General features: G+C 67.2%; 46 protein-coding genes and 4 pseudogenes (1 of these 50 running past the window's edge). 23 read left to right on the top strand and 27 right to left on the bottom strand.

Translation table 11 applies throughout. The features are described 5' to 3' along the window. Positions 1 to 1,538 carry the 5' portion of an acyl-CoA synthetase gene (locus RMCN_RS30160; protein ID WP_234787844.1) on the bottom strand. It extends 1,453 nt beyond the left edge of the window, so 1,538 of the gene's 2,991 nt are visible here — the first part of the coding sequence; it begins with the start codon at positions 1,536 to 1,538; its stop codon lies beyond the left edge, outside the window. Positions 1,539 to 1,613: 75 nt separating this feature from the next. On the opposite strand from RMCN_RS30160, the gene RMCN_RS30155 reads away from it, so the two are divergent. Together RMCN_RS30155 and RMCN_RS30150 are read left to right on the top strand one after the other, a co-directional pair. Next, on the top strand, positions 1,614 to 3,374 hold the full coding sequence (locus tag RMCN_RS30155) for an ABC-F family ATP-binding cassette domain-containing protein (RefSeq protein WP_067396881.1): 1,761 nt from the start codon (positions 1,614 to 1,616) through the stop codon (positions 3,372 to 3,374). Positions 3,375 to 3,383: 9 nt separating this feature from the next. Then, positions 3,384 to 3,830: a hypothetical protein gene (locus tag RMCN_RS30150; protein WP_131808628.1), complete on the top strand. Its 447-nt coding sequence runs from the start codon at positions 3,384 to 3,386 to the stop codon at positions 3,828 to 3,830. Positions 3,831 to 3,837: 7 nt separating this feature from the next. Here the strand turns inward: RMCN_RS30150 and RMCN_RS30145 are convergent, their stop codons facing one another. From RMCN_RS30145 to RMCN_RS30090, 12 genes are all read right to left on the bottom strand, one after another. Next, positions 3,838 to 4,713 carry an alpha/beta hydrolase gene (locus RMCN_RS30145; protein WP_067396878.1) on the bottom strand — a complete coding sequence of 292 codons (876 nt, stop codon included), beginning with the start codon at positions 4,711 to 4,713 and terminating at the stop codon, positions 3,838 to 3,840. After that, positions 4,710 to 6,122, bottom strand: a complete 1,413-nt coding sequence (gene argH, locus RMCN_RS30140) for an argininosuccinate lyase (RefSeq protein ID WP_067396876.1) — start codon at positions 6,120 to 6,122, stop codon at positions 4,710 to 4,712. The genes RMCN_RS30145 and argH overlap by 4 nt, the downstream gene beginning before the upstream one ends. A 109-nt stretch (positions 6,123 to 6,231) precedes the next feature. Next, the gene (locus tag RMCN_RS30135) at positions 6,232 to 7,434 is read right to left on the bottom strand and encodes an argininosuccinate synthase (RefSeq protein ID WP_064346272.1); all 1,203 of its coding nucleotides are present in this window, start codon (positions 7,432 to 7,434) and stop codon (positions 6,232 to 6,234) included. Continuing rightward, positions 7,434 to 7,928, bottom strand: a complete 495-nt coding sequence (locus tag RMCN_RS30130) for an arginine repressor (RefSeq protein ID WP_067396874.1) — start codon at positions 7,926 to 7,928, stop codon at positions 7,434 to 7,436. The genes RMCN_RS30135 and RMCN_RS30130 overlap by 1 nt, the downstream gene beginning before the upstream one ends. Then, positions 7,925 to 8,860 (bottom strand): ornithine carbamoyltransferase, encoded by a 936-nt coding sequence (gene argF / locus RMCN_RS30125; RefSeq protein ID WP_067396871.1) that lies wholly within the window; start codon positions 8,858 to 8,860, stop codon positions 7,925 to 7,927. The genes RMCN_RS30130 and argF overlap by 4 nt, the downstream gene beginning before the upstream one ends. Beyond that, positions 8,857 to 10,038, bottom strand: coding sequence for an acetylornithine transaminase (locus tag RMCN_RS30120; RefSeq protein ID WP_067396868.1), 1,182 nt, complete (start codon positions 10,036 to 10,038; stop codon positions 8,857 to 8,859). The genes argF and RMCN_RS30120 overlap by 4 nt, the downstream gene beginning before the upstream one ends. Continuing rightward, complete coding sequence (gene argB / locus RMCN_RS30115) at positions 10,035 to 10,907, bottom strand: acetylglutamate kinase (RefSeq protein WP_064346268.1); 873 nt, start codon at positions 10,905 to 10,907, stop codon at positions 10,035 to 10,037. Before argB ends, RMCN_RS30120 begins: the two co-directional genes overlap by 4 nt. Then, complete coding sequence (gene argJ, locus RMCN_RS30110; RefSeq protein ID WP_067396866.1) at positions 10,904 to 12,109, bottom strand: bifunctional glutamate N-acetyltransferase/amino-acid acetyltransferase ArgJ; 1,206 nt, start codon at positions 12,107 to 12,109, stop codon at positions 10,904 to 10,906. Before argJ ends, argB begins: the two co-directional genes overlap by 4 nt. Further along, positions 12,106 to 13,140: an N-acetyl-gamma-glutamyl-phosphate reductase gene (gene argC / locus RMCN_RS30105; protein ID WP_067396864.1), complete on the bottom strand. Its 1,035-nt coding sequence runs from the start codon at positions 13,138 to 13,140 to the stop codon at positions 12,106 to 12,108. The genes argJ and argC overlap by 4 nt, the downstream gene beginning before the upstream one ends. 47 nt (positions 13,141 to 13,187) lie before the next feature. Then, on the bottom strand, positions 13,188 to 15,686 hold the full coding sequence (gene pheT / locus RMCN_RS30100) for a phenylalanine--tRNA ligase subunit beta (protein ID WP_067396862.1): 2,499 nt from the start codon (positions 15,684 to 15,686) through the stop codon (positions 13,188 to 13,190). Then, positions 15,686 to 16,729, bottom strand: a complete 1,044-nt coding sequence (gene pheS / locus RMCN_RS30095; protein WP_064415263.1) for a phenylalanine--tRNA ligase subunit alpha — start codon at positions 16,727 to 16,729, stop codon at positions 15,686 to 15,688. Before pheS ends, pheT begins: the two co-directional genes overlap by 1 nt. 75 nt (positions 16,730 to 16,804) lie before the next feature. Further along, a complete protein-coding gene (locus RMCN_RS30090) occupies positions 16,805 to 17,659 on the bottom strand; it encodes an adenylate/guanylate cyclase domain-containing protein (RefSeq protein WP_067396860.1) in 855 nt (284 codons plus the stop codon). A gap of 219 nt (positions 17,660 to 17,878) precedes the next feature. Between RMCN_RS30090 and RMCN_RS30085 the strand changes: the two genes are divergently transcribed. Both RMCN_RS30085 and RMCN_RS30080 read left to right on the top strand, forming a co-directional pair. Then, positions 17,879 to 18,892: an oxygenase MpaB family protein gene (locus RMCN_RS30085; protein WP_064415261.1), complete on the top strand. Its 1,014-nt coding sequence runs from the start codon at positions 17,879 to 17,881 to the stop codon at positions 18,890 to 18,892. A gap of 5 nt (positions 18,893 to 18,897) precedes the next feature. After that, positions 18,898 to 20,133, top strand: coding sequence for an acyl-CoA dehydrogenase family protein (locus RMCN_RS30080; RefSeq protein WP_067396857.1), 1,236 nt, complete (start codon positions 18,898 to 18,900; stop codon positions 20,131 to 20,133). Here the strand turns inward: RMCN_RS30080 and RMCN_RS30075 are convergent. From RMCN_RS30075 to infC, 4 genes are read right to left on the bottom strand one after another with little or no spacing between them, the layout of a single operon-like run. Continuing rightward, positions 20,130 to 20,888, bottom strand: coding sequence for a TrmH family RNA methyltransferase (locus RMCN_RS30075; protein WP_067396853.1), 759 nt, complete (start codon positions 20,886 to 20,888; stop codon positions 20,130 to 20,132). The two genes, RMCN_RS30080 and RMCN_RS30075, sit on opposite strands and share 4 nt — an antisense overlap. A gap of 23 nt (positions 20,889 to 20,911) precedes the next feature. Next, entirely contained in the window at positions 20,912 to 21,301 is a 390-nt protein-coding gene (gene rplT, locus RMCN_RS30070; RefSeq protein ID WP_064346258.1) for a 50S ribosomal protein L20, read from the bottom strand. Between the two features lie 37 nt (positions 21,302 to 21,338). Beyond that, positions 21,339 to 21,533: a 50S ribosomal protein L35 gene (rpmI, locus tag RMCN_RS30065; RefSeq protein WP_064346257.1), complete on the bottom strand. Its 195-nt coding sequence runs from the start codon at positions 21,531 to 21,533 to the stop codon at positions 21,339 to 21,341. A 20-nt stretch (positions 21,534 to 21,553) separates the two neighbouring features. After that, positions 21,554 to 22,141, bottom strand: coding sequence for a translation initiation factor IF-3 (gene infC / locus RMCN_RS30060; RefSeq protein WP_082680943.1), 588 nt, complete (start codon positions 22,139 to 22,141; stop codon positions 21,554 to 21,556). Between the two features lie 212 nt (positions 22,142 to 22,353). Here infC and RMCN_RS30055 point away from each other — a divergent pair, with 212 nt between their 5' ends. Next, positions 22,354 to 22,770, top strand: a complete 417-nt coding sequence (locus RMCN_RS30055) for a DUF1844 domain-containing protein (protein ID WP_234787843.1) — start codon at positions 22,354 to 22,356, stop codon at positions 22,768 to 22,770. A 43-nt stretch (positions 22,771 to 22,813) separates the two neighbouring features. Next, complete coding sequence (gene lysX, locus RMCN_RS30050) at positions 22,814 to 26,119, top strand: bifunctional lysylphosphatidylglycerol synthetase/lysine--tRNA ligase LysX (protein ID WP_067396850.1); 3,306 nt, start codon at positions 22,814 to 22,816, stop codon at positions 26,117 to 26,119. Between the two features lie 10 nt (positions 26,120 to 26,129). Here lysX and RMCN_RS30045 read toward each other — a convergent pair whose 3' ends face one another. Together RMCN_RS30045 and RMCN_RS30040 are read right to left on the bottom strand one after the other, a co-directional pair. After that, positions 26,130 to 26,918 carry a M15 family metallopeptidase gene (locus RMCN_RS30045; protein ID WP_084377894.1) on the bottom strand — a complete coding sequence of 263 codons (789 nt, stop codon included), beginning with the start codon at positions 26,916 to 26,918 and terminating at the stop codon, positions 26,130 to 26,132. Positions 26,919 to 26,976: 58 nt separating this feature from the next. Then, a complete protein-coding gene (locus tag RMCN_RS30040; RefSeq protein WP_064415255.1) occupies positions 26,977 to 27,273 on the bottom strand; it encodes a DUF732 domain-containing protein in 297 nt (98 codons plus the stop codon). 116 nt (positions 27,274 to 27,389) lie between these two features. Here RMCN_RS30040 and RMCN_RS30035 point away from each other — a divergent pair, with 116 nt between their 5' ends. Further along, positions 27,390 to 27,707, top strand: a complete 318-nt coding sequence (locus RMCN_RS30035) for a hypothetical protein (RefSeq protein ID WP_234787842.1) — start codon at positions 27,390 to 27,392, stop codon at positions 27,705 to 27,707. On the opposite strand, the gene RMCN_RS30030 is transcribed toward RMCN_RS30035, so the two are convergent. Next, positions 27,701 to 28,780, bottom strand: coding sequence for a hypothetical protein (locus RMCN_RS30030; protein WP_067396849.1), 1,080 nt, complete (start codon positions 28,778 to 28,780; stop codon positions 27,701 to 27,703). The genes RMCN_RS30035 and RMCN_RS30030 overlap by 7 nt on opposite strands. Then, the gene (locus RMCN_RS30025; protein WP_067396847.1) at positions 28,777 to 30,081 is read right to left on the bottom strand and encodes a hypothetical protein; all 1,305 of its coding nucleotides are present in this window, start codon (positions 30,079 to 30,081) and stop codon (positions 28,777 to 28,779) included. The genes RMCN_RS30030 and RMCN_RS30025 overlap by 4 nt, the downstream gene beginning before the upstream one ends. An 85-nt stretch (positions 30,082 to 30,166) precedes the next feature. Here RMCN_RS30025 and RMCN_RS30020 point away from each other — a divergent pair, with 85 nt between their 5' ends. Then, positions 30,167 to 30,622, top strand: a complete 456-nt coding sequence (locus RMCN_RS30020; RefSeq protein WP_067396846.1) for a hypothetical protein — start codon at positions 30,167 to 30,169, stop codon at positions 30,620 to 30,622. Here RMCN_RS30020 and RMCN_RS30015 read toward each other — a convergent pair whose 3' ends face one another. The 3 genes from RMCN_RS30015 to RMCN_RS30010 form a co-directional block, all read right to left on the bottom strand. Next, complete coding sequence (locus RMCN_RS30015) at positions 30,623 to 31,831, bottom strand: CHAT domain-containing protein (protein WP_165604501.1); 1,209 nt, start codon at positions 31,829 to 31,831, stop codon at positions 30,623 to 30,625. Next, the gene (locus tag RMCN_RS31200; RefSeq protein WP_067396896.1) at positions 31,813 to 33,432 is read right to left on the bottom strand and encodes a hypothetical protein; all 1,620 of its coding nucleotides are present in this window, start codon (positions 33,430 to 33,432) and stop codon (positions 31,813 to 31,815) included. The genes RMCN_RS30015 and RMCN_RS31200 overlap by 19 nt, the downstream gene beginning before the upstream one ends. 62 nt (positions 33,433 to 33,494) lie before the next feature. Further along, complete coding sequence (locus RMCN_RS30010; RefSeq protein WP_064416161.1) at positions 33,495 to 33,968, bottom strand: lipoprotein LpqH; 474 nt, start codon at positions 33,966 to 33,968, stop codon at positions 33,495 to 33,497. Positions 33,969 to 34,087: 119 nt separating this feature from the next. On the opposite strand from RMCN_RS30010, the gene RMCN_RS30005 reads away from it, so the two are divergent. Continuing rightward, positions 34,088 to 35,245: a winged helix DNA-binding domain-containing protein gene (locus RMCN_RS30005; RefSeq protein ID WP_067396845.1), complete on the top strand. Its 1,158-nt coding sequence runs from the start codon at positions 34,088 to 34,090 to the stop codon at positions 35,243 to 35,245. A 68-nt stretch (positions 35,246 to 35,313) separates the two neighbouring features. On the opposite strand, the gene uvrA is transcribed toward RMCN_RS30005, so the two are convergent. Then, the gene (gene uvrA / locus RMCN_RS30000) at positions 35,314 to 38,223 is read right to left on the bottom strand and encodes an excinuclease ABC subunit UvrA (RefSeq protein ID WP_064416163.1); all 2,910 of its coding nucleotides are present in this window, start codon (positions 38,221 to 38,223) and stop codon (positions 35,314 to 35,316) included. Between the two features lie 85 nt (positions 38,224 to 38,308). On the opposite strand from uvrA, the gene RMCN_RS29995 reads away from it, so the two are divergent. The 5 genes and pseudogenes from RMCN_RS29995 to lnt form a co-directional block, all read left to right on the top strand. Further along, positions 38,309 to 38,980 (top strand): MBL fold metallo-hydrolase, encoded by a 672-nt coding sequence (locus RMCN_RS29995; RefSeq protein ID WP_067396843.1) that lies wholly within the window; start codon positions 38,309 to 38,311, stop codon positions 38,978 to 38,980. Further along, complete coding sequence (locus RMCN_RS29990) at positions 38,974 to 39,834, top strand: SDR family NAD(P)-dependent oxidoreductase (RefSeq protein ID WP_067396895.1); 861 nt, start codon at positions 38,974 to 38,976, stop codon at positions 39,832 to 39,834. The genes RMCN_RS29995 and RMCN_RS29990 overlap by 7 nt, the downstream gene beginning before the upstream one ends. A gap of 10 nt (positions 39,835 to 39,844) precedes the next feature. Next, positions 39,845 to 43,009, top strand: coding sequence for an AAA family ATPase (locus tag RMCN_RS29985; protein WP_067396842.1), 3,165 nt, complete (start codon positions 39,845 to 39,847; stop codon positions 43,007 to 43,009). A 49-nt stretch (positions 43,010 to 43,058) separates the two neighbouring features. Continuing rightward, entirely contained in the window at positions 43,059 to 43,940 is an 882-nt protein-coding gene (locus RMCN_RS29980; RefSeq protein ID WP_067396840.1) for a fructose bisphosphate aldolase, read from the top strand. Positions 43,941 to 43,966: 26 nt separating this feature from the next. Next, positions 43,967 to 45,388, top strand: a pseudogene (gene lnt, locus RMCN_RS29975) (apolipoprotein N-acyltransferase); the annotation flags it as partial. Here lnt and RMCN_RS31770 read toward each other — a convergent pair. Then, positions 45,342 to 45,782: a universal stress protein gene (locus RMCN_RS31770; RefSeq protein WP_064416167.1), complete on the bottom strand. Its 441-nt coding sequence runs from the start codon at positions 45,780 to 45,782 to the stop codon at positions 45,342 to 45,344. The pseudogene lnt and the gene RMCN_RS31770 sit on opposite strands and share 47 nt — an antisense overlap. 224 nt (positions 45,783 to 46,006) lie before the next feature. Between RMCN_RS31770 and RMCN_RS29965 the strand changes: the two genes are divergently transcribed. The 8 genes and pseudogenes from RMCN_RS29965 to RMCN_RS29930 all read left to right on the top strand — a co-directional run. After that, positions 46,007 to 47,548: a glycosyltransferase family 39 protein gene (locus RMCN_RS29965; RefSeq protein ID WP_067396834.1), complete on the top strand. Its 1,542-nt coding sequence runs from the start codon at positions 46,007 to 46,009 to the stop codon at positions 47,546 to 47,548. Positions 47,549 to 47,583: 35 nt separating this feature from the next. Further along, positions 47,584 to 48,228 (top strand): UdgX family uracil-DNA binding protein, encoded by a 645-nt coding sequence (locus RMCN_RS31765; protein WP_084377880.1) that lies wholly within the window; start codon positions 47,584 to 47,586, stop codon positions 48,226 to 48,228. Further along, positions 48,183 to 50,099: a beta-ketoacyl reductase gene (locus RMCN_RS29955; RefSeq protein ID WP_234787841.1), complete on the top strand. Its 1,917-nt coding sequence runs from the start codon at positions 48,183 to 48,185 to the stop codon at positions 50,097 to 50,099. Before RMCN_RS31765 ends, RMCN_RS29955 begins: the two co-directional genes overlap by 46 nt. Positions 50,100 to 50,131: 32 nt before the next feature. Next, positions 50,132 to 50,441: pseudogene (locus tag RMCN_RS29950) on the top strand (IS3-like element ISMysp3 family transposase); the annotation flags it as partial. A gap of 386 nt (positions 50,442 to 50,827) precedes the next feature. Then, positions 50,828 to 51,520: pseudogene (locus tag RMCN_RS29945) on the top strand (MspA family porin). 96 nt (positions 51,521 to 51,616) lie between these two features. Next, on the top strand, positions 51,617 to 52,174 hold the full coding sequence (locus tag RMCN_RS29940; protein ID WP_084377888.1) for an Rv2240c family protein: 558 nt from the start codon (positions 51,617 to 51,619) through the stop codon (positions 52,172 to 52,174). A gap of 463 nt (positions 52,175 to 52,637) precedes the next feature. Beyond that, positions 52,638 to 54,893: a SulP family inorganic anion transporter gene (locus RMCN_RS29935; protein WP_067396830.1), complete on the top strand. Its 2,256-nt coding sequence runs from the start codon at positions 52,638 to 52,640 to the stop codon at positions 54,891 to 54,893. Positions 54,894 to 55,103: 210 nt separating this feature from the next. Next, positions 55,104 to 55,236: pseudogene (locus RMCN_RS29930) on the top strand (IS256 family transposase); the annotation flags it as partial. Between the two features lie 98 nt (positions 55,237 to 55,334). Here RMCN_RS29930 and RMCN_RS29925 read toward each other — a convergent pair. After that, on the bottom strand, positions 55,335 to 55,880 hold the full coding sequence (locus tag RMCN_RS29925) for an Rv2240c family protein (protein WP_067396893.1): 546 nt from the start codon (positions 55,878 to 55,880) through the stop codon (positions 55,335 to 55,337). A gap of 531 nt (positions 55,881 to 56,411) precedes the next feature. Between RMCN_RS29925 and RMCN_RS29920 the strand changes: the two genes are divergently transcribed. Then, the coding region (locus RMCN_RS29920; protein WP_067396829.1) for an IS256 family transposase at positions 56,412 to 57,671 on the top strand (1,260 nt) is incomplete at its 3' end.

The following is a 57,671-nucleotide window of genomic DNA, read 5'->3' as shown; positions in this document are numbered from 1 at the left end:
GTTTCCATCAGGACGCCGACACGTGCGCCTTGGCGCACCCCGACCTCGATGAGGCCGCGGACGACGTTGTTGATGCGCCGGTCCACGGCTTCGTAGGTGTGGACTCGACCGTCGAACAGCAGGCAGTCACCGCGCGGGAAGTCGCGTGCCTGTTCGGACATGATGCGGCCGAACGAGATTCGGGTGTGCTCGTTAATCTGGCCGAGCCGGGCCAGGCGCGGCAGCGTGCGCGCCGTTTCGACGGCCAGGGCCCTGGCCGACTTGTTGGCGCTCACCACGGCATCGGCCGCCGAGCGGGCCAGGGTCCATGCCATCTCCGTGGCGGCGGCGGTGCCGTGCGCAAGGCGCGAGCTCAGCGAAACACCGGTCTCGTTGGGTTCGGCTGGCTGCAGCGCCATCGGGTTGACGCCCTCGGGCCGCTCACCGGAGCCGTCGAGCCACTTGACCCACTGCGCCACGGCCGGCCACGTCTGGGTGGACGCCTTCGATCCGACAACAAGCCCGAAATGGCCTGCGCGGATGAGGAATTCGTAGACATCAGCCTTCGGGGCGGCGCGCTTGATGCCGCGCACGGAGGCCGGCTGGCCGATGTCGTCGACCTCGCCGACCACGGCCAACACCGGGCATTCGATATCGGACAGCGTGACCAGGTCACCGTGAATCGAGAAGCCGCCGCTCATCATCCGGTTGTGCGCGATGAACTGTTTCAGCAACTCGGCGATCGCGGGCCCCGACCACGCGATCCAGCCATCGGAGGCCAGGAACCGGCGTTGCTGCTCGCGGGGCAGCAGGGCTTCGCGATCGTGCAGCTGACGCAGGAAGTCGATGCGCGACTGGGCGGTCTTGATCGGGTCGAGCATCTGGAAGCCGGTTCGCGCCAGCCAGCCCGGGATGTCGATCCGGCTGAACACATGGTCGGCCATGAAATCCGCGGCCGCGGGCGCGACGCTGGCCGGCAGATTCATCGGCAGCGCGGCCAGGGTGTCGACCGGCGAACCGAACGCGATGATGCTCGCCAGATCCTTCGACCGGCGGTAGGCGGCGACCTGATAGGCGAACATCCCGCCCTGCGAGTAGCCGGCGAGGTGCACGTCGCGCCCAGTGACCTCTTTGACGGTGTCGATGGCCTCGCTCAACGCGACGACGTGGTCGGCCAGCGTGCGTTCCATACCGCCTTCGACCTTGTCGGGTGAGCCGAAGTCGATGACCCACGGGTCGATGCCCGCGGTGTGCAAGATGCCCACGGCGCCGTCGTCGCGGGTGACGTCCCACATGTCGGCCGACATCATCATCGGATGCACCATCAGCACTGGCGGGCCGGGCTGCTTGGTTCCCGGCCTCGTATCGGGCGGGAAATAGCGTCGCAGCCGGTACATCGGGACGCTCTGGATGATCTGGAACGGCGAGGGTACGGCGCCCGTCTCCAGGCCGCCGTAGCGCAGCACCTCCAGCCCGTTCTGGGCGGTCGCCACCAGTCGTCCGACCGGCTTGGTTATCGCCGACAGGTCCACACCGCACGCTCCCCTTCTGGCCGACATGAAAACCCCCGAAATGGCCGACGTCATCATGGCACAGGGGCCCGGCCGGCAGGGCCGACCTATCATCGGCGGCTGATGGCGAACCTGATCAATGTCGAGCGCGCAACCGTCGGCTACGGCACCCGCACATTGCTCGATGCGATCAGCCTGGGGATCGATGAAGGCGACGCGGTCGGTGTCGTCGGGCGCAACGGTGACGGTAAGACGACGCTGCTGCAGATCTTGACGCTCACCCGCGAGCCGGATTCGGGCCGGGTGACCCACACCTCGGGGTTGTCGGTGGGCTACCTGCGCCAGAGTGACGACTTCGCCGCCGACGCCACCGTGCGCGACGTGATCGTGGGTGGCCGTCCCGATCACGTCTGGGCTGCCGAAGCCGAGACCCGTGACGTCGTCTCGCACTTGTTGGCTGACGTCTCCCTCGACAGTGCGGTCGGTCGGCTCTCCGGCGGGGAGCGACGCCGGGTGGCGCTGGCCGCGGTGTTGATCGCCGGTCATGACGTCCTCGTGCTCGACGAGCCGACCAACCACCTCGACGTCGAGGTGATCGGATGGCTGGCCGCCCAGCTCAATCGGCGACGGGCCAAGGCGCTGGTGGTGGTGAGCCACGACCGCTGGTTCCTCGACGCGGTGTGCACCAGAACGTGGGAGGTCCACGACGGTGCCGTTGATGGATACGAAGGCGGTTATGCGGCCTACGTGCTCGCGCGGGCCGAGCGGATGCGCCTGGCGGCCGGCGCCGAGGCGCGCAGGCAGAACCTCATGCGCAAGGAACTGGCGTGGCTGCGGCGCGGACCACCGGCGCGAACGTCGAAGCCGAAGTTCCGCATCCAGGCCGCCAACGAGTTGATCGCGAACGAACCACCGCCGCGCGACTCCCTGGTTCTGCAGCGGTTCGCCACGACCCGGCTGGGAAAAGACGTGTTCGACCTGCACCGGGTGCGGCTGGAGGTCGGCGAAACCGTGGTGTTGGACCAGGTGGACTGGTCGATCGGACCCGGTGCGCGGATCGGGCTGGTCGGAGTCAACGGCACCGGCAAGACGTCGGTGCTGCGACTGCTGGCAGGTGAGCTCGCTCCGACGGCGGGCACGATCAAGCGGGGCGCAACGCTCAAGATCGGCTACCTCAGCCAGGCGCTGGCCGAACTCGACGGCGACGACCGGGTGCTCGACGCGGTCGAGGACAGGCGAAGGATCACCCAACTGGCCGGCGGCGGCGAGATCAGCGCCGACACCTTGCTGCGGGACTTCGGGTTCACCGGCGACAAGCTGACCACGCGGATCTCCGAGCTTTCCGGTGGTGAACGACGCAGGCTGCAGTTTCTGCGGTTGCTGCTCGAGGAACCCAACGTGCTGCTGCTCGACGAACCCACCAACGACCTCGACATCGACACGTTGACCGTCATCGAGGACTACCTCGACGGCTGGCCGGGCACGCTGATCGCCGTCACCCACGATCGCTACTTCCTCGAACGGGTCTCCGACGTCACCTACGCCCTGACCGGGGGCGGCCGTTGCGATCTGTTGCCGGGCGGGATCGAGCAGTATCTGGCCGACCGCGCGGCGGCGGCGTCACCACCGCCTGCACCGACGGCGGGTGCGCAAGGTGAAACGGCGTCGGCGCGGGAGCGGCGCACCGGTAAGGAGATGGCGCGCATCGAGGGGCAGCTCGAGAAGCTCGAGTCGCGCATCGCCGAGTTGCACGAGTCGATGGCCGAGGCGGCGGCGGACCACGTCCGGTTGGGTGAGCTCAACGCCGAGCTTCAAGAGCTGTTGAATCGCAAGGAATCTCTCGAGGAAGCATGGCTGGCCGCCGCGGAAGGCTCGACGTCGTAGCGTAGGTCTATGGCAACCAGAACGAGTGCTGTCACCGCGCTCGCAGGGGCCGCCCTGCTCCTGCCGGGGTGTGGCTCGACCAGCGAACCCCAGTCGACGGTGACCATCACGGAATCCACCCCGCTTTCGAGCAGGCCCGCGGGCGACCAGACTTTGCCGCCGCAGACGGGAGGCGCCGCCCCCGCCCGGCCGGCCCGCGACCAGTGCGTCCGCCTCGACCCCGCGCCTGACGGCCGGTACCAGGTGTTCGACGCGGGGACGGCGGTGGTCCCCTTCGCGGACGGTCGCCTCACCCTCGAATCGGTGACCCCGGCGGAGGGTTGGACGCATCGCGTCGACGATCAGCACCCCGAGGAGGTCGAGATCTCGTTCCGCAGAGGAACCGAGGACCTCGACCTGGAGATCGAGGTCGATGACGGCCGTGTCGAGGTCAGTATCTGCAACGACGACGATTGACGCGCGGCTAGCCGAGGGCCCGGTCCAAGAACGCGATCTGGTCGGTGATCACTTGCCGCCGGACGTCGTCGCGGTAGAAGTCGAAATGGGCGACGTCGTAGGCCTGCAACTCGCCTCGGGGTGCGAGTTCGGCAAGCCGGCCCGCGTCAGCCTCCTGAGTTTCCTTGTCCCGCTTGCCGATACACACCAACACAGGCGCGCGCACGCGTGGTGCGTGGTCGCCGGGTTTGTAGCGCATCATCGCGAACAGCGCCCGCGGTGCGACCTCGTTGCGCCAGGTCGGGCTCTGCATTCCGTCGATGGTCTGCTGCGCCTCGGAACTGGCCATGACCGCGAGCTCACCCGGGTTTCCCACCGCTTTGATGTACGCGGGTGATGCGCCCAGAGCACCGCGGACGGTGTCGGCGGTCATCGCCCACAGCAACCGCAGCGTGGCCGCCGTCGACCGCCCCTCGACTTTTTTCGGGAATCCGTTGAACGGGATCTGGGCGATCACCGCCGCGATCCGCGGGTCACGTGCCGCCGCCGTGACGACGTGGCCGCCGCCGAGCGAAGTGCCCCACAACACGATGCGGTCGGGGTCGACATCGTGACGGCCACGTGCGAACGTGACTGCTGCGGCGATGTCATCGAGTTGGCCGCTGATGTCGACCAATTGCCTTGGCTCACCGGCGCTTTCGCCGAAGTTGCGGTAGTCGAACGTGAGGGCCGCATAGCCGGCCTCGGCGAAGCTCGTCGCGTTCGCCGTGAACGCCGGGGTGTCCTGCGTACCGCCGAAGCCCTGGCACAACACCACACAGGGGCGGGGTTCGTGCTGTCCACCGCTGTAGAGGTGGCCCACCAGAGTCGCCGCACCGGAGCTGAATTCGACGCGTTCGGTCATCCCCTCAACAGTAACCGCAACCGGTCGGCCGTCTCGCGTACGACGCCCAGCTGCCGGGCGACCTGGGTCGGTGCGGTGCCGCCGCGCGCGTCACGGGAGTCCACCGACCCTTCGACGGTCAGGACCTCGCGCACCTGCGGGCCGAGTTCGGGGTGGATTGCGACGAGTTCGGCGTCCTCGAGTTCTTCCAGCCCGATGCCTCGCGCCTCGGCCGCGCGCACCGCGGCGCCCGCGGCCTCATGCGCCACCCGGAACGGCACTCCCCTGCGCACAAGCCATTCGGCGACGTCGGTGGCCAGGGTGTAGCCCAGCGGGGCAAGCTCGGCCATCCGGTCGGTATCGAAGCGCAGAGTGCCGACCAACCCCGCCATCGCCGGCAGCAGGAGTTCGAGCTGCGCGACGGAGTCGAACACCGGTTCCTTGTCCTCCTGCAGGTCCCGGTTGTAGGCCAACGGTTGCGCTTTGAGGGTCGCCAGCAAACCGGTGAGGTTGCCGATCAACCGGCCGGCCTTGCCGCGGGCCAGTTCGGCGATGTCGGGGTTCTTCTTCTGCGGCATGATGGAGCTCCCGGTCGACCAGGCGTCGTGCAGGGTGACGTAGCCGAATTCGGTTGTGCTCCACAGGATGATGTCTTCGGCCAGCCGGGACAGGTCGACGCCGATCATCGAGAACACGAATGCCGCCTCGGCGGCGAAGTCCCGCGATGCGGTGGCGTCGATCGAGTTGTCGGCGGCGGAGTCGAAACCGAGATCCTCGGCGATCGAGTCGGGGTTCAGGCCCAGCGACGACCCGGCCAGCGCACCGGACCCGTAGGGCGACACCGCGGCCCGCTTGTCGAAGTCCGCAAGTCGGTCGACATCGCGCAGCAACGGATGCGCATGCGCCAGCAGGTGATGCGCGAGCAGGACGGGTTGGGCGGACTGTAGATGCGTCTTGCCCGGCATGATCGCGGTCGGGTGCGCGGCCGCCTGGGTCGCCAACGCGTCGACAACCTGCAGGGCGCCGTCGGCGACACGCCTGATCGCGTCGCGCAGCCACATCCGAAACAGCGTGGCCACCTGATCGTTTCGCGACCGGCCCGCCCGTAGCCGGCCGCCGAGCTCCGCGCCCACGCGGTCGATCAGGCCGCGCTCGAGGGCCCCGTGCACGTCCTCGTCGGTCGCCAGGGGTTCGAAGCTGCCGTCGGCCACGTCGGCGGCCAGGCTGTCGAGCCCCGCGAGCAGCCCGTCGCGCTGATCGTCGGTCAGCAGCCCGGCATCGTGCAGCACCTGCGCATGCGCCTTGGACGCCCGGATGTCGTAGGGGGCGAGCACCCAGTCGAAGTGGGTCGATTTCGACAGGGCCGCGAGCGCATCGGACGGTCCGTCGGCGAACCGCCCGCCCCACAGCGAACCTTCGTTCGTGCTCATATCAGGTCACTCACTTCGGCGCGAGAGACCGCGTTTGTCCGTGTGACAACGGCGTGTCGGCGGGCAGACACGGTCGCTCGCGGTGGTGGTGGTGGTGGGTGGCGCTTACTCACTCGATGCCCAGGTCCCGGCGGGCGGCGATGCTCGACGACAAACCGTGGATCTGCACGAAACCGCGGGCTGCCGACTGGTCGAACGTATCGCCCTCGTCGTAGGTGGCGAGGTTGAAGTCGTAGAGCGACTCGGCGCTGCGACGGCCGTTCACCGCAATGTGCCCGCCGTGCAACACCAACCGGATCTCTCCGGTCACGTGCTCCTGGGTCTTGGCGACGAACGACTCGAGCGCGGTCTTCAGCGGCGAGTACCAGAGTCCGTCGTAGACCAACTCTCCCCACTTCTGGTCGGTGTGGCGCTTGAACCGGCCCAGTTCCCGCTCCAGCGTGACGTGCTCGAGTTCGGTGTGCGCGGTGATCAGCACCATCGCGCCCGGCGCCTCGTAGATTTCGCGGCTCTTGATGCCGACCAGCCGGTCCTCGACGACGTCGAGCCTGCCGACGCCCTGCTCACCGGCCCGGCGGTTCAACTCCTCGATCGCCTGCAGCACCGTCACCGGGCGGCCGTCGATCGACACCGGCACGCCGCGTTCGAACCCGATGATCACCTCGTCGGGTGTGCTCCAGTTGACCGTCGGGTCCTCGGTGTAGTCGTAGACGTCCTTGGTGGGCGCGTTCCACAGATGCTCGAGGAAGCCGGTCTCCACGGCGCGACCCCAGACGTTCTGATCGATCGAGAACGGCGAGCGCTTGGTGACGTTGATCGGGATCGCGTTCTCCTCGGCGAACGCGATCGCCTTCTCCCGCGTCCACGCGTAGTCGCGCACCGGCGCGAGCACCTTGAGATCCGGTGCCAGCGAGGCGAACCCGACCTCGAAGCGGACCTGGTCGTTGCCCTTGCCGGTGCAGCCGTGCGCGACGGTGCCGCCGCCGTGCTCGCGCGCCGCGGCCACCAGATGTTTGACGATCAGCGGTCGGCTCAGCGCGGAGACCAGCGGATAGCGGTCCATGTACAGCGCATTCGACTGGATCGCGGGCAGACAGTACTCGTCGGCGAACTCATCGCGGGCGTCGATGACGACGGCCTCCACGGCGCCGCAGTCGATTGCGCGCTTGCGCACGACCTCCATGTCCTCGCCGCCCTGGCCGAGGTCGATTGCGACGGCGACCACCTCGCGCCCGGTCTCCTTGCCGATCCAGCTGATCGCCACCGAGGTGTCCAGGCCACCGGAATAGGCCAGGATGACGCGTTCGGACATCAGCAGGTCTCCTTTTGTCTAATGCTCTCGAGTTTCGTTGCCAGTTCGGCGCCGCTCATCGGCTCACGTGCGACGACCAGGATGGTGTCGTCGCCGGCGACGGTACCGACGACGAACGGGAGTGCCGCGCGGTCCATCGCGCTGGCAAGGTAGTGCGCGGCCCCGGGCGGGGTACGCAGGATGGCCAGGTTGCCACTGGCGTCGGTGGACACGAGCAACTCGGCCAACAACCGCGACATCCGCTCGGTGCCACCGGATACGCCGCGCACGGGGCTGCCGTCCTCGGGGACGATGTACACGCCGACGCCGCCGTCGGCACCGCGCAGTTTCACCGCGCCGAGTTCTTCCAGGTCGCGCGACAGCGTGGCCTGCGTGACCTCGATGCCCTCCTCGGCCAGCAGGGCCGCCAGTTCGGTCTGGCTGTGCACCGACCGCGACGACAGGATCGCCACGATGCGGGCCTGCCGTCCGGCACGAGTCGCCGCTGAAGTCACTTCGCCCGCTCCAGCAGCCACACCAGCAGTGCCTTCTGCGCATGCAGGCGGTTCTCGGCCTCGTCCCACACCGCGCTCTGTGCCCCGTCGATCACATCGTCGGTGATCTCCTCCCCGCGGTGCGCCGGAAGGCAATGCAACACAACGGCATCGGCGTCGGCGCGGCCCAACAGGGCCCCGTTCACCTGGTACGGCCGGAACGGCCCCACCCGGTCCAGGCCGTCGTTCTCCTGGCCCATCGACGTCCACGTGTCGGTGACCAGCACGTCGGCACCGTCGGCTGCGGCGTCGGGGTCCTCGGTGACCGTGACGGTCGCACCGGTCTCCGACGCCCGCTTCTGCGCGGCGTCGACGAAATCCGGATGCGGTTGGAAGCCTGCCGGTCCCGCGATCGTCACGTCCACGCCCGCGGTGACACCACCCAGCATCAGCGAATGCGCCATGTTGTTGGCGCCGTCGCCGAGGTAGGTCATCCGCAAGCCGGCCAGCCGGCCCTTGCGCTCGGCGAGGGTCTGCAGATCGGCCAGCACCTGGCACGGGTGGAACTCGTCGGAGAGCGCATTGACGATCGGCACGCTCGCACCTGCCGCCATCGCGGTCAGTCGGTCCTGGGCGAACGTGCGCCATACGATCGCCCTGACGTACCGCGAGAGCACCCGGCCGGTGTCCTCCAGCGTCTCATCGCGGCCCAGCTGAGTGCTGCGGCCGTCGACCACCACGGCGTGCCCGCCCAGTTGGGCGATGCCCAGCTCGAACGAGAACCGGGTCCGGGTGGAGTTCTTGTCGAAGATCACCGCCACTCCGTGCGGGCCCTCCAGCGGACGGCGGCTGAACGGTTGGACTTTCAGCTCGGCCGCCAGGGTGAGGACCTCGGCCTGCTCGTCGGGGCTCAGGTCGTCGTCACGCAGGAAGTGCCGGATGGTTGCGGTCATGACGCGGCGCCTTTGTCGAGGACGGCGGGAAACGCGGCGAGGAAGTCGTCGACCTGAGCGTCGCTGATCACCAGTGGCGGGGCCAGCCGGATCACATCGGGAGCCGCGGCGTTGACGAGGAAACCGGCGTCGCGGGCCGCGGCCTCGACGGCTTTGGCGGCCTCGGCGGTCAGCACGACGCCGAGCAGCAGGCCGCGGCCGCGGACGTGATCGATCAACGGATGCCCGAAGGCCTCGATGCCCGCCGACAGGGTCTTGCCGAGCACGTCGGCGCGGGTGATCAGGTCGTCGTCGGCCAGCACGCGGAGCACCGCGAGCGCGGCGGCGGTGCAGACGGGATTGCCGCCGAACGTGCTGCCGTGCAATCCGGGCGTCAGCAGCTCAGCGGTTTCGCCTGTGGCGATACATGCGCCGATCGGCAAACCGCCCCCGAGGCCCTTGGCCAGGGTCACGACATCGGGGGTGATCCCGTCGTGTTGATGCGCGAAAAACGCTCCGGTGCGCCCCATTCCGGTCTGCACCTCGTCGAGCACCAGCAGCGCGTTGTGCCGCGCGGTGATCTCGCGGGCCGCGACGAGGTAGCCGGCGGGCGGAACCACGACCCCGCCTTCGCCCATGATCGGCTCGAGGAACACCGCCGCGGTTTCGTCGTCGACCGCGGCTCGCAACGCATCGATGTCGCCGTAGGGCACATGGGTCACCTCACCCGGCAGCGGCGCGAACGGCGCCTGCTTGGACGGCTGACCGGTGAGCGCCAGGGAGCCCATCGTGCGACCGTGGAAGGCGCCTTGCGCCGCAACCAGTTTCGTGCGGCCGGTGAGGCGGGTGATCTTGAACGCGACTTCGTTGGCCTCGGTGCCGGAGTTGCAGAAGAACACCTTGGCGGGGGCCGACGGGCCCGAACCGAGGAGCCCGACGAGCGCTTCGGCGAGCGCGACACCGGGTTCGGTCGCATACAGGTTCGACGTGTGACCCAGCGTGTTGAGTTGAGCGGTGACGGCTTCGATCACGGCCGGGTGCCGGTGGCCCAGGATGTTGACCGCGATGCCGCCGAGCAGATCGACATAGGTCTTGCCGTCGACGTCGGTCACCACCGCACCGTCTCCGCTGGACAACGCCAGCGGCGGGGTGCCGTAGTTGTTCATCATCACGGCCTGCCACCGCTGCAGCAGAGTCATGAGCGCACCACTTTCGTCCCCGTCCCCTCGTCGGTGAGCAGTTCGACCAGCACGCAGTGCTCGACGCGGCCGTCGATGACATGCGCGCTGGGCACGCCACCCGCCACCGCGCGCAGGCACGCCTCTATCTTGGGCACCATCCCGGCCTCGAGTGTCGGCAGCATCTGAGTCAGTGCGGCGGAGTCGATCTCGCTGACCAGCGACCCGCGGTCGGGCCAGTTCGTGTACAGGCCCTCGACATCGGTGAGCATGAGCAGCTTCTCGGCGCCCAACGCCTCGGCCAGCGCGGCGGCCGCTGTGTCGGCGTTGATGTTGTGCACCACCCCGTCGACGTCCGGAGCGATGGTCGATACCACCGGAATCCGGCCTGCGGCAATGAGATCCAGCAGCGATCCGGCGTTGACCTTTTCGACGTCACCGACCAGGCCGATGTCGGTGGCCACACCGTCGACGGTCACGCTGCGCCGCACCGCGGTGAACAACTGGGCGTCCTCGCCGGTGACCCCGACGGCGTACGGCCCGTGGGCGTTGATCAATCCGACCAGTTCCCGGCCGACCTGACCGAACAGCACCATGCGCGCCACATCGAGTACCTCGGGTGTGGTGACCCGGAACCCGCCCTTGAAATCGCCTTGTATTCCGAGGCGTTTGAGCATCGCGCTGATCTGGGGGCCGCCTCCGTGGACGACGACGGGATGGACGCCGCAGTTGCGCAGGAAGACCATGTCGGCGGCGAACGCGGCCTTGAGCACGTCGTCGGTCATCGCGTTACCGCCGTACTTGATCACGACGATCTTGCCGTGCAGTTGTTTGAGCCACGGCAGCGCTTCAGCCAGAACCTTGGCCTTGATCGGGGTTTCGACGCTCATGAGCTGTACGCCGAGTTCTCTTCGACGTAACCGTGCGAGAGGTCGGTGGTGCGGATGGAGGCCTGCGCCGACCCGTCACCGAGGTCGATGGTGACGGTGATGTCGGCCCCGGAGAGATCCACGTCGCGCGAACCCGGCTGCGGCGCCCCGTCCCGCCAGACCGCAAACCCGTTGAACGACACCGTGACCCGCTCCGGATCCACCTTGAACGGCGCCATGCCGATGGCCGCCAACACCCGGCCCCAGTTCGGGTCCGAGCCGAACAGCGCGGTCTTGACCAGGCTGTCGCGCGCGACGATGCGGGCGCCGAGCAACGCGTCGTCCTCGGAGGCCGCACCCGCCACCGTGATGACGATTCGCTTCGTCACGCCCTCGGCGTCGGCCTGCAACTGCTGACACAGGTCGTCACAGACCCGCAGGATCGCCTCGTCGAGTTCGCCCTGGCCGGGGGTGATCGCACTGGCGCCGGACGCCAGCAGCAACACGGTGTCGTTGGTCGAACAGCTGCCGTCGACGTCGAGGCGGTCGAAGGTGCGCGCGGTGGCGCGAGTCAGTGCGGTCCGCAGTGCATCCGAATCGGCGACGGCGTCGGTGGTGATCACGCACAGCATGGTGGCCAGTGACGGGGCGATCATGCCTGCGCCCTTGGCCATTCCGCCGACGGTCCAGTTGTCGGCGTGGTGCAGCGCGACCTGCTTGGGCACGGTGTCGGTGGTCATGATGGCCCGCGCGGCCTCCTCGCCGCCGGTGAGTCCACCCGACAGTTCGTGCACGATCTCGGTCACGCCGGGGAGCACCTTGTCCATCGGCAGCCGGTCGCCGATCAGCCCGGTCGAGCAGACCGCGACCTCGATCGCACCGGTTTCGGTGCCCCAGTCGCTCAACGCCGCCGCGACCGCCTCGGCGGTGGCATGGGTGTCCTGGAAGCCTTGCGGTCCGGTACAGGCGTTGGCGCCGCCGGAGTTCAGGATCACCGCGCGCAGGCGGCCGGTGGTGAGCACCTGTTGGCTCCACAGCACCGGAGCCGCTTTGACCTGATTGCGCGTGAACACGCCCGCGGCGGCGTAGTCGGGTCCCTCGTTGAACACCAACGCCAGATCCAGCGCCCCGGAAGCTTTGATACCGGCGGCGATTCCGGTCGCGCGGAAGCCCTCGGGGGCGGTGACGCCCTGGGTGCGAAGCAGCCGTGTGCCGTCCGTCACGGCGCCACGCCCACGATCGAAAGGCCTTCGGTCTCCGGCCAGCCCAGCGCCAGGTTCATCGACTGCACCGCCGCCCCGCCGGTGCCCTTGACCAGGTTGTCGATCGCGGCGACGGCGACCAGTGTCTTCGCGTCGTCATCCAGCGCGACGGCCAGCTGTGCGGCGTTGCTGCCGAGCACCGAACCCGTCTTCGGCAGCTGCCCTTCCGGCAGCAGGTGGACGAACGGCTCGGCGTGGTAAGCCTTTTCGTAGGCGGCGCGGATCTCCGAGAGCGGAGCGTCGGTGCGCGCGGTGCAGGTGGCCAGGATGCCCCGGGACGTCGGGATGAGCACCGGCGTGAACGAGACGGTCACGTCCTTGTCGGTGACCGCGCGCAGCCCCTGGGCGATCTCGGGTGTGTGCCGGTGCTTACCGCCGATGTTGTAGGCCCGCGCCGATCCGATCACCTCGGCGCCCAGCAGATCGGGCTTGGCGGCCCGGCCCGCCCCCGACGCGCCGCTGACCGAGACCACGGTCACGGCCGGCTCGATGAGGTCTTCTGCCAGCGCGGGCCACAGCGCCAGCAGGGCCGCGGTCGGATAGCAGCCGGGCACCGCGATGCGCTTGGCGCCGCGCAGCCGGTCGCGCGCACCCGGTAGCTCCGGCAGCCCGTAGGGCCAGCTACCGGCGTGTTCGGATCCGTAGAACCGCTCCCACGCCGCGGCGTCGGTGAGCCGGAAGTCGGCGCCGCAGTCCACGATCACGGTGTCGTCGCCGAGTTGTTCGGCCAGCTGAGCCGAATGCCCGTGCGGCAAACCCAGGAAGACCACGTCGTGACCGCGCAGCACGTCTTCGTCGGTGGCTTCGAGCACCCGGTTGGCCAGCGGCAACAGGTGCGGATGGTGCTCGGCCAGCGAGGTGCCCGCACTCGCCGCTGCGGTCAGCGCACCGATCGTCAGTCGGCCATCGGTGTAGGCGGGATGACCGAGAAGGAGGCGTAGGATCTCACCGCCGGCGTATCCGCTGGCGCCCGCTACCGCGACTGAAACCATGCAGGCAATTCTGCAAGTTTATGCATACCTATGCAAATTCATTACTATCAGCGGCGTTGTTCGGCGCCGACCCGTTCCGCCGCGGCCTGCACAGCCGCTTCGCGGGCCGCACTGGCCTCGTCCTCGGTGAGGGTGCGATCGGCGGCGCGGAACCGCAGCGCGAACGCCAGCGATTTGCGGCCCGCGCCGACCTGCGGGCCGGTGTAGACGTCGAACAACCGCACGTCCTCGAGTAGCGGCCCCGCGCCGGCCCGGACCGCGTCGACCACGGCGGCCGCGGCGACGTCCTCGTCGACGACGAGGCTGATGTCCTGGAAGACCGCGGGAAACGGCGACACCCTCGGAGCCGGTAGTCGCTCGACGATGGGTATGGCGTCCAGATCCAGTTCGAGGGCACAGGTGCGCTTGGGCAGACCCGAGCGCTCGAGAACCGCCGGGTGCAGTTCACCGGCGTGGCCGACGACGGTACCGCTCTCGCGGTCGCCGAGGACCACTTCGGCGCAGCGGCCCGGATGCCACGGCAGGTGCGCCGCGGAACGCAGGCTCAGCTCCACACCGGCGGCGCGCGCAATCACCTGCACCGCCTCGAACACGTCGCCGGGGTGCACCGCGCGACCCGGCCCCCACGGCCCGGCGGGCTCGCGCAACCCGCACACCACCACGGCGACGTGTTGGGGCTGTCGCGGCAGCGACGCGTTCAGCGCGGCGATCTCGTCGTCGCTGGGCCTCCGGTCGGTCGGGATCCGTTCGAGGGCACGCGTGTCCGGCGTCGGCTGGACGATCTGCTGGATCGCGAACAACCCGACGTCTACGGCTCCGCGGGACACGTTGCGGCTCAACGCCTCCAGTAAGCCGGGCAGCAACGTGGTGGCCAGCTGCGGGCGATCGGAATCCAACGGATTGAGCACCGTCGTCGCGGTCCGGCGGGTGTCGTCGGCGGGCAGCCCCCACTGGTCGAACACACCCGCGGGCAAGAAGGGCGTGGGCAGGATCTCCACATACCCGTTGAGCCCCAACGACTTACCGATCGCGCGCCGCCGCCGCTGCACCGGGGTCAGGCCGCGGCCGGCCGGGGCCAGCGGCAACACCGAGGGAATGGTCTCCAGATCCTCGAGGCGCAGCACCTCCTCGACGAGGTCGGCGGGCTGGCCCAGGTCGGGACGCCAACTCGGCGGGGTGACGGTGAGCGTGCCCTCGGTGGCGACGACCCGTGCACCGATCTGGGTGAGCCGCCGTTCTGCGGTCCCCGGGGCGTAGGTGACACCGGCGGTGCGGTCGGGCAGATCGGCCGCCATGGTGACCGGCGGTTGCGACCAGTCGTCTCGGGGTGGCTCGCCGCGCCAGTCGGTCAGCGTGGGTTCGACCGTGCCGTGCGTGATCTCGGCGAGCAACGTGGCGCAGCGGTCCAGCGCGGCGACCGAGATCGCCGGATCGACGCTGCGTTCGTAACGCCGGCCGGCTTCGCTGTACAGGCGCAGCCGTCGCTGGGTGCGCGACACCGCGGCCGGATCCCACACGGCGGCCTCGAGCAGTACATCGGTGGTGGTGTCGCGCACCTCGGTGGTGCCCGCACCCATCACGCCGCCGATTGCGGCGGTCGCGACGTCGTCGACGATCAGCACATCGGCCGGGTCGAGGCGGCGTTCGACATCGTCGAGGGTGACCACGGTCTCCCCCGGTTCGGCGAATCGCACCCGGAAACCGCCGGTGATCAGGCTGCGGTCGTGGGCGTGCATCGGATGGCCGAGTTCGAGCATCACGTAGTTGGTGACGTCCACCGCGGGCGAAATGGCCCGAATACCGGACAACAGAAGCCGTCGCTGCAGCCACCACGGGGAGACGGCACCGGGATCGATGCCGGTCACCGGGCGCAGCCCGAAGCGCTGGACGCCGGTCCCCGGGTCGATCGACACGGGCAGCGCCTCGCCCTCGGCGGGCAGTGGCACGACGTCGGCGGGGTCGACGTACTCGAGGTCGTAGGCGGCGGCGACCTCGCGGGCCATGCCGCGCACCGACAGGCAGTAACCGCGGTCCGGCGTGATGGCCAGGTGGAAGACGACGTCGTCGAGGCCGAGAACATCGGCGGCGGCGGTGCCCGGTTCGGCGGTGCCGGGGGGCAGCACCAGGATTCCCGAATGGTCGGTGCCCAGGTTCATCTCGGCCGTCGAGCAGATCATGCCGTCGGAGATCCGGCCGTAGGTCTTGCGGCTGGCGATCGTGAAATCACCGGGCAGTACCGTACCGGGCAGCGCCACCACGACCAGGTCACCGACGACGAAGTTGGTTGCACCGCAGACGATGTCACGCGGCTCGGTCTCGCCGACGTCCACCTTGACGGCGCGGATGGGCTTCTTGAACTCGGTCAGCTCCTCGATGGCGGCCACGCGCCCCACCGTCAGAGGGCCCGTGACGGGGCTGACCGGGATGACCTCCTCGACCTCGTGACCGATGCGGATCAGCGTCTCTTCGAGGTCGGCGGGGCTCACGTCCCAACCAGGCGCGCCGGCCCGCACGACGTCGCGGAGCCAGCTGTACGGCAGCCGCATCAGGCCCCTACCCCGAACGGCAGGGAAAACCGCACATCGCCTTCGACCATGTCGCGCATGTCCGGAATTCCGTTGCGGAACTGCAGAGTTCGTTCCAGGCCCATACCGAAGGCAAAGCCGGAGTAGGCGTCGGGATCGATTCCGCAGGCGCGCAGCACATTCGGATTGACCATGCCGCAGCCGCCCCACTCCACCCAGCCGGCTCCGCCCTTCTTGTTCTCGAACCAGATGTCGACCTCGGCCGACGGCTCGGTGAACGGAAAGAAGTGCGGACGAAAGCGGGTGCGGGCCTGCGGTCCGAACTCCGAGCGGGCGAACGCGTCCAGCGTGCCGCGCAGGTGCGCCATCGTCAGTCCCCTGTCCACCGCGAGGCCCTCGACCTGGTGGAAGACCGGAGTGTGGGTGGCGTCGAGTTCGTCGGTGCGGAACGTGCGCCCGATCGAGACGATGTAGACCGGCGGCTCGCGTTCCAGCAGTGTGCGGATCTGCACCGGCGAGGTGTGGGTGCGCAGCACCTGCCGCGAGCCTTCGGGGGCGATGTGGAAGGTGTCCTGTTCGCTGCGCGCCGGATGATCGGGAGCGAAGTTCAGCGCATCGAAGTTGAACTGCTCGGTTTCCACCTCGGGGCCCTCGGCGAGTTCCCAGCCCATCGCGACGAATGTGTCGGCGATGCGCTCGCCCAGGATCGTGATCGGGTGCCGCGCGCCGATCGGTTGCCGGGTCGATGGCAGCGTCACATCGATGCGCTCGGCCACCAGCACCGCGGCATCCCGCTCTGCCCGCAGCGCCGCCAACCGCTCGTCGTACGCGCTCTGCGCCTGTGTGCGGGCGACGTTGACCCGCTTACCCGCATCGGCGCGGTCGGCCTTGGGCAGCGACCCAAGCGCCTGGCGCGCCAACGCGATCGCAGACCGGTCGCCGAGGTGCTCGGTCTTGGCACGCGCGAGCGCATCGAGATCGGTGGCCGCGTCGAACGCACGCCGAGCAGCGCTGACAGCCTCGGTCAGCGCTTCTTCGGACAGGTCTGCGGGCCGATCAGCCACCCGGCGATCATAGGCGATGAGCCGATGGCCCTCGAACGCCCATCAAGGCTCGGCGCACACTGCGCAGGCCGACGACTATTGGGCCGCCGGCCGCTCCTCGTCGCTTTCGGCGCCCTGCGGATGCGGGAGCGTCTTCAGTCGATACATGACGAAATCGGCCGGCACGCCGTCCTGTTTGGGCGCGAAGAGCTGGCGACGGACGCGTTTGGCTTCGACACCGAGCGAATCGAACTCCTCGGCGGGGATGCGGTCCAGCGTCGCCTGCGAGACCACCAGCTCTCCGCGGGTCGCGCGACTCATCACCCGGGCCGCGATGTTGACGTCGACGCCCAGCCAGTCCGATCCGATGCGCTGGGGATGGCCGGTGTGCACACCGACCCGCATCCGCGGCGTAAAGCCGTCGACGCTCACGCTTTTCATCTCTTGGCGCGCGGCGATCACCGCCCGCAGCGCGGTCGTGGGGTCCCGGAAAACCGCCATCAGACCGTCGCCCATGCGCTTGACGATGTGTCCACCCGCCTCCAGTAGCGGGGGCTCGACGACTTGCGACACCTGACGCAGCAACCGCAAGGTGGCCTCGTCGCCCGCATCGAGTGACCACGCCGAGAAGCCGACGAGATCGGTGAAGACCAGCGTCGCCTCGCGGTTGGCGGGTTTCCCCGACATGCGTTCGGTGACGGCCTGCCACAACTGCAGCGCGCCCAGGCTGACCTCCCGTGTCGCGGCATCCCGCTGCAGCAGGCGATCAGCAGCGCGGGCAGCCGCCCGCGGCCCGCCCACCCCATCGGTCGACAACGGATCCCCGAACTCCGGATCACCGGGCAACGCGCGCCGCGTACGTCGCAGAAACGCGATGATGCTCTCGTTCCGATTGGTGTTCTTCAGCCAGCCCAGGGGCCCGGTCGACCGCTCGAACGGCTCGACATCCACGTCGGCCAGCCTAAGCGGGCCGCTTGACGGCGAGCAATCTCGTTATGCGAAGCGGTAATCCGAAAGACGAAAGCGGGATCGCCGAAGTGGCTGGTCACGGGTGTGTGGCGGGTCAGTAGCCGCTGAATAACGTTGCGGGACGACGCGCCCCGCAAATCGTAGACAACGCCGGTTGTCAACATTATCGTTGAGTCTGACGCCGATTCAGCGAGGAATCAGATGACCGTGAGCAGCACCGCGAACCCCCTGGGACCCGACTCGTTGACGTGGAAGTACTTCGGCGACCTGCGCACGGGTCTGCTGGGCGTGTGGATCGGCGCCGTCCAGAACATGTATCCCGAACTGGGCGCGGGTGTAGAAGACCATTCGATCCTGCTGCGTGAACCGCTGCAGCGCGTCGCCCGCTCGGTGTACCCGATCATGGGTGTGGTCTATGACGGCGAACGCGCCTCGCAGACCGGTGAGCAGATCAAGAGCTACCACACCACGATCAAGGGGGTGGACGGCGAGGGCCGGCGCTACCACGCGCTGAACCCCGAGACGTTCTACTGGGCACACGCCACCTTCTTCATGCTGATCATCAAGACTGCCGAGTACTTCTGCGGCGGACTGACCGAAGCCGAGAAACGCCAGCTGTTCGACGAGCATGTGCAGTGGTACCGGATGTACGGCATGAGCATGCGGCCGGTGCCGCAGAGCTGGGAGGAGTTCTGCCAGTACTGGGACCGCAAGTGCCGCGAGGAGCTCGAGATCAACCGCGCCACGCTCGACATCTTCTCGATCCGGATCCCCAAGCCGTGGTTCGTGTTGATGCCCACCGGGTTGTGGGATCAGCTCTTCAAGCCGATGGTCGGCGCGCAGCGCTGGATCGCGGCGGGCGTGTTCGACGACGCCCTTCGCGAGAAGGCCAACATGCGCTGGACGCCGGGAGACGAGGTGCTGCTGCGCCTGTTCGGCAAGCTGGTGGAGTTCGCGTTCGTTGCGGTACCCGACGAAATCCGTTTGCACCCAAGGGCTTTGACCGCATATCGGCGTGCCCAGGGCCGTCTTCCCGCGGACGCTCCACTGGTCGAGGCACCTGCGTTCATGGCCCCGCCGAGCGACCGGCGCGGGCTGCCGATGCACTACGTCCCACCGCGCAAGTCGCTGCTCGACCGAGCCGGGTCGCTGGTGCACACCACGTTCTCTTTGGCGGGGCTGCGTCCGGCGCGCGGACGCAGTAAGGCAGCCTAGAGGGCATGCTCGAATGGTCTGATGTCGATCTCGCCGTGCGCGAAGCCGTCCGCGAGTTCGTCGACAAGGAAATCCGCCCGCACGTCGACGCGCTGGAGAGCGGCGAGATGGAGCCCTACCCCATCGTGCGCAAGCTGTTCGCGACGTTCGGCATCGCCGACATGGCGCGCGAGTCGCTGAACAAGCGCCTTGCCCGGCTGCGTGATGGCGGCGGCTCGTCGGAGAAGTCCTCGGGTGGCGGCATGTTCGGTGAGGGGTCCGGCGGGATGGGCTTCGTCGTGATCAGTGAGCTGTGCCGGGTGTCGATGGGCGTCGTCACCGGCATGGGGGTCAGCCTCGGGCTGACGGTGCCGACGATCATGAGCCGCGGGACACTGGCCCAGCAGGAGCGCTGGCTGCCCGATCTGGTCACCTACGACAAGGTCGGCGCGTGGGCGATCACCGAGCCCGACTCGGGCTCCGATGCATTCGGCGGCATGAAGTCCTACGTCGTACGTGATGGAGACGACTACATCCTCAACGGGCAGAAGACCTTCATCACCAATGGCCCCGACGCCGACGTCGTCGTGGTCTACGCAAAGCTCGACGAGGGGGACCCCGGCGTCGACAAGCGCGACCGCAAGGTGCTGACCTTCGTGCTCGACCGCGGCATGGAGGGTTTCGTCCAGTCGAAGCCGTTCCGCAAGATGGGTATTCACAGCTCGCGCACCGGCGAGTTGTTCTTCAACAACGTGCGATTGGGCCGGGACCGACTGCTCGGTGAGACCGAGGACAATTCCGCCGGTGACGGCCGCGCCAGCGCGCGGTCGAGCTTCAGCACGGAACGCATCGGTGTTGCCGCGATGTCGCTGGGTGTGATCGAGGAGTGCCTGCGGCTGTGCGTCGACTACGCCAAGAGCCGCACGCTGTGGGGTCAGGAAATCGGACAGTTCCAGCTGATCCAGCTCAAGCTCGCGAACATGGAGGTGGCGCGGATGAACGTGCGCAACATCCTGTTTCGGGTGATCGAGGCGGCTCAGGCCGGTGTGGCGATCTCGCTGGCGGAGGCGTCGGCGATCAAATGGTATTGCTCGCAGGCCGCCACCGACGTCGCGATGGACGCCGTGCAGCTGTTTGGCGGCAACGGCTACATGACCGAGTACCGCGTCGAACAGCTGGCGCGCGACGCCAAGTCCTTGATGATCTACGCCGGCAGCAACGAGGTGCAGATCACCCACGTGGCGCGGGGTCTGTTGAGCTAGGAGCGGCGTTGTGCCCGTGCGCTCTGATACAGGCAGATCGCCGCGGCCGCGGCCACATTGAGGCTCTCGGCGTTGCCCGGCATCGGGATGTGAACGCGATGCGTGGCCGACGCCGCCAGATCGACGGGCAGGCCGTGGGCCTCCGGCCCGAACAACCACGCCGTCGGCCCCGACAGGGCGGCCTCGAGGTCGGGGCTGTCCAACGAGGTCTCGCCGTCGACCGTCGTCGCGAACACCTGCAGGCCGGCGCCCGCGAGTCGCGCCACCGCCGAAGCGGCGTCGCTGTCCGAGACGACGGGAATCGAGAAGATGCTGCCGGCCGAGGCGCGCAGGCACTTCCCGTTGTACGGGTCGACGCTGTGCCCGGCGAACACGACGGCGTCGGCCCCCATCGCATCCGCGATCCGGATCAGCGTGCCCGCGTTGCCCGGCTCGCTCATCTCGACCGCGACCGCGACCAGGCGCGGCGACTCGGCCAGCACGTCGTCCAGCGACGTCTGAGGAATCGTGCAGAGCGCGACAAGTCCGACCGGAGTCACCGTCTCCGACAACGCTTTTGCGGCGCGTTCGGTCACCAGGTGCACCGGGACATCGACGAGCATCGCACCGAATCGGTGCGCGGCGTCCTCGGTGGCGAAGACCTCGGATACGAGTCCGCGCCGCAACGCCGCCTCGACGAGGTTGGGCCCCTCAGCGAGGAAGCGTGCGGCGCGGCGTCGTCCGACGTGGCGGTGCAGCTTGACCGCTGCGACCACGCGGGCGGAGCGTTCGGTGAGCGTCAGGCAGCCTCGCCCGACGGCGCGTTCACGTCCTCGGGCAGCGCGCCCTTGGCGACCTCCACCAGCGCGGTGAACGCCGCCGGATCGCTGACGGCGATCTCGGCGAGGTTCTTTCGGTCCACCTCGACCCCAGCGGCCTTGAGCCCCTGGATCAGCCGGTTGTAGGTGATGTCGTTGGCGCGGGCGGCGGCATTGATACGCGAGATCCACAGCTTGCGGAACTCGCCCTTACGGGCGCGCCGGTCACGATAGGCGTAGTTGAGCGAATGCAGCTGCTGCTCTTTGGCCTTGCGGTACAGCCGCGACCGCTGGCCCCGGTAGCCCTTGGAGGCCTTGAGGATTGTCCGCCGCTTCTTCTGGGCGTTGACTGCGCGCTTGACGCGTGCCATGGGAATGTCCTTCGTTCAGGTCGTACGTGTTCGTCGGTCAGCCGTTGAGCATCTTTTTGATGCGGGCGTTGTCGGCGGCCGACACAACGGTGCGGCCGTCGAGTCGCCGGGTGCGCTTGCTCGGCTTGTGCTCGAGCAAGTGGCGGCGGTTGGCCTTCTGGCGCACGATCTTGCCGGTTCCGGTGCGACGGAACCGCTTGGAAGCGCCGCTGTGGGTTTTCGCCTTGGGCATGGATCCTCTGCTCTGTCGTTCTAACTGTTTCGGTCGGGTGCTGGGGCCGGCTCTGCGGAGCCTTCGGCCTGTTGCGCCGCCTTGGCGCGAGTCTTCGCGCCGCGGTGCGGGGCCAGCACCATCGTCATGTTGCGCCCGTCCTGCTTGGCGGACGTCTCGACGAAGCCGTAATCGGCGACGTCGGCGCCCAGCCGCTGCAGGAGACGGAAGCCCAACTCGGGCCGCGACTGTTCGCGGCCGCGGAACATGATCGTCACCTTGACCTTCGACCCCGCCTCGAGGAAGCGGATCACGTGACCCTTTTTGGTCTCGTAGTCGTGCGGGTCGATCTTGGGACGGAGCTTCTGTTCCTTGACGACGGTCTGCTGCTGGTTCTTGCGAGACTCGCGCGCCTTCTGAGCCGTCTCGTATTTGAACTTTCCGTAGTCCATGATCTTGCAGACCGGGGGTTTGGCATCCGGTGCTACTTCGACGAGATCGAGATCGGCATCCGCGGCGACGCGGAGGGCATCTTCGATGCGCACTATGCCTACCTGTTCACCGCCCGGTCCGATCAGGCGGACTTCAGGTACGCGGATACGCTCGTTGACGCGGGTCTCAGTGCTGATGGGGCCTCCTATGTTGTCCTCTAGGAGCCCACTCCGTCAGCTCTGCTCAACGAACAGAAAAGCCCTGCTCAAAGCAGGGCCCACAGCCGACCAGGACAGGCGTTGACGCCTGTGACCGGACCGCTGAGCCGGTGTGGCCAGCGGTGGGAGGGGGACTCCACTTGCTGTCCCTGGCGTTTGCCGGGACGGTCGCGCATGCCAGTCTAGCAGCCATGACCGATGACCCGAACTCAGCTGACCTCGACGACTCAGCCGGCTCAGGTGATCTGAACGGCTCAGCCGGCTCAAGTGATCTGAACGGCTCGGCCGTTCGTGAACTCGCCGAGATCCCCGCCGTCGAGGTGATCACCCGGTCGGCCGTGATGCTGATGAGCGCCGCCGCCGAGAAGCTCGGGCTGTCGGCCGACAATCCCGACGAGAGCCCGCACCGCGACCTGGACGAGGCGCGCAGGCTGATCACCGCGCTGGCCGGGTTGGTCACCGCGTCCGCCGAGTATCTCGGACCCCATGCCGGGCCGGTGCGTGACGGTTTGAAGACGCTGCAATTGGCCTTCCGCGAGGCCAGCGCATCCCCGGACGAACCAGGCCAAGGCCCCGGCGAGAAATACACCGGACCCGTCTGGTCGTGAGTCGCCGCCCATTTGGCGCTCTGACCGAATAATGTCGCGGCCTATGACCGTCGCGAGCCTGCCCGTCACCCGCCGCAGGTCCAGGTACTGGTGGGTGCCCGCGGCGGCGGGCTGGGCGGTCGGCATCATCGCCACGCTCTCCTTGATGGCGAGCGTCTCGCCGTTCGTGCGGTCGGTCATCCGGGTTCCGCGTGAGTTCGTCAACGACTACATCTTCAACTTCCCCGACACCAGCTTCGCGTGGGCGTTCGTGCTGGCGCTGCTGGCCGCGGCGCTGGCGGCACGCAAACGGATCGCCTGGTGGATCCTCGTCGGCTACATGGTGGGCGCGATCGTCTTCAACGTCGCGGACCTGGTGTCCGGCGACGAGTCGGTGGTCGAGGAGATCGGTGAGGTCATCGGACTGGTCTTCCATGTCGCCGCGATCCTGTTCCTGCTGTTGGCTCGGGGCGAGTTCTGGGCGAAGGTGCGCCGCGGCGCCCTGCTCAAGGCGGCGCTCGTGCTGGTCGCGGGGATGGCGATCGGCACCCTGATCGGCTGGGGTCTGCTCGAACTGTTCCCGGGCACGCTGAGCCGCGACGACCGGTTCTGGTACGCGCTCAACCGGGTCAGCGCGTTCGCGGGCGCGGACTCCTCGAATTTCACCGGCCATCCGCATGTCCTGATCAACGCGGTGCTCGGGCTTTTCGGCGCACTGGCCCTGATGGTCGCGGCGATCGTGCTGTTCCAGTCCCAGCGCGCCGAGAACGCGCTGACCGGCGAGGACGAATCCGCACTGCGGGGTCTGCTGGAGTTGTTCGGCAAGAACGACTCCCTCGGTTATTTCGCCACGCGCCGCGACAAGGCGGTGGTGTTCGCGCCCAATGGGCGTGCCGCGATCACTTACCGCGTGGAAGTCGGTGTGTGCCTGGCGAGCGGGGACCCGGTCGGTGATCCCAAGGCGTGGCCGGCGGCGATCGAGGCGTGGCTCGCGCTGTGTCAGAGCTACGGCTGGGCCCCCGGGGTGATGGGCGCGAGTTCGGCCGGCGCCGAGGCGTTCCGTGAGGCCGGGCTCAACGCCCTGCAACTCGGCGACGAGGCCATTCTGCATCCCGACAACTTCCGGCTGTCCGGACCGGACATGCGCGCGGTCCGGCAGGCCGTGACCCGGGCGCGGCGTGCGGGCGTCAGTGTGCGCATCCGCAGGCACCGCGATCTGGGCGCCGAGGAGATGGCCGATGTCATCGCCCGCGCCGACGCCTGGCGCGACACCGACGACGAGCGCGGCTTCTCGATGGCGCTGGGCCGGCTCGGCGACCCTGCCGACGGCGACTGCCTTCTGGTCGAGGCGGTCCAGAACGAGGCCCAAGTCGTCGCCATGCTGTCGTTGGTTCCGTGGGGCACCAACGGCGTCTCGCTGGACCTGATGCGCCGTGCACCCCACTCCCCCAACGGCACCATCGAATTGATGGTCAGCGAACTGTGCATGCAGGCCGAGGACATCGGCATCACGCGGATCTCGTTGAACTTCGCCATGTTCCGCTCGGCGTTCGAACAGGGCGCCCAGCTCGGGGCGGGCCCGGTCGCGCGGCTGTGGCGCAGCCTGCTGGTGTTCTTCTCCCGGTGGTGGCAGCTCGAGACGCTGTACCGCTCGAACATGAAATACCAACCGGAATGGGTGCCGCGCTACGCCTGCTACGACGACGCCCGACTGGTGCCCCGGGTCGGGGTGGCCTCGGTGATCGCCGAAGGGTTTCTGGTGCTGCCCTTTTCGCGGCGTCACGAGCAGCCGCACACCGGTCACCACACCGCGGTGCCGCAGAACCTGATGGCGACCGGGCTGCTGCACCCCGACGGTACGGCCCCCGATCTCAGCGGGTTGGCGGCCGACCTGCCCGATGCCGACGAGCCGCGGCTGCCCGAACAGGTGCGGGTGCGCATGGCCAAGCTGAAGGCGTTGCAGGACAACGGGACCGACGCCTATCCCGTCGGTACGCCACCGTCGCACACCATCGCCGAGGCGATCGACGCCGACGACGACATTCCGGTGACGGTGGCGGGCCGGGTGCTGCGCAGCCGCGACTACGGCGGCGTGTTGTTCGCCCAGCTGCGCGACTGGTCCGGCGAAGTCCAGTTGTTGTTGGACAATTCGTTGCTCGAATCGGCGACGACGGCGGACTTCACGCATGCCATCGATCTCGGTGACCTCATCGAGGTGTCGGGCACGATGGGTTTCAGCAAGAAGGGCACCCGTTCCCTTCTGGTGCGTGACTGGCGGATGATCGGCAAATGCCTGCGCCCGCTCCCCGACAAGTGGAAGGGGTTGACCGACCAGGAAGCGCGCGTGCGCGCCCGCTACGTCGACCTGGCGATCAACACCGAGGCTCGCGATCTCATCCGCGCGCGCAGCGGCGTGTTGCACGCGATTCGGGAAACCCTGGTGGCCAAGGGGTTTCTCGAGGTCGAGACGCCGATACTGCAACAGATCCACGGTGGCGCGAACGCCCGGCCGTTCCTCACCCACATCAACGCCTACGACCTGGACCTCTACCTGCGGATCGCTCCCGAGCTGTACCTCAAGCGGCTCTGCGTGGGCGGTGTCGAGCGAGTTTTCGAGCTGGGCAGGGCGTTTCGCAACGAGGGCGTCGACTTCAGCCACAACCCCGAATTCACGTTGTTGGAGGCCTATCAGGCGCACGCGGATTACAACGTCTGGATCGACGGTTGCCGGCAGCTGATCCAGAACGCCGCCGAGGCCGCCAACGGTGCGCAGGTGTTCTACCGGCCCCAGCAAGGCGGTGGGCTCGAGCCCGTCGACATCTCCGGTCAGTGGACGGTCAAGACGGTGCACGACGCCGTGTCCGAAGCCCTCGGTGAGCAAATCGGCCCCGAAACCGAGTTGCCGCGGTTGCGCAAACTGTGTGACGCCGCTGCCATTCCATACCTCACGCACTGGGACGCAGGTGCGGTGGTGCTGGAACTCTATGAGCGGCTGGTCGAGGACCGCACCGAGTCGCCGACGTTCTACAAGGACTTCCCGACGTCGGTCTCACCGCTGACCCGTCCGCACCGCAGCATCCCCGGCGTCGCAGAGCGGTGGGACCTGGTGGCGTGGGGCGTCGAACTCGGCACCGCCTACAGCGAACTCACCGATCCGGTCGAACAGCGCCGCCGATTGCAGGAGCAGTCCCTGCTGGCCGCGGGCGGCGATCCGGAGGCGATGGAACTCGACGAGGACTTCCTGCAGGCGATGGAATACGCGATGCCGCCCACGGGCGGATTGGGTATGGGCGTGGACCGCGTCGTCATGTTGATCACGGGGCGCAGCATTCGCGAGACGCTTCCGTTCCCGTTGGCCAAACCTCGATGACAGAAGCGCGTCAGCCTCCTGTCAGCGAGGACGCGTCGACCGGGAAGTCGAAGTAGCTGTCCGGGTACGGCTCCGGCTTGAACGTGTAGTGCCACCATTCCTTTTCGTAGTTCTGCAGCCCGTGCTTCTGCAAGCCCTTCTTCAAGAGCAGCCGGTTCTGCAGTTGCGGGCCTTGGACACGCGCGTCGAGCGTGTTGGCGAGGGTGTCGAAGCAGTCATAACCGGTACCCATGTCAATACTGTTGTCCGGGAAGCGTTCTGCCTGCGGTGCGGCGCAGTCCACCAGCGGCGCGCCGGGTACATAAGGCGGCGTCGTTGCCGCGGGCAGCGGCACCAGGGTGAGATCGACGGTGCTGCCGCGCGTATGCCCAGACTGGTCGGCGATGTAGCCGTCGGCGAACAACCGCGACTTGTCGACCCGGGGATAGAACTCGGCCTTCATCCGCTGGTCGAGTGGATTGTTCGCCCATGCAACGAATTCGTCGACTGCGCGCTGCGGTCGGTAGCAGTCGTATACCTTCAGAGACAGGCCGCGTTCGAGGAAGTCTTGTTGTGCGCGGGCCAGCGCCTCGGCCGTCGGACGGGTCAGGATGCACACCGGCGCGCGGTATCCGTCGATCGGGTCACCGACGAAGTTGTGCGGGGTGCGGTAGCGGATGTCCTGCAGGATCGTCGGGGCCACGTCGCTCAGTGAGACGAAGTCGGCAGGTGCTGTCGGTTCCGATTGTCCCGCGGCGGGCGGCACAGTGATGATCGCGGCCAGAAGACCGACGGCGAGGGTTCCCGTGATTCTGTGCACGCTCCATTGCAACACGGCGGGAAGCCTTCCCGCCCAGTTGAACGGAGCTACGACTGAGCTACGACGGACAGTACGACTGGGTCGCGGCGCCGACGAAGAACCCGCTCTGCTCCAGGGTCCAGTTGGCAGGTTCACTGATCTCGACCGCAACCTGTTCAGGTTTCTGCCCGGCGGCCACGTAATCACAGACCGCGTGGGCAAGGCTGATTGCGTCCTTGGGGGTCGAGAACGGGATCCCTTCGCCCTCGAGCACCGAGACGAAGATGTCGTCGGTCTCGTCGGCCAAGGCCGGTGCGGCGGTGCCGAGCGCCATGGCGACGCCGACAACCGCTGAGAAAATGATGCCGCCGCGCATGGTGGCTCCCTTCGCCGTGATGACGGCAAGACGCTACGCGCGTCGTACAAGCAACGCGGGGCTTTCGTCAAAATTGCCATAACCGTCGTGAGGGGCGGGCGGGTACCGTGAACGGCATGCCGGGCGACACCACTCCGGAACAGGATCAGGAACCCGCCGTCGACGCGGAAGTCGTGGAGCCGAAACCTGAGTCCACCACTCCGGTCGAGCCGGTCGACAGCGGCTACACCCCCGGTGGTGTGCCGACCTTCGACGCCGTGCGCGAGAAGATCGAGACCCGCTACGGCACCGCGATCGGCGCGTCCGAACTCGCGGCCGAAACCCCCGAAGGTCGAAGCGTCGCCGAGCAGTACGACGAGCGGCAGCGGGCGGCCGCCGAGCGCCTGGAACAGATCCGCGAGCAGATGCGCAAACAGTCCGACGAGTCTCAGTAATCCGATTCGGCGGCAAGGATCTCGGCCAGGAACGCATCCGGACCGGGTTGATCCATCCGCGACCGAGCGAAGGCGCGCACCCGCTCGCGGGTTTGGGCCGACTCGTCGACATCGGCGCCCACCACCACCCTCGCGCCGCGCCAGTCGTGGTTCCAGGCAAAGGTTTCGGAGATCGGTGTGCTGTCGGTGTCGACAACGGGAAACGACGCACGTCCGTCCGCTCCGAGTACGCCCGTCCCGCCGACGGTTCCCGACTCCAACCGCACGGTGATGCCGTGGGGGGTGCCCTGCCCTGTCAACTCCACGTCCACCACCGCGCTCACACCGTCGCCGGTCGCTTCGATTGACCACGTGACGGTGTCCTCGGCAGCGTCGAAGACCCCTGGTGGTACGGCCGCCCAGTTGAGCGAGTCGGTGCCATCACCGATGACCGCGGAGCCCCGGAGGTGGGTATCCGCCCCTGCCGCAAGTGCGTAGTCGGCGCGCCGGCCACTCACCGGGCCCGCGTCGAGTGCGACTCCGACGTCGTCGGCCACGTTGCGGCACAGCTCGACAAGCGCTGTGACCCGCGGATCGCCCTCGTGCGCAGCGGCATCCAGCGCCGCCGCGTGGGGGGCAAGCAGATGGGTGATCTCCGAGTCGAAGGTTTCGTCACCGAAGTAGTCCTGCGCCGCGGCGGTCAACAGCGCGACCTCGGCGTCCAAAAGCGCACCGTCCAGGGTCGCGATCGCATCCCGCTGGCTCGCCGGCCACCAGCGCCGTAGCCAGTGGCCGAGCGCGAGCCGACGCAACGGAGCAAGCGCATCGGGCACCAGGGTCACACCGGCCACCTCCACGCTGTCGACAGCGACGCGGTCACCCAGCGCGCAGACCACGGCGTGGTGGCCGGTCTCACCGACCACCCGCCACAACCAGTCGGCTCGCGCCGGATCGGTGAACGCGATCTGGGCATCCGTCGAATCGTCGACCGTCCATGACAGCACCGCACCGCTGACTTCCAGCACGGCCACCAGCGGAGCCGGGGCCACCAGCGGTCCCGTCGTCCACAGACCCGAATCTGCCGTGAGCCTCATCCCGCCACCTGCAGCTCCAGCATGGTCTTGATCCGCTGGCGGTGGTCCAGGCTGACCGACCGGGCCACCCCTTCCAGCACCGCTCGGACGTCATCGACGTCGTCACACGGTTCCTGCCATACATCGCGGCCGTGCAGCCGGGCCCACAACCGGCTCAGGTAGGGGCGCGCGAATGCGGCCAGCTCGTCGATCACCTGCTGCTGGCGCGGATGGATCGGCTGGCCGGAGACCAGGTAGCGGCGCGCGTGCAGCACGTAGGCCTCCTTGCGCAGCCGAGCCTGGATCTGCCGGGCCAACTCGTAGCGAGAATCGGCGACATCGGCCAACGGCGCGAGATGCACCGCCACCTCGATTCCTGCGACCAGCGTGGCTTGCTTGTCCTCTCCGATCAGACCCCAAGGCGCGCAGGCCCGGTCGACCTCTTCGGCGCACAACGTCGGCACGTCGGGAAGCTCGTCGCGGTCCATGGCCCTTCGCAGCGTTGCGCGCACCCTGTCGATCACGCCGCGGTTCAGGGGCCGGTCGTTGTCCGTGCTGCCGATGACGCTCGGCCGCTGTTGTGGCTCAACAGAGCTGAGACCGAGGTCCACGATGGACCACGGCAACTCGGCCGGCCTGCTGCGGGCCTTGGCTCCGAGGTTGTACGGCGCGGCGTCGGCGACCAACGCCTGCCACACACGCTGGCGCGCGGCGGTGGCCGAGTGGCTGTCGGCGGCGCCGAGCACCGTGGTCAGCCCGGCCATGAACGGACCGGTGATTGCGTTGCCCGCGCGCACGTCTCGCCAGCTGCTGCTGAGTTGCTTCTCCAGTTCGGTGATGACCTTCTCGTCGGATACGAACCGGTTCAGTACCTCGATCGCCGTGCGGTCACGTTCACTGTGGATGTCGCGCAGCACCTCCTCGGCGCCCGAACCATGTTGTGAGGGAGCGCCTTTCGTCACGGCCAGCTCGAAACACACCGGGAAGTAAAGCTCCTGGGCATTGCCCGAGGTGATGCGTAAGCGGCGCCGCTCCCGTTTGAGGACGTCGAACCAGGCCGCGGTGTCCCGCAGTTGCGCTGCGTGGCCGACGATCGCGTCGTACATCGCATCGGCCACGTCGGGCGCGACGAAGGGCGCCGAGAAATGAGTGTTCGAGCGCAGCCGCAGCACCAGCGGATCGATGACCCGCTTCACCGTTCGCCGCAGCGGCCCGCCGTCTTCACCGCTGAGCACCTCGACGCCGGGCCCGATGGCACGCCAGGCCCGGTCGATGACCGCCCGGCGCGGATGGGCGACGGCGACGGCCGTCTCGGTGCTCATCAGGACAGGATAGAAGTACGTCGGCGATTGTGGACAGCAGGAAAGTTGGGTTCGGTAGCGGCACGCCCGTCCGACCCTTTAGGTCATGTTCACTGCGCTGTTCGCGTTCGTCTGCATCGTCTACATCGGTACGACGGCCGCTTCGTTACTACCCGCTTGGAAGCTCTCGCGTGTGGAGTCCGGCGAGGCCGACGAGCGTCTGGCCACGGCGGAGGACATCCTCGCCGCGCGAGCGGAGTTCGACCGGACGATGGTGCGCAAAGGCCTGCTCACCTGCGACCGACTCGAGTTGATCCGCAACGGCACTCGATCACGGGCCGTCGTCACCGCGATGCGGCCCACCGGGCAGGCGCTCGAGGACTGCCGGGAGGTCGAACTGGATGTGATGGTCAAAAGGCCTGGAGGGGGGCAGTTTCCCGCCCGGGAGACGGCGTTGGTGCCGGCGTCCGCGCTCGTGAAGGTCTCCCCCGGCAGCATCATCGACACCTACTACCGACCAGGTGACGAGACCGCCGTGGCGATCTGTGTGGCGCCGGTGTGATCAGCGCGCGCCGTCGACGGCGAAGCTGGCCAGCGCCGCCCAGTACAGCGGGCTGGCGGTCAGATCGCCGCCGCGCCAGTCGCGCATCCGTTGCCGCTGCCAGCGGTTGACCGCGCGGCCGGCCTCATCGGCCTCATGGGCGCAGTCGACGGCGACGATCGTCTCGCTCATCGGGTCGGCATCGGATTCGGCGAACTGCCGATAGCCCGCGGTCGTCGGTAACGACCACAACGTGGCGGTGACCAGTTGGGCGCCACCCAGGGTCATCGCCGCCACCAGCCCGCTGGCCTCGTCGAACTGATAGTCCCCGCCGGATGCGCACGCCAGCAGCGCAACCCGCGGAGGGAAAGGCAATCTCGCCGTCATGAGCTCGCCCGCGGTGAGCGGCCGTTCTTCGGCGAGGTGCAGTGCGGCGCGGTCCGCGTGGCCGGCGTCGCCGTCGGCGGCCGTGGCGTGCCCGACGTACACCATGCGGCCGGGGTGCCGGGCGAGTTGACCGGCCAGCCAACCCCGGTCGGCGTCGGTGCGCCGGAACAGCTCGACTGCGCCCGTCACGTCCGGCAGCACGGCGCGACGGGCGGCCAGACCGGCGAAATGCCGCGCCAGGACGGTATCGGGCGACGGTCTGCCGAGCACGGAGCCCAACGCCGCGTCCGGGCGTTGACCGGGAACGCGCGGGTCCAGCACCAACAGAACGGGCTTGTCGCCGCTGTCGCTCCAATCCACCGGAGCCCGCGGCGAATTGACGATGTTGGGAGGCACGGCCATCATGACCTCGGCCAGTTCCATCAGCCGGGTGCCGTCGTCGTCCGGCGATGCCAGCAGGCCCCAGGGCGTCCTGGCCAACCGTGCGCTCGGCGAGACGAACAGTGTCGCGCGTGGTGACGCCACATGCTCGACGAGCAGCTGCCAGCCGGCCGGCGCGATCAGCCGGGTGCCCAGCGCGCGGGCGAGATCGAATTCGGTGGCAGGCGAGGCGAATTCTCCCCTGGTGATCGCGCGGTCGAGCGCGTCGCGACGGTTCTCGGTGCCGATCGGGTCGGGCAGGGCCTCGGCCAGTCGCTGCTCGGCTACAACGAGATCCGGCTGTTCGACCACCCAGGTGACGGTTCGCGACGGGTCGCCGACGACCCGCAGGGCCGCGTACGTCGCCACCCCGACGTCGGCGAAGCGCAGGACGAGGGTTTCGGTCAAGGCCACGTGCACCACGCGGGCTCGTCCGCGGTCACATCGCGGCCGTACCGCTCGGCTGCCAGCGCGCGGTAGCGGCCGATGATCGGTGCGGTGGCAGGGTCCATCACCAACGGCGGCAACGGTCCCAGCCGGGTCAGCGACGCACCTGAAGTGACCGCCGGTCCGGCGGCGACGAGCGCGTACTCGTCGGCGGACTCCACAGGTACGGCCGCTGTGGCGGTACCCGCCCAGTCCATGGTGTCGACGGAAGCGGGTTCGGCGGTGAACGTGCCCCGCGCGCTGTGGTATTCGATGAGTTCGCTGACGAGATCGGTATTGCCCCACTCCCATGCGACGGCGAAGGCACCGGCGAGAATCGGGGCGGAAACGTAGGTCGCCCAGCGCATCCGGGCATCGGCGTCGGGAATCGAGTACCGAACCGAGTCGACGGCCATCGCGGCGGGAAGCTTGAGTTCGGCGGCCTTCTCCAGCTTTTCGGCCGCGTGGACGGGATCGCCCAGCGCATCGGCCCGCCAGACGTTACCGAGCTGGTCGTCGAGGCGGGCGTACTGCAGCCAGCTGTGCCGTGGCCATGCGTCGAGCAGTTCGCGCGCCTCTTCGACGCGCTCGAGCGCTGCGGCGAAGTCTCCGCGGAAGATATCTACCCAGCTGCGCTGCAACAAGATCCGGTGGATGTGCAGTGGTTTCTCGATCTCACGCCAGTGCCGTTCGGCGTGGCCGAGCCGTTCGTCGGCATCGTCGAGCGCTTTCACGGAGATGCTGATCAGGCCGAAGTACAGCCAGCACCGCGAGACGTCGTGTGCGCGAGATTGTTCGGCGATGGCCGGATATGCCTCGTGGACCAACGTCTGCGCCTGTGGCCGGTCCCCCGCCGACCACGCCGCCGTCGCGCGTTCGAGTTGAGTGCGCGCCACCGCCAACCTCCACCCCCGCGCCTCCGCGCGCGCCCCCGCCCGCCGCAGCCAGGGCTCGGCCGCAACGAGCCGACCGGTCTCGACGCAGAACCTGCCATAGCCGGTGGCTCCCAGGACGAGAAGGTGATCGTGGTGTTCACTACCATCACCCGGGCGATCAATCACGTCGATCACGCGCTCCCACAACGGGATCGACTTCACGTGCAGGTCATCGTCGCACAGTGCGACCGCGCACAGGATCTCGGCGTACGTGATCAGGAATCGGTGCTCGGCGGTGAGTCCGGCAACCGGCTCGTCGTCGGTCAGCGCAATCAGCGCGGCCTCGGCGGTCTCGTGGTCCCCGTGTGCAGCGGCCAACCCGGTCTGCAGGAACTGTGCCCGCCGCGAGTACCGGCGCACCATCAGCTCGATCTCGGCCGTCGACATCGTCACCTGTGCCGCGGCCTCGGGCTTGCTGCCCGCGAGGATCGCCGAATAGGCAGCCAGGCACTCACGCATCCGGTTCAGGCATTCCTCGGTGCCGTTGTACGCCGTGCGGACCAGGTAGATCTCGCCGAGCAGCGCGTACACCTCGAGCATCCAGTCGTCTCGGCCGGCCTGTTCGATCTGCGGCACCAGAGACAGCAGGAGATCCTTGGCCGCCTCTTCGTTGGCGGCGAACGCCAGGTGACGCGCACGCTCGAGGTCCGCGGGGATCGCCACGGTCGAATCATAGAAAGCGGCGGGCATGCCTGGCACGCCCGCCGCTTCAGGAGGTGGATCGCTCAACTGCAGTTGACCTTGACGGTGAACGGCTTGGTAATCGACCCTGCCATCGGGTTCGAGATGTCGGCGCCCGTCGCTTCGCCGGTGATGGTGTAGGTGTCGCCGTCGACCTTCACCTCGGCCGAACCGACCTTGGCGCCCATGGTGTTGCTGACCGCGAGGGCGTTTCCGTCGACCACCATGCCCAACGACTCCACCTTCGGGTTCGCCTCATCGCTCATCACGATGCCCAGACCCTGCTGACCGCCGATCGCGCCGCTGGCGACGTTGATCCGGCCACCCTGCTTCACGCACGTGACGGTGTTGAGGTCCAGTCCCTCGAGGTCCTTGCCGTCGACCTTCACCTCGGTGCTGCCGCCACTGCTCACGCCCGCCGCGCTGACCGCAGGGGCGCTTCCCTTGTCGTCCGAACACCCCACCAGCACGGTGGCGCCGGCGACCAGTCCGATCAGACCCACAACAACGCGATTCATCGATCTTCCCTTCTTTGGGACGTCGCCCCGATGGCGCCCGTCATGGCGGTAAGTCAAAACCGCGCCGGTCGCTACCGATCCCAAACTTTGTCGGCGCCCGACGGTACGGTTCGCAGGCGATGCGCAGATTCACGATCGACGAGCGGCGGGCACGGCTCGCGCGTCGGCACTTCCTCTGTTCACCGGCGGGCTCCATCGGTGCTGTGGTCGACGGTGTGCTCGGGCTGCATGCGACTGATCCGGCGACCCCGTACCTGTCGATGTGGGCGCGGCTGCAAGGATTTGACGTCGCCGATCTGGATGCCGAACTCTACGAGCGGCGCATGCTGGTCAAACATCTCGCGATGCGCAGAACGCTGTGGACCGTGCGCACCGCCGACGTGCCGCTGATCCAGTCCGCGGCAAGCGACCGGGTTGCCGACACCGAGCGTCGGCGGCTCGTCGCTGATGCACAGAAGGCCGGTGTCTGCACCGATGGCGACGCATGGCTCGGCGCGGCCCGCGCGGCGGTCCTGATGCATCTGGCCGAACGGGGGCCCACGAGCGCGAAGGACCTGCGCGAGGCGCTACCCGAGTTGGCGGGGTCCTGGGACCCGGCCCCGGGTAAGCGGTGGGGCGGCCAGACCCCTTTGGCACCGCGCATCTTGACCGTGCTGGCGGTGCGCGGCGACATCATGCGCGGCCCCAACGACGGAAAATGGACGACGTCACGACCGCGTTGGGTTGCCACCGACGACTGGATCGGCACGCCCGATGCGGCCGACCCGCAGACGGCCCGCACGAAGCTTGTGCGCCGCTGGCTCGCAGTGTTCGGCCCGGCCACCGTGGCCGATGTCAAGTGGTGGTTCGGCAACACGCTGACATGGGCGCGGGAGGCGTTGCGGGACGTCGGCGCGGTCGAGGTCGATCTGGACGGCATACCGGGGTTCGCCCTGCCCGACGATCTCGACGTCGAACCCGAACCCGAACCGTGGTGCGCCCTGTTGCCCGGTCTGGACGTCACGACGATGGGCTGGTTCGACCGCGACTGGTATCTCGGGCCGTACCGGGCGCAGGTATTCGACAGGAACGGCAACGGCGGGCCCACCGCATGGTGCGACGGCAGGATCGTCGGTGCGTGGGGCCAGGGTGACGACGGCCGAGTCGAGTTGCGACTGCTCGAGGACGTCGGTCGTTCGGCGCACAAGCAACTGAAGAAGCGTGCCGACGAGTTGACCGACTGGCTCGACGGCGTACGGGTCAGCCCGCGGTTCCCGTCGCCGCTGTCGAAGGGCTGACGCCGAGACTGCGCTTTCTGACGGATTTCGACCGAATCCCGTCAGAAACCGCATTCTCGGCGAAGGCGCTAAGCGCTGACCTTGGCGCGCTTCCCGTTGCGCGCCTTGGGTTTCGGTCGTGCGACGCCCAGGCATTCGGCGAGGAAGTGACCGGTGTAGCTGTCCGGGTTGGCCGCGACGTCCTCCGGGGTGCCCGACGCGACGAGGGTGCCGCCGCCCGCTCCGCCCTCGGGCCCCATGTCGACGATCCAATCCGAAGTCTTGATCACGTCGAGGTTGTGCTCGATGACGATCACCGTATTGCCTTTGTCCACAAGGCCGTTGATGACCTTGAGCAGCTTGCGGATGTCTTCGAAGTGCAGGCCGGTGGTCGGCTCGTCGAGGATGTACACCGTGCGGCCGGTCGACCGCTTCTGCAGCTCGGAGGCCAGCTTCACGCGCTGAGCCTCACCACCGGACAGCGTCGGCGCCGGCTGTCCGAGGCGTACGTAGCCCAGGCCCACGTCGACGAGCGTCTTGAGGTATCGGTGGATCGAGGTGATCGGCGCGAAGAACTCCGACGCCTCCTCGATCGACATGTCGAGAACCTCCGCGATGGTCTTGCCCTTGTAGTGCACCTCGAGCGTCTCGCGGTTGTACCGGGCGCCGTGGCACACCTCGCATGGCACGTACACATCGGGCAGGAAGTTCATCTCGATCTTGATGGTGCCGTCACCCGAACACGCCTCGCAGCGACCGCCCTTGACGTTGAACGAGAACCGTCCCGGTTGATACCCGCGCACCTTGGCCTCGGTGGTGGCCGCGAACAGCGTGCGGATCTTGTCGAAGACGCCGGTGTAGGTGGCGGGGTTGGACCGCGGTGTGCGGCCGATCGGTGACTGGTCGACGCGGACCAGCTTGTCGAGCTTGTCCAGCCCCGTCACCCGGGTGTGGCGACCCGGCACCTGCCGCGCCCCGTTGAGCTTGTTCGCCAACACCGACGCCAGGATGTCGTTGACCAACGTCGACTTACCCGATCCCGAAACGCCGGTGACCGAGGTCAGCACCCCGAGCGGGAAGGATACGTCGATCTCGCGCAGGTTGTGCTCGCGGGCGCCGACCACCGTCAGCAGCCGCTTCTTGTCGACCGGCCGCCGGATCGCCGGCACCTCGATCTCTTCCTTGCCCGAAAGATAGGCTCCCGTAAGCGATTCCGGGTTCTTCAGCAGCTCGTCGTAGGGTCCGCTGTGCACTATTTGACCGCCGTGCTCGCCCGCCGCGGGGCCGATGTCGACAACCCAGTCGGCATGGGCGATGGTGTCGAGATCGTGCTCGACGACGATCAGCGTGTTCCCCAGATCCCGCAACCGGACGAGCGTGTCGATCAGCCGACGGTTGTCCCGCTGGTGCAGCCCGATCGACGGTTCGTCGAGCACGTAGAGCACCCCGACGAGCCCCGATCCGATCTGCGTGGCGAGCCGGATGCGTTGCGCCTCACCGCCGGACAGCGTGGCGGCGGCCCGCGACAGCGACAGGTAGTCCAGGCCGACGTCGAGTAGGAAGCCCAGCCGCGACTGGATCTCCTTGAGCACCTGGCCCGCGATGGCCTGTTCGCGTGCGCCCAGCGTCAGCGCGTTGAGGAACTCCGAGCACTCCGCGATGGACAACTCGGCGACCTCGGCGATGGACTTCGGGCCGAACTCGCCCGCCGTCAGCGTCACCGCGAGGATTTCGGGTTTGAGCCGTGTGCCCTCGCACTCCGGACAGGGCACGTCGCGCATGAAGCCCTCGTAACGCTCCTTCATCTGCTCGGAGTCCGTCTGCTCCATCCTGCGCTGCAGGAACGCCATCACACCCTCGAAATCGGCGTAGTACGAACGGGTTCGGCCGTAGCGGTTCTTGTACCGCACGTGCACCTGCTCGTCGCAGCCCTCGAGAATCGCCCTGCGCGCCTTGGCAGGCAGCTTCTTCCACGGCGTGTTCACATCGAACCCGAGCGCGTCGCCGAGACCGGCCAGCATCCGCGTGAAGTACTCCGCGGTCTGCCCCATCGACCAGGGTGCGATCGCCCCCTCAGCCAGGGTCAGGTCCGGATCCGGCACGACCAGTTCGGGATCGACCTCCTTGCGGATGCCCAGGCCCAGGCATTCGGGGCAGGCGCCGTAGGGCGAGTTGAAGGAGAACGACCGCGGCTCGAGGTCGTCGACGGCCAACGGGTGCCCGTTTGGGCAGGCCAGCTTCTCGGAGAACCGCTGTTCGCGGTGCGGGTGGTCGTCCTCACGATCGACGAACTCCAGCACGACGATGCCGTCGGCGAGATTCAGCGCGGTCTCGATCGAGTCGGTCAGCCGCTGCTTGGCGCTGGCCTTCACGGTCAGGCGGTCGACGACCACCTCGATGTCATGTTTTTCCTGCTTCTTGAGCTTCGGCGGATCGGTGAGCGGATACACCACACCGTCGACACGCACGCGGCTGTAGCCCTGCGTGTTCAGCTTGTCGAACAGGTCGACGAACTCGCCCTTACGGGTGCGCACCACCGGCGCGAGCACCTGGAAACGCAGGCCCTCGTCCATGGCCAGCACCTGATCGACGATCTGTTGAGGCGTCTGCCGGGCGATGCGCTCACCGCAGATGGGACAGTGCGGAGTGCCCGCGCGGGCGTATAGCAGGCGCAGGTAGTCGTAGACCTCGGTGATGGTGCCGACCGTCGACCGCGGGTTGCGGTTGGTCGACTTCTGGTCGATGGACACCGCCGGGGACAGACCCTCGATGAAGTCGACGTCGGGTTTGTCCATCTGACCGAGGAACTGGCGGGCATAGGCCGACAGCGACTCCACGTAGCGGCGCTGGCCCTCGGCGAAGATCGTGTCGAAGGCCAGCGACGACTTCCCCGACCCCGACAGCCCGGTGAAGACGATCAGCGCGTCGCGTGGTAAATCAAGATCGACACTTCGCAGGTTGTGCTCGCGCGCACCCTTGACGACAAGGCGGTCAGCCACCCGGTTTCCTCCCGAAGACATAGTTCAAAACCACTCTATGTGGACCCACCGACAAGCCCCAGACAAGGCGGATACGGTGAAACACATGACCCTCGTCGACGACAACTACACCGGCCACGTCGAGCCAGGGACCGCGGCCCGGCGCACGCTCCCGGGCGCCTCGATCGTCAAGGTCTCGGTCGGCCCGATGGACAACAACGCCTACCTGGTCACGTGTTCCAAAACCGGCGAAACCCTGCTGATCGACGCCGCCAACGACGCACCGGTCCTCCTCGGCCTGATCGAGAAGCACGCCCCGACACTGTCGCTGATCGTCACGAGCCACCAGCACTTCGACCACTGGCAGGCGCTGGAAGAAGTGGCCAAGGTCACCGGGGTGCCGACGGCCGCGCACCAGCTCGACGCCGACCCGCTGCCGGTCCGGCCCGATCGGAACCTCGCCCACGGGGACAAGGTCGACATCGGGGAGCTGTCCTTCGACGTCATCCACCTGCAGGGCCACACTCCCGGCTCGGTGGCGCTCGCACTCGACGGGGCCGATGAGTCGACGCACCTGTTCACAGGCGACTGCCTGTTCCCCGGCGGTGTCGGCAAGACGTGGGAGGACGGGGCTTTCGACCAGTTGCTGGGGGATGTGACCCGCCGCGTGTTCGAGGTCTACGACGATTCGACGGTGGTCTACCCGGGCCACGGCGACGACACGACGCTCGGCGCGGAGCGGCCGCATCTGGCCGAGTGGAAAGAACGCGGTTGGTAGACGCGCCGGTCGCAGTCGTCACGGGTGCCAGCCGCGGCGCCGGACGCGGAATCGCACACGCCCTGGGCAGCCACGGCTGCACGGTGTATGTCACCGGACGCACCGAGCGCGCGGGCGAGTCGGTGCTCGACGGAACGATTCACGAGACCGCCGAGCTGGTCACGGCCGCGGGCGGCACCGGGATCGCCGTCCGCGTCGACCATGCCGACGACGAACAGACGAAAGCCCTTTTCGAGCGGGTCGGGCGGGAACAGGCCCGGCTGGACATCCTGGTGAACAACGCGGTGACCATCCGCGATGAGATGATGGGCCGGACCCGGTTCTGGGAAGAGCCCGTCAACGTCATCGACACCCTCGACGTGGGACTGCGCAGCAGCTATGTCGCGACCGTGTACGCAGCCCCGCTGATGCTCGCGCAGCGGCGTGGCTTGGTGGTGTTCACCTCCGCGCCCGGGGCGGCCCACTATGTGTTCGGCCCGGCGTACGGCGTTCACAAGGCCGGCACCGACAAGATGGCCGCCGACATGGCGGTCGACTTCCGCGACTTCGGCATCGCGACGGCCTCGATCTGGATGGGCGTGCTGTTGACCGAACGCTTCAAGCAGCTCGTCGCGACCGCGCCCGACAAGCTCGCCCATCTCCTCGACAACACCGAGACACCGGAGTTCACCGGGCACCTGATCTGGGCCCTGTTCCACGACCCCCAGTTGATGGACAAGAGCGGCCAGACCTTCATCGGCGCGGAGTTGGCGGCGCAGTACGGCATCAAGGACGCCGAAGACCGCGAGCCGGCGTCGTACCGCGACCTGCACGGAATTCACCCGATCAGGCAATTCGACCGCGTTTTGCGGTGACACTTATCGGGTGGAGGAGGCCCGCTGCGGGACGTGTGGCGCTGCGGTACGCGCCACCGCCAAGTTCTGCAGCGAGTGTGGCGCGCCTTTGACCCGCGAAGGACCGCGCGCCGAGTACAAGCAGGTGACCGTGCTGTTCGCCGACGTTGTGCGCTCAATGGACATCGCCCGCTCAGTCGGCGCCGAGCGGCTGCGCGAGATCATGGCCCAATTGGTGGATTGCGCCGGTGCGGTTGTGCGGCGCTACGGCGGCACAGTGGACAAATTCACCGGCGACGGCATCATGGCGGTCTTCGGCGCACCGATTTCACTCGAGGACCATGCCGTGCGGGCATGCCTTTCCGCATTGGGCGTTCAGGACGGCATTCGCGACGTCGCCGAAGATGTGCGGCGACGCGACGGCGTGGAGCTGCAACTGCGGATCGGCCTCAACTCCGGTCAGGTGATCACCGGCGAATTAGCCACGGCCGCACCGGGTTACACGGCGATCGGCGAACACGTCGGGATGGCCCAGCGGATGGAGTCTGTCGCACCTCCCGGTGGAGTGATGCTGAGCGGGTCCACAGTGCGGCTTGTCCAAGGCGTCGCGGCGCTCGGCGAACCGGAGTCGGTGCACCTCAAAGGATCAGCCGATCCGATCGTCGCCCGCCGGCTCCTGGGCTTCACGCAGCGGCGTGGTGCACGGCGTTCGGAATCGCAACTCGTTGGTCGACGGTGGGAGATGACCGCGCTCGAGGGCCTGTTGGACAGGGCCATCGAGGGCCAGGGTGCCGTTGTCGGAGTAACCGGTCCGGCAGGTATCGGAAAGAGTCGGCTTGCGCGCGAACTCGCCGAAATGGCCACCGCACGGGGCGTCGACCTGTTCGCCACCTTCTGCGAATCGCACACCAGCCAGGTCCCGTTTCACGTCGTGAAGAGCCTGTTCAAGGCGGCAACCGGCGTCGAAGGTCTCGGCGCGGCAAGCGCCCGCACCCTACTCCGGGCGCAGTCCGCCGATACGGACTCCGTGGACTTGGCGCTTTTCGAGGACCTGCTCGGCATCGGTGATGCCAACGCTCCGCTGCCGAGCATCGATCCCGACGCGCGTCGCAGGCGTTTGACTGCATGGGTGAATGCGGCCTCGCTGGCCGCTGGGACGCCAGCGGTATACCTCATCGAAGACGCCCATTGGATCGACGAGGCCAGCGAATCGTTGTTCGCCGACTTCCTCAGCGTGATACCCCAGACGCCGTTGCTGACAGTGATCACCTACCGGTCCGAGTATCGCGGCACACTGGCACAGGTGCCAGGGGCGCAGACGTTCGCCCTCGCACCGCTGAGCGATCACGAAACAGCGGCGCTCGTTTCGCATCTCCTCGGCGATGACGACTCCGTACGAACGCTGGCCGAGGCCATCACCGAAAGAGCGGCGGGCACTCCCTTCTTCGCCGAAGAGATCGCGCTCGAACTGGCCGAACGCGGTGTGCTGCAGGGCGAACCGGGCTCCTATGTGATGACCGCCGATGCAGCTGATGTCGTCGTACCCGCCACGCTGCAAGCAACGATCGCGTCGCGCATCGATCGGCTGGATCCGAAGGCCAAACGCACCTTGGCGGCGGCGGCCGTGGTGGGTTTGCGGTTCGGAACCGAGCTGCTGACCGACATCGGCGTCGACCCTGTGGTCGACGACCTGTTGGCCGCTCAGCTCATCGACCAGGTCACGTTCACCCGGCACCCCGAGTACGTGTTCCACCAACCCCTGATCCGCACGGTCGCCTACGAGACGCAGCTCAAGTCCGACCGCGCCGAAGTCCACCGACGGGTGGCCGCGACGATCGAGCAGCGCTCGGCCGGCTCCGGCGACGGGAGCGCAGCACTGATCGCCGAGCATCTGGAGGCGGCACGTGATCTGGACGCCGCATACGAGTGGCATATGCGCGCCGGAACATGGTCCGTCGACCGCGACATCGCCGCTGCTCGGCTCAGCTGGGAGCGAGCCCGCCTGGTTGCCGACGCCTTCCCTGTCGACCACCCCGACCGGACCGTTAAGCGCATCGCGCCGCGCACGACGTTGTGTGCAACGGACTGGCGCGTGCACGCCGAGGACTCCGCTGCGCGCTTCGCCGAGCTGCGCGAGCTGTGTGCCGCCGTCGACGACAAGACCTCGCTGGCCATCGCCGCCATGGGGCCCATGGCAGCGCACTCCCAGCGTGGCGAGTTCCAGGAGGCACAGCGCCTGGCGTCCGAACAGCTGGCGCTGCTCGACTCGATCGGCGATCCCATGTTGACCGCTCAGGCGGCCTTCGGAGCGATGGGCGTCAAGGCGCAAACCGGTGAGATGGCAGCGGTGCTGCGGTGGGCGCAAGCCACGATCGACTGGGCCGACGGAGATCCCACCAAGGGCAGCCTCGTGGTGAGCTCACCTCTCGCGGTGGCCTTGGCGCTGCGCGGCATGGCCCGGTGGTGGCTCGGCCACTCGACGTGGCACGACGACCTGGACAATGCGGCCGCTTTCGCCCAGCAATCCGCTGAACCGTTGACGCTGGCCGTGGTCCTGTCGTGGAGATACGGAATGGGTATTTGGCACGGCGTCCTGCTGCCCGACGATCGCGCCGTACACACCGTCGAGGCCGCGCTGCAGACCGCCGAGGCGGCCGGCAACGACTACGCCGTCGTCATGGTCAAGTGGCTTCTGGGTAGCGCGCTGATGCTCCGCGAGGGCACAGAAGATCGGCACCGCGGACACGAGTTGCTGATCGAGCTTCGCGAGGTGTGGCTACGGCAGCGGTACCACGTGTCTGAACTGCCAGTCCTCGAGACCTACCTGGGACGGGAACAAGCCCTCGCCGGTCACCGCGACGAGGGCATCGCGACCCTGCGCAACTCGGTCGAGGAGATGATGGGCCGCGGCCATCGCGGCTATTACATCCCAGCCACCGGATTGCTGGTCGAGGCCCTGCTGGACCGCGGCGGCAGCGACGACGTGACCGAAGCGCAGGCCGCGATCGCGGCGTTGGCCGCCGCGCCGGCCGACGGATCCGTCATCCCCGGCATCTGGCTGCTACACATGGAAGCCCTTCTGGCCCGTGCCCGCGGCGACCATGCCCGTTACGGCGAACTGCGTGACCGCTACCGGGAGATGGCGACGTCGCTGGGCTTTGAGGCGCATATGCGATGGGCCGCGGCGATGCCGTGACCGGCCTGTCCTAGGCTGGTCGAAACGGCAGGTCGTTGAGGAGACAAGGATGAATGAGGATCAGTTGAAGAAGGCGCAGAGCGGCGCCGGTTTCATCGCAGCACTCGATCAGAGCGGCGGCAGCACCCCCAAGACGCTGAAGCTCTACGGGATCGCCGAGGACGCCTACTCCGGCGACGACCAGATGTTCGACCTCGTGCACGAGATGCGCACCCGCATCATCACCAGCCCCGCCTTCGACGGCGACCGCATCATGGGCACCATCTTGTTCGAGCAGACGATGGACCGCGAGATCGAGGGCCGTCCGACCGCCGATTACCTGTGGAACGTCAAGAACATCGTGCCGTTCCTCAAGATCGACAAGGGCCTGGCCGAGGAGAAGGACGGCGCGCAGACGATGAAGCCGATGCCCGGCCTCGACGATCTGCTCGACCGCGCCGCCGCGAACGGGGTCTTCGGCACCAAGGAGCGTTCGGTCATCAAGCTGCCCGGCGCCGGCGTGGACGCGGTCGTGGCTCAGCAGTTCGAGGTCGCCGAGCAGGTCCTCGCCAAGGGCCTGGTGCCGATCATCGAACCCGAGGTCGACATCAAGAGCCCGAAGAAGGCCGAGGCCGAGGACCAGCTCAAGGCCGCGCTGCTCGAGGGCGTTGGCAAGCTCGGCGACAAAAAGGTCATGCTCAAGCTGACGCTGCCCGACACCGACAACCTGTACAAGGATCTGGTCGAGCATCCGAACGTGCTGCGGGTCGTGGCGCTGTCGGGTGGTTACAGCCGCGATGAGGCGAACGAGAAGCTGGCGCGCAACATCGGTGTCATCGCGAGCTTCTCGCGGGCGCTGACCGAGGGTCTGACCGCCCAGCAGAGCGACGAGGAGTTCAACTCCACGCTCGACCAGGCGATCGCGAGCATCGCCAAAGCATCGAGCACCTGATCTCGCTGCGGGGTTACGCGTCGGCGATCGTCGCCGGCGCGTTCCCCGCGCTCGCGTTCCCGGCGCCCGCACTGGGGTGGTTGGCTTGGATCGCGCTGGTCCCGCTGCTGCTCGTGCTCCGTGCGGCGCCGACGGCTGGACAGTCCGCCGCGCGAGCCTGGCTGGGGATGGCCGCGTTCGTCGGCGTCACCCAGTATTGGCTCTGGCCGAGCACGGGTCTGCCGCTGTTCGTTCTCGCGGCCGGACTCGGTGCGTTGTGGTTGCCCTTCGGTTGGGCGGCGCACCGTCTGCTCGTCGGTGATGTCACCTTCGCTCGCGCCGCCAGCGCCGTGGCGGTACTGCCCAGCGTGTGGGTGCTCACAGAGGCGGTCCGGTCGTGGGACCGGCTCGGCGGGCCGTGGGCACTGCTCGGCGCATCGCAGTGGAATCAGCCGGCCACGCTGGCGCCCACCGCGCTGGGCGGCGTATGGCTCGTCAGCTTTCTCGTGGTGGCGGTCAACACCGCGATTGTCTTGGTCCTGGTGCTGCGTTCGGCGGCGCCGGTTGTCCTGGCAGCTCTTCTTCTGACGGTCGGTCCCGCCTGGTTCTGGTGGGGCCCGGAACCGACGCCCGGTCCGACGGTGCGGGTCGCGCTCGTCCAGCCGGGTGACATCGCCGAGGCCGCCGAGCGCCAGGCCGCCGGCGAAGGTCTGACCGAGCAGCTGGCCGGGCAGCGAGTGGACCTGGTCGTGTGGGGTGAGAGCAGTGTCGGCGTGGACTTGGCGACCCACCCCGAAGTCACCGCGCGGCTCGCCGCCCTGTCCCGGCGTGTGGGGGCGGACCTGCTGGTCAACGTCGACGCCCAGGCGGCATCGGGCGGCATCTACAAATCGTCGGTGCTCGTCGGACCGGACGGCGTGCAGGGCTCGTACGCGAAAACGCGACTGGTGCCCTTCGGCGAGTACGTGCCACTGCGGCCCTTGATCGGCTGGGCCACGTCGAACACCCAAGCCGCTGGCGAGGACCGCCGTCGTGGGGACGGACCCGTCGTCCTGCACACCGACGCCGTCGCGATCGGACCGCTGATCAGCTTCGAGACGATGTTCTCCGACCTCGCCCGGGACGGCGTCCGGCGGGGAGCGAAGCTACTCGTCTACCAGAGCTCGACGTCGTCATACCAAGGCAGTTGGGCGCAACCGCAACTGGCGGCGATGCCCGCCGTACACGCGGTCGAAACGGGCCGGCCCGCGGTTCATGCCGCGTTGTCCGGGGTCAGTTCGGCGTTCGACGCGCGCGGCCACCGGCTGGCATGGATGCCCGCCGCCGAACGCGGAGTCACGGTTGTCGACGTCCCGTTGGACGCGCGAACGACCCTCTATCAGCGGTGGGGCGACTGGATGATCGTGGCGGCGCTGGTGGTGGTTACGGCGTGGTGTGCACGATCAGCACGTCGCTCTTGGAGCGGCGTGCGACATTGGCGGGAACGGAACCGAGCAACCGGCCGGCGATGGTGGACAGGCCGACGTTACCGACGACCAGCAGATCCGCCTTGACCTCCTCGGCGAGTTCGACCAGCGCGTCGACGGGGGCGCCGACGACGGCCTTCTCCTCGACGTTCGTGGCGCCCGCCTGGTGGGCGCGTTCTTTCGCCTCGCGAAGGATTGCGTAGATGGGCGCGTTGCCGGCCATCTTGTAGCCCTCGTCCTTGAGCACGTCGGCCGCACGCTGATCTTCGTCCTGGGGGAAGTACGCCGTCGCGATGACCAACTTGGCGTCACCGGCGATCTGACCAGCTTTCTCGACCGCGCGCAGCGACGAGTCCGATCCGTCCGTGCCAACCAAGACGGTCTGATAGGCGCTCATCCACATCCTCCCGATTTCAGTTCCGTTGCCACCCGGAACAGTAGCCGCTCCAGTGGCATTTGCCTGCGATTTCGTCCTACTTCACACCCAACGTCACGCTGGGCCGCCCCAGGTGACGCCGCCTACACCCGGTCATCACAATGACTTCCCCACCCATTCGGCGAGCGCGGTACAAGCGCACACGCTAGCGTTTTGCCGTTCGCGGGAAGGGTGGGTAGCAGCGCGTGGATCTGTCGCTGGTACAGCAACGCCTCGCGCGCCTCGACCCGTCGGGATCCCTTCGCGCCGGCCGGTACGACGCTGCGCTGACGGCGGTGTTCGCGGTCGCGGTGTCGGCGGCGGGCGCGGCCCGGCCGTCGCTGTGGTTCGACGAGGCGGCCACGATCTCGGCCTCGACGCGGTCGATCCCCCAGCTGTGGGGCCTGCTGCACAACATCGACGCGGTGCACGGCCTGTACTACCTGCTGATGCACGGGTGGTTCGCGGTGTTCCCGGCCACCGAGTTCTACTCCCGGCTGTCGAGCTGCCTGGCCGTCGGGCTGGCCGCCGGCGGTGTCGTCGTCCTTGCGCGACGCTTCGCTTCCCGGACGACGGCCGTCTGCGCGGGGATCGTGTTCGCGATCCTGCCGCGCATCACGTGGGCGGGCATCGAGGCGAGATCCTATGCGCTGACGGCGGCCGCGGCCGTCTGGCTGACCGTGTTGTTGATGCTCGCACTCCGCCGCAACACCCGGTGGCTGTGGGGTTGCTACGGGCTGGCGCTGGTGGGCTCGTCGCTGCTGAACGTCTTCGTGGTGCTGATGGTGCTGGTACACGCGGTTGCGCTGGCAGCGGTGACTGCTCGGCGAACGGTGGTGCATCGCTGGATCGTCACGGTCGCGGTGGCGATCGCGGTTGTGGGACCCTTCCTGGCGTTCAGTAGGACGCAGATCGCCCAGGTGCGGTGGATCTCACCGCCAGGCTGGCACACGGTCGCAGAAGTGATGCAGGAGCAGTACTTCGACCACAGCGTGGCGTTCGCGCTCTCGGCGGGACTGGTGCTCGTTCTGCTCACGATCCGACGCTTCCGGCCGACAGAAGCCGGCGTCCGATCGCTGGTGGCGATCAGCGCGGCGTGGATCGTGCTTCCGACGGGAGTGCTGCTGCTCTACTCCATGTGGTGGGAGCCCATCTACTACCCGCGCTATCTGAGCTACACCTCCCCGGCGATGGCGCTGCTGTTGGCCGTCGGCATCACCGCCGTCGCCAGATCGCGCGAGACCGTCGCGGCGGTGCTGACCGTGTTGGCGGTCGCGGCAACCCCGAACTACCTGCTCCAACAACGGGGTCCGTACGCCAAGGAGGGCATGGACTTCAGCCAGGTGGCCGACGTCCTCACGACGCACGCCTCCCCCGGCGACTGCCTGGTGCTCGACAACACCACGAACTGGGCACCCGGCCCGATTCGACCGTTGACGGCCGCGCGGCCCGAGGCGTACGCCGCGCTCGTGGACCCCGGGCGCGGTCGCCGCGCCGCCGACCGAAACCGCTTGTGGGACGCCCATCTTGGGATCTGGGGTGTGGCCGAGCAGCTTCGGCCGTGCACCGTGCTGTGGACGGTTTCACAACGCGACGCCACCGTCCCGGATCGAGAAACCGGGAACGCGCTGAATCCGGGAACCCGCCTGCGCCGTGCGCCTGCGTACCGGGTACCGCACGCGATGGGCTTCCGGCTTGTCGAGCGCTGGCAGTTCAGCTTCGCCCAGGTGGTCAAGTCGACGCGGTAGCGGGTGACCGCGCCAGAACCGGGTAACCATCCCCCATGCCTGCAAGGCCGGCCCACACCGCCGCGGAGTTCGTGCCCGACACCCGCGATCTCGCTGCTCTCGCCGAGGCCGCGCACGGTTGCAAGGGCTGCGATCTGTACCTCGATGCGACGCAGGTGGTGTTCGGCGGCGGTTCCTCCAGCGCGGACATGATGCTGGTCGGCGAACAGCCCGGCGATCAGGAGGACAAGGCCGGGGAGCCGTTCGTCGGCCCGGCAGGCAAGCTGTTGGACAAGGCGCTGGTGCAGGCCGGCATCGACCGTGAACGGGTGTATGTGACCAATGCGGTCAAGCACTTCAAGTTCACCCTGCCCGAACGCGGCAAGAGACGAATCCACAAGACGCCGGGCCGCACGGAGGTGGTGGCATGCCGACCGTGGCTGCTGGCCGAGCTGGATGCCATCAGACCCGAGGTGCTGGTGCTGATGGGCGCGACCGCTGCACAGTCGCTGCTGGGCAGCAAGTTTCGGCTGACCGCGCACCGCGGCCGGTGCGGCGCAACGTCGACACGTTCGTGGAGCTGGCCGAGCATCCGACACTACAGCTGGCGATTCAAGAGAATCTCGCTGGACATGGGGATACAAGCTCAGCGGTCGTGGCCGGCTCGTCTGAGCGAACGGCCACGGATCTCAACGAGTTGACACGCAATCTCGCGAACCTGGCCGTACATGATTTGGACTACTCATGGGAGTGCCTGCGCACTGGGTCTGACGAAACCGTCTCGCTTCCGTTGCGTGCTTTTCCCAACACCCGGATGAATGAGATACCGCTGTGGCTGCCATATGACGAGGCGCCGCCCCAGCGCGGTGCTCGGACCTCCGCTGTCAATCCGGTTGCAGTGCCTACGGAGTCAGCCCGTGAGCTGAACGCGGAAACCACGCCGGCACGCCTTCTCGTCGAGGAATGGGTTCGGCTGTCAAAGCGCTCACTTGTGCCACCGCGTGACATCGGAATCGTCGACCATACGAAAGCCTGCGCGGGTTTGGCCACTGCCATATGCGCTGCAGCCAGCGAAGCTGGCGCCGCGGCTCGCATGATCGACATTGAAAGTCACGGTGTCACAAGTCGTTTCAATACACTTGTCATACTGCTTCCGCAATCGCCGAAGATGGACGACGTCGCCGCCGCGGCCGCAGTCACGGAATTCTTTTCCAACCGCATGTGGTGGCCCGGAGTCACTGATGCAGGTACCGACTACTGGCTAGTGACGGTGGGCGGTGAGGGGGTCGTCGCAGACGACGCACCGCCAGACCCGGTGCACGCAGCGGCAAGCGCGGGGTTTCGCAGCATTGGCGCCAACTATCCCGGCGTAGGATTCCGGCACCTCGACCTGCCGGCTGGATCCACCGCCTCAGACTCGGGGCGTGCGGTCGTCGCGGCGTTGCACACCGACGAAGAATCGGAATTGGCATTCCGCAACGGGGGTCTATACGCCAAACGGATCGTTGCTTGCAACAGCTCGGCGGTCCACTCCGATTGTGTGCCCTATGAACATGTGCTCATCGTCGGGGGAACGGGGAAACTCGGGCTCGAATTCTGCGACCACTTCGCACACTGCGGCGCTCGGCGAATCACGCTGGTGAGCAGATCGGGCGGGGACGCTGCAGTCGCGGACCGACTCCAGGGGATCCGCTCGACCACGGCTACGCAAATCTGTGTCACGAAGTGCGACGTAGGCGACCAGGCGGCAGTATCGCAACTGGCTGCGGAGAACCAGGGCGCCCCGGCGGATCTGATAATCCACGCCGCCGTCGACTATTCGGCTATCGAACTCGAGGACATTACCGCCACGAAGGTAGACGATGCGTTGCGGGCCAAGGTTATCGGCATCTGGCGGGTACTGGAAGCGTTCCCCCGAGCGGAGAACTGTCGCGTCATTCTGTGCTCCTCGGCGAGGGCGACGATCGGCGGACGCGGGCAGGTGGTCTACTCGGCGGCCAATCGGATGCTCGACGCCATGGCGCACCGACTCCGCGCCGCTGGCTTGGACTGTGTTTCGGTGCAATGGGGTCAGTGGACCGTTCATTTTGACCTCGATGAGAGGAGTATGGCGCAGCTTGCGGCCATCGGGGTTGTCCCGATGTCTCCACGCGATGCAATCTCTTTGGGAATGAACCGGCTGGGCAGGAATGCCATCGTCGGGGCATTCGATTTCGCCCGGGCGCGATCGGTGCTGGGTGTGTTCGGCTACGGCCCGCTGGTTTCACAGCTGATTCCACCCGACGTCGACAACCCAGCAACCTACGCACCCGTTGAGCCGACCACGCACTCGCGACGGTTGATTGATCTGTTCGCCGAATCCATCGGTATCGATCGCGCCGAGTCCATTGACGCCGATGTCCCCATGGTGGCGATCGGCTTGGATTCGTTGCAGGCGCTAGAGTTATGTCGTCGAATCAAAGTCGAATTCAATCACGATCTTGAGGTGTCGGATCTCCTCGGCGGGGCGTCCATAGCTGATGTTGTCGCGCAGTTGAGCGCGCAAAAATGGGCAGCAGCCGAGCGGTTCTGAGGCAATCTAGGCCGTAGTAAGGTCTCGCGGCCCAGCAGCAGGTCGACGACGGCAATCGTGACGGGTGTCCAGTGAGGCGGCCGCGGAGATCCGAGCATTGAAGCGACGTAACGTCGAGCGCGAGCTAACCATCGAAATCCTCAAGGCGGCAACGTCTTTCTTCGTGCGGGGAAGCGACCCGCACAGCCGTCGCTGGCCAGTTCGATCTGCGTGTTCATCGCCGACCATAGGGACCGCTTCGGGGTCGCTCCGATCTGCCGCGTGCTCACCGAGCACGGTGTGCCGATCGCCCCGCGCTCGTTCCACGCCAGGGCAACGCCCGCAGCGCCGTCGAGCGGGGCGTAACTCGTTGTGGGAAGGGAAATGAGCACACCTCGGGATTTTCGATGAGCGCCATCAACTCACACGTAACGTGATCTTCACGAAACCGGGGACGTTTCAAATTGCGGCTCCACCCCGTCCTAGTTACGGTCTCCGTACCCAGACACCCGTCCGCTAGACACGGGTGCGAAATTGATCGGGGGAACCGTGACAACGCGCTGCAGATTGGCGAACCACACCGAAAACAAGCTCGGCGCCGCCAACTTCACCGTGTCGAAGCCCTACGGGATATTGTCCCGCTGGCCTCGGCGCAGAGCTTCCCCCGTGAAAGACCACCATCGCGGCAGTCCACCGTTGACGCCGGTGCGATTCAGTGCGCCGGTTGATTTCGATCGGGAGGCTACGTGATGCTGCTTCGTTTTGCCACGGTGGTGACCGCTTACATATTGATCTCTGTTGCGACGGCGCCACTGGCATCGACCGCTCCAGAATCAGATCCCGATCCTGCAGTGGCCGCGGCGAGTAGCGCCGATCCGCCTGCACCACCTCCAAATGACGGCCTGGTGCCCTCTGGGGCGCGCGCCACCCGCACGACCGCTGACGGCTGGACGATCAGCGTTTGGGCCGACGACGAGTCAGAAGTGCCGGTGGCGCCATTGACGACTTCCACGGCGTCACGTGAGTACATCGTGGGCGGCGCGTTCAACGCGTCGGTGACCGGCGCGGGCACCACCACGTTGACCGGCGGGACGCTCGAGGTCGGCTATCAGATCGGTTGTGGCATCGAGTTAGGGGTCAATGGCGTGCAATTAACGGGCTCGGTCGGCGTGGTCCCGGCGCTGGGTCCGACGGGACTGAGTGCCGGGCTTCCGATCAACGGCTCGGTTGCGGTCTACTTGGTGCCAGGCAAAGTCAACATCGTTCCGGTCAGCAAGATGGTGTTTAAGGGCACTGATCCGCGGATCACCATCTCGGACTTCCGCGTGTAAATCGACGGCTGCGTCGGGGAGTCGTTCCTGCGCTCGTATGCCACGCTGACGGGCACAACGACGGATACCCAAGACATCATCTCCTACACCGGCATCACGAAGGCCGTCTGACGCTGGATGCTCGTATTTGATCATTGGTCCCAGAGGAAGCGCCGCGAGACCGGCTGCCTACGCGCTGACACGACCAGATATGGAGTGAGCTTCATCATGACGGCGTCACCAGTGGGAGAACTTGCCCGGGCATTCGCATTGTTGCTCACCGCTTTTGGCGTCAGCCTTGCTGCCCTACCAGCGGCGGGCGCTGACCCCAACGACCTGGCGGTCCCGGGCACGCCCGAGCCCGGCACAGTCGTTGCGGGGTCGAGCGCTGCGGCGGACGCCAACCCGGCGTCGGCGGCAGCGTGCTCGCAGTTCGCCAACGCGCTCGACTCTGCCGCGGTCAACTACTCCGATTTCGCTGCTGGGATGTCATCTCCAGACTGGAATTACGCGAATCCGACGGTGCGGAGCGCCAATGTGGCCGGCAGGACCGCGCTACGGGAAGCGGCTCGCGCAGCTCTTAGCGCCTCGGACACGCCGGGTTTGCAGTCAGACGTCGCGGCTCCGATACGGGTCTGGTCGACACGGGCAGCGAAACTGCTCGTCAATATGTTTCTTCACCGCAGCAACGACGCTGTCGACACCGCGGCCACCGAGCTGAATGAGGCCACCTACAATGTCCAGATGGCTTGCGCGAAGGCCGGTACCCCGGCGGTGACCAGCTAGACTCAACGGGCTGCTGTGCAGGACCGAAAACTAAACGGCCACAAAGGGATGCGGCTAGGCTAAGCCCTTTCCATCCGACATCGTGGGCATACCGCCGCGGTGTATTCGGTTCGGACATATGGTGATTACTGGCACCCGGCGACGAGGTGAGCTTGCCCAAGCTCACCCGCAGCCACGCCCGGTCGGGGTCAGATCGATCGCGGTGGCGAACGCTCAGACAGGCTATACGGCAGGTCACGAGCGGGGGGCCGCCACCTCAATTTCCACCAGACCTGGGGCTAGAGAATCGGTGACACCAGGGGCGCGATTTTGCCGACTTCGGTGATTCGTGCTGTGATCGAATACGCGATGTGACCAGCGCCGTACCGCTATCCGAAAAATTCTCGGTAGTGTGCGGAATAACCGGGATGCCTCTGCTTCCTGGCTTAGTGAGTGTGCGAACTGACAGAGAGGATCCCACGCCATGCCGGCTTCTGCTTCGGCTGTAGTAGCGGACGCCGACGCCTCCGTGGACCCACCTAACAGCCTGCGTGACCGTCTGAAGACCGTCGCGAGGTACGACCTTCCGGCGTCGATCGTGGTCTTTCTCGTTGCGGTGCCATTGTCGATCGGGATCGCAATCGCCTCCAACGCACCGATTATGGCGGGGCTGATCGCCGCGATCGTCGGCGGCATAATTGCTGGCGCGGTGGGTGGAGCGCCTCTGCTTGCCTCGGGTCCGGCCGCCGGCTTGACAGTAGTGGTAGCCGAGACGGTCAATACCTTTGGCTGGAAGACCACCACCGCCATCGTCGTCGGAGCCGGGTTGCTGCAAGTAGTTCTCGGCGTGAGCCGGCTCGCGCGATCGGCGCTGGCCATATCGCCCATCGTGGTGCACGCAATGCTCGCCGGGATCGGCATCACGATCGCCCTGCAACAAGTTCACGTACTGCTCGGCGGCAGCTCTCGGAGTTCGGTGTGGCGCAACCTGACCGAATTGCCGGCTCAGCTTCGGGCTCCCCACCTAAGCGACATCGTTGTAGGGCTCATTGTCGTCGCGATCATGCTGAGCTGGAAACGAAGCCCGGCTCGGCTACAAATACTTCCCGGGCCGCTAGTCGCAATCGTCGCCGCGACGGCGATATCGTTCGTGCCGCCGCTGAACGCCGACAGAATCGAACTCAACGGTTCGATCCTCGACGCGATCGGCTTGCCGACTCTGCCGCACGGCACCTGGGTGCCGTTTGTACTGGCTGTGTTGACCATCGCGTTGATCGCCAGCGTGGAAAGCTTACTTTCGGCAGTTGCGGTCGACAAGATGCACAACGGCCCGAAAGCCGATCTGAACCGCGAGCTCATCGGTCAGGGCGCGGCCAATATGGTGTCGGGGATGCTCGGCGGGCTGCCGGTAACCGGCGTGATCGTCCGCAGCGCAACCAACGTGGCGGCCGGTGCACGCACGCAGGCTTCGTCGATTTTGCACGGCGTGTGGGTGCTGCTGTTTTCCGTGTTGCTGGCCGGTCTGGTGCAACAAATTCCGAAGGCCGCCCTGGCCGGGTTGCTGATCGTGATCGGTATCCAGTTGGTCAAGTTGGCACACATCCGGCTGGCCTGGCGTACCGGCGACCTGGCTGTTTATGCGATCACAGTCACCGGAGTTCTGTTCCTGAACCTGCTGGAAGGCGTCGCCATCGGCGTCGCCGTCACCCTCGTCGTGGTGTTGTGGCGGGTGGTGCGCGCCTCAGTACATGCCGAACCGATCGACGAGGAGCATCACGAATGGCGTCTCACACTCGAAGGAGCCCTCAGTTTCCTTTCCTTGCCGCGGCTATCGCGCGTGCTGGCCTCAATTCCGCGTGGCAGCCGGGTCACCGTGGAGATCACAGTCGACTTCCTTGATCACGCCGCATACGAGGCCATCGAGGAGTGGGCTCGGCGGCACCGCCTAGCTGGCGGCTCGGTTTGCATCGACGAAATCGGCGAGAGCGCGATGGCAGCGGCCACCGTAGGGCCGCCGATTCGCCGGTCGCACAGCGCGATAGCCCGCGGCCTATCGCCCTGGCGCTCTCACGGCCACCACCCAGGGGACACCGGTTCGATGCTCACCCCGGTGTTGGACGGCGTCGCGCGTTACCATCGCCGACACGCCCCGCTGCTTCGCGAACATTTCAACGAGCTGCGCGGCGGGCAGCGACCGCGCGCTCTGTTCCTGACCTGCGCAGACGCTCGCTTGGTGCCCAATGTCATCACCGCCAGCGGGCCCGGTGACCTTTTCACCGTGCGCAACCTCGGCAACCTCGTTCAGCCGAACGCCGCTGACATGTCGATGGAAGCCGCATTGGCGTACGGAATCATCGAGTTGAACGTCAACACCATGATCATCTGCGGCCACTCCAGATGCGGAGCGATGACGGCATTGCTCTCCGAGGCTGGCCATCGTGACGGCATTCCCCCCGCTGTCGCGGCATGGATCGAACAGGCGCTGCCAAGCCTCGACGCGTTCCGCGCCGGTCACCCCGTCGGCCGGGCGGCGGCCAGGCAGGGGTATGACGCCTGCGATCAGTTGGCAATGGTCAACGTCGCTTGGCAAATTCAGAACTTGAAAGTCCATCCCGTGGTGGGTCCCGCTCTGGAAGAGCAGCGATTGGATACATTGGGGCTCTTCTTCGATATCGCCTCGGGCCGGGTACTGCGTATTACAGAGAGCGACGTCGAAAACCTCGGCGCGCCGAACGACTGACTCTTCCAACAGGGTAAGTCCCTCGGGCCTCGACAGCGGGGTCTCCAATCGGTCTCACGAATCTGCGCCGGCCCGGATGATTGATCGCCGGGATGCGGTTGCGGGCCGGCGGGCCAACTCGGGCGAGGGTGCGGGGCGCATGGTCGCCGGAGCGATCGCGTGATTCGTCGAGGGACCGACCAAAGTCACTCGAGCAAAGGAATCGACGCGATGACCACTGGCCACAATATTGACAGGCCGGCTGTGCTGGCTGATCGACTCACCGCCTGCCGCCCCGATGTGCTGCGCGAGCTGCTGGCAACTTTCATCCACGCCCTGATGGGTCGAAGCCGACGCTCTATGCTTCTCGAAGAGGCAGCCTCGGCGAGGTGCTCTTCACCCCAAACATGAACGGACGCAGTCGTTCTTGTTCAAGCTCCTCTGACGACGACGGGGCTAACCTCAGGCGTGCGTTCCTGCGGCGGCACATGCCGTTTGGGCGTTGTAGGCGTCGTTGTTGAGCTCGGTGGCCACATTGTCAAGGGTGTCACCGCCGCGGCGGAGTCCCATGATCAACAGGAGCTTCGTCGCGTCCACTGACCATGCCCGCATCGGCGCGGCGATCTCGGGCTGCAGACCCGGTGTCGCCGCCGCGGTCATGGCCGCGGCCGCCGCTTCCCGCAGCGCGGTCCGACCGGTCACGTTACTGTTCCTGACAGTCGGATCTCTGTAGTCGGGAAGGTCCGTACCTTCGGTGGCGTCGGCGAAACCCGAGTAATTGGTCGCGGCGAAATTCAGCGTTGTGGCGAACTGCTTGCAGGCCACCGCCGCCGCGGGATTGACGTTGTCCGAGGTCGGCGCGGGGACCGTTACCATACCCGGAGCCGGCGTGTCCGTCTGTTCTGCGTCGTTGGGGTCGGCGGATGCGGTTGGGACGACCGCTAGCCCGATGCCAAACGCGATGAGAGACGCGGCCAACCCGCGCTCGCAAACATGTGATGACCTCAACAATTCCTCCTGCCGTGTCGGCCTGATCGCGGGCGATGCCGCGCCACCGGACCAGCTGATCTTGCCCTCACCGCCATTGAGCGGCTCTCCGTGCGAGACCACAGCAGAGTCAGGCGAATACGAGGCCGCAGTGATCGACAGAGAGCTCTCATGATCAGGTTCAAGGCATGGTTGTATATATCGAATGGTCGAGTCTACAGCTCACCAAATGATGAACCGCCGCTCAACGCTGGGTGCCCGTGCGGCGTCCATTCGATGCTGTGGACAGCCAGAGGCGCTCTCGATGGGTATGTGGCATGAACTGTTTTCGGTCCGTTTACCGTTTGGATGTCGGCGGCGGCTGAAAATTGACCCCCTGGCGGCAGGTGAAAATTGACCCCCTGCCGGGGTTGGTTGGAGCAATGATCAGAACCTGTGGATGAGCCTCGGTGTGGGGGCGTGAAAGTGGGCGCACCTTCCCGAGGATGATCTGAATATCCGAAGGTCCGATCATGAGCCGGCGTTGGCGCGCTGGTTCGGGAAGGTACGCCCATGCTCACCGTAGTTCACGATGCCGCCGAGGCCAACGAAAGTGCCGGCGGTGCTGGTCGGTCGTTGTTGGACGAGATCGTTCGTGACGGCGCCCGGCAGATGCTGGCCGCGGCGCTGCAGGCCGAGGTTGCGGCCTACGTAGCGCAGTTCGCCGACCAGCTCGATGAGGACGGCCATCGGTTGGTGGTCCGCAACGGCTACCACCAACCGCGTGAGGTGCTGACCGCAGCCGGCGCGGTCGAGGTGAAGGCACCGCGGGTCAACGACCGCCGGGTTGACCCCGATACCGGTGTCCGGCAGCGGTTCTCCTCGGCGATCCTGCCCGCCTGGGCACGCAAGTCCCCGCAGATCAGCGAGGTGCTGCCGCTGCTGTACCTGCATGGGCTGTCCAGCGGCGACTTCGGGCCGGCACTCGAGCAGTTCCTCGGCTCGGGTGCGGGGTTGTCGGCGTCGACGATCACCCGGCTGACCGCGCAGTGGCAGGACGAAGCCGCCACGTTCGGGCGCCGGGATCTGTCCGGCACCGACTACGTCTACCTGTGGGTCGACGGCATCCACCTCAAGGTCCGCCTGGAGCAGACCAAGCTGTGCCTGCTGGTGATGATCGGCGTGCGTGCTGATGGTCGCAAGGAGCTGGTCGCGATCACCGATGGGTATCGGGAGTCCACCGAGTCGTGGGCCGACCTGCTGCGTGACTGCAAACGCCGCGGGATGACCGCGCCGGTGCTGGCCGTCGGCGATGGTGCCCTTGGGTTCTGGAGGGCGGTCCGCGAAGTCTTCCCGGCCACCCGTGAGCAGCGCTGCTGGTTCCACAAGCAGGCCAATGTGCTTGCCGCACTGCCGAAGTCGGCACACCCGTCGGCGTTGGCGGCGCTCAAAGACATCTACAACGCCGAGGATATCGACAAGGCTCAGCTGGCGGTCAAGGCCTTCGAGGTCGACTTCGGTGCCAAGTATCCCAAGGCGGTCGCCAAGATCGTCGACGATCTCGATGTCCTGCTGGAGTTCTACAAGTACCCGGCCGAGCATTGGATCCATTTGAGGACGACAAATCCGATCGAAAGCACTTTCGCCACGGTGCGACTTCGAACCAAGGTCACCAAGGGGCCGGGATCACGCACGGCCGGGATTGCCATGGCCTACAAGCTGATCGACGCCGCACAGGCCCGCTGGCGGGCCGTCAACGCCCCGCACCTGGTCGCCCTGGTCCGCGCCGGCGCGGTCTTCCACAAAGGCAAGCTACTCGAACGACCCACCGAC

This window comes from Mycolicibacterium novocastrense, from assembly GCF_001570485.1.
GTDB lineage: Bacteria > Actinomycetota > Actinomycetes > Mycobacteriales > Mycobacteriaceae > Mycobacterium > Mycobacterium novocastrense.
This window is presented reverse-complemented; position numbering and strand designations above follow the sequence as displayed.

What these genes read in the sequence shown, in the direction of transcription:
- RMCN_RS30120 (WP_067396868.1), bottom strand. Translation starts at nt 10,038, where the DNA reads ATGACTCTGCTGCAGCGGTGGCAGGCCGTGATGATGAACAACTACGGC.
- pheT (WP_067396862.1), bottom strand. Translation starts at nt 15,686, where the DNA reads ATGCGGCTGCCGTACAGCTGGCTCCGCGACGTCGTGCGGGCCGGCGCG.
- RMCN_RS29935 (WP_067396830.1), top strand. Translation starts at nt 52,638, where the DNA reads ATGCCGGCTTCTGCTTCGGCTGTAGTAGCGGACGCCGACGCCTCCGTG.
- argF (WP_067396871.1), bottom strand. Translation starts at nt 8,860, where the DNA reads ATGACCGCAACCATCCGGCACTTCCTGCGTGACGACGACCTGAGCCCC.
- argB (WP_064346268.1), bottom strand. Translation starts at nt 10,907, where the DNA reads ATGAGCGTCGAAACCCCGATCAAGGCCAAGGTTCTGGCTGAAGCGCTG.
- RMCN_RS30135 (WP_064346272.1), bottom strand. Translation starts at nt 7,434, where the DNA reads ATGTCCGAACGCGTCATCCTGGCCTATTCCGGTGGCCTGGACACCTCG.
- RMCN_RS30080 (WP_067396857.1), top strand. Translation starts at nt 18,898, where the DNA reads ATGCTCGAATGGTCTGATGTCGATCTCGCCGTGCGCGAAGCCGTCCGC.
- rplT (WP_064346258.1), bottom strand. Translation starts at nt 21,301, where the DNA reads ATGGCACGCGTCAAGCGCGCAGTCAACGCCCAGAAGAAGCGGCGGACA.
- RMCN_RS30145 (WP_067396878.1), bottom strand. Translation starts at nt 4,713, where the DNA reads ATGACCGAACGCGTCGAATTCAGCTCCGGTGCGGCGACTCTGGTGGGC.
- RMCN_RS29980 (WP_067396840.1), top strand. Translation starts at nt 43,059, where the DNA reads ATGAATGAGGATCAGTTGAAGAAGGCGCAGAGCGGCGCCGGTTTCATC.
- RMCN_RS30010 (WP_064416161.1), bottom strand. Translation starts at nt 33,968, where the DNA reads ATGAATCGCGTTGTTGTGGGTCTGATCGGACTGGTCGCCGGCGCCACC.
- RMCN_RS30055 (WP_234787843.1), top strand. Translation starts at nt 22,354, where the DNA reads ATGACCGATGACCCGAACTCAGCTGACCTCGACGACTCAGCCGGCTCA.
- RMCN_RS30155 (WP_067396881.1), top strand. Translation starts at nt 1,614, where the DNA reads ATGGCGAACCTGATCAATGTCGAGCGCGCAACCGTCGGCTACGGCACC.
- argC (WP_067396864.1), bottom strand. Translation starts at nt 13,140, where the DNA reads ATGGTTTCAGTCGCGGTAGCGGGCGCCAGCGGATACGCCGGCGGTGAG.
- RMCN_RS30005 (WP_067396845.1), top strand. Translation starts at nt 34,088, where the DNA reads ATGCGCAGATTCACGATCGACGAGCGGCGGGCACGGCTCGCGCGTCGG.
- RMCN_RS30085 (WP_064415261.1), top strand. Translation starts at nt 17,879, where the DNA reads ATGACCGTGAGCAGCACCGCGAACCCCCTGGGACCCGACTCGTTGACG.
- RMCN_RS29940 (WP_084377888.1), top strand. Translation starts at nt 51,617, where the DNA reads ATGACGGCGTCACCAGTGGGAGAACTTGCCCGGGCATTCGCATTGTTG.
- rpmI (WP_064346257.1), bottom strand. Translation starts at nt 21,533, where the DNA reads ATGCCCAAGGCGAAAACCCACAGCGGCGCTTCCAAGCGGTTCCGTCGC.
- RMCN_RS30025 (WP_067396847.1), bottom strand. Translation starts at nt 30,081, where the DNA reads ATGAGCACCGAGACGGCCGTCGCCGTCGCCCATCCGCGCCGGGCGGTC.
- argH (WP_067396876.1), bottom strand. Translation starts at nt 6,122, where the DNA reads ATGAGCACGAACGAAGGTTCGCTGTGGGGCGGGCGGTTCGCCGACGGA.
- RMCN_RS30150 (WP_131808628.1), top strand. Translation starts at nt 3,384, where the DNA reads ATGGCAACCAGAACGAGTGCTGTCACCGCGCTCGCAGGGGCCGCCCTG.
- RMCN_RS30035 (WP_234787842.1), top strand. Translation starts at nt 27,390, where the DNA reads ATGCCGGGCGACACCACTCCGGAACAGGATCAGGAACCCGCCGTCGAC.
- RMCN_RS30030 (WP_067396849.1), bottom strand. Translation starts at nt 28,780, where the DNA reads ATGAGGCTCACGGCAGATTCGGGTCTGTGGACGACGGGACCGCTGGTG.
- RMCN_RS30040 (WP_064415255.1), bottom strand. Translation starts at nt 27,273, where the DNA reads ATGCGCGGCGGCATCATTTTCTCAGCGGTTGTCGGCGTCGCCATGGCG.
- RMCN_RS30020 (WP_067396846.1), top strand. Translation starts at nt 30,167, where the DNA reads ATGTTCACTGCGCTGTTCGCGTTCGTCTGCATCGTCTACATCGGTACG.
- RMCN_RS31770 (WP_064416167.1), bottom strand. Translation starts at nt 45,782, where the DNA reads ATGAGCGCCTATCAGACCGTCTTGGTTGGCACGGACGGATCGGACTCG.
- RMCN_RS29995 (WP_067396843.1), top strand. Translation starts at nt 38,309, where the DNA reads ATGACCCTCGTCGACGACAACTACACCGGCCACGTCGAGCCAGGGACC.
- RMCN_RS31765 (WP_084377880.1), top strand. Translation starts at nt 47,584, where the DNA reads ATGCCTGCAAGGCCGGCCCACACCGCCGCGGAGTTCGTGCCCGACACC.
- lysX (WP_067396850.1), top strand. Translation starts at nt 22,814, where the DNA reads ATGACCGTCGCGAGCCTGCCCGTCACCCGCCGCAGGTCCAGGTACTGG.